Source organism: Micromonospora sp. NPDC049366 (assembly GCF_044466625.1).
Lineage (GTDB): Bacteria > Actinomycetota > Actinomycetes > Mycobacteriales > Micromonosporaceae > Micromonospora.
Genome location: NZ_JBITMV010000009.1, coordinates 167,930 through 224,543 on the forward strand (window position 1 = coordinate 167,930; position 56,614 = coordinate 224,543).

Below are 56,614 nucleotides of genomic sequence, written 5' to 3' on the forward strand. Positions count from 1 at the left end.
CCGACACCCCACCCACCCGAAACCAGACAACCCCCCAACCAACCACCACCACCGGCCAGGCACCACGCGCAGATCTTGGACGATTGAGGCCCCCAGAGGGGCCACAACTCACCAAGATCTACAGCCAACTCCTCCCGATCCACCGCACCGCCCGAATCACGGCGCGACCCGTTGATCCACAGCAGGACGACCGACCCAGAACGCCCCCGACCCGACCCCCCGAATCCCGACAAACCTGACCCAACACCCCAACCGCCACCACGTCCCCCGCCGCCAGGGCGAACGGGGCCGAGGTGACCCACTCGAGAACAGTGAAGTCGGGGCATCCGGCCGACCCGGACACCCCGATTTCAAGGAGACGGAGTCGATCGCGCCGGACGCCCCACCGCCGGGACCGTCGCTCCGCCCGACAACCCGACCGACCCACCGACCCACCGACCGACCGACCCGCTAGCGCACCGACCAGCGTCCAACCGTCGACCACCGTCCAACACCGCTCACCCACCGTCCAACACGCCCGACCACCGCCGCACCGCCCGACAACCCGTCCGCCGGCCGCCGCACCGCCGCACCGCCGACAACCCGACCGCCCCGACCGCCCACCGTCCAACCTCCCCCGACCGCGGCACGCCGTCGCCGCCCACCGACCCACCGCCTCCGACCCGCCCGCCGCCCGCCGACCGCCGACCGCCGACCGCCGACCGCCGACCGCCGACCGCCGCATGATGACCGTGTGCCGGAACGTGCCGGGGGTCGGCGCGCGCCACGGACCGGGCGTTGGCGCTACCCTGACAGCATGTCGGCCGTCACGAGCGCGTACCTCGCCCGCCCTGGGCGTCCCGCCGTGGTGGCCCGCACCCTCGCCGAGCTGACCGGGCCCACGCGCGGGATCGTCGAGCTGCCCGTACGCCTGATGTGGAGCAGCGAGCGCGCTTTCGACCTGGCCGACCCGGACGACCTGCTCTGGATGTACGAGAACGTGCTGCGGGAGACCACCCGCGTCGACGACCTGCGCGAGCTGATCGACGGGCGGACGCTGCGGCGGGTGTGGCGGCGGCTGAACCTGCCGCGGGGCGTACGCCTGGCGTGGGAGAGCCGTCACCGGGGCCTGCGCGCCGCGTGAACCACCTGCACGACTTCTACCGGGAGGTGGCCCGGGTGGCGCTGACCGCCGCGGGCCCGCACCGCTTCGTGCTCGGCGGTGGGGTGGCGTGGGCGGCGCACGGCCTGGTCACCCGTCCCACGGAGGACGTCGACCTCTTCGCCGACGTCGAGGGCGCGGCGGCCGCGGCGGCGGCCGGTGTGCGGGCGGCGTTGGAGCGGGCCGGCTACCAGGTGGCGGACGCGGACCCGGACAGCGAGTTGGCGGAGCTCTTCGACGGCTTCGACCGGGATCTGCGCGACTTCGTGGTGAGTCGGGACGGCCACCAGATCCGGCTCAGCCTGGCCCGCCTTGAGCGGTACCGCAGCCCGGTGGTGATGGACCTCGGACCGGTGATGGACGTCCGTGACCTGATCGCCAACAAGACCGCGGCGCTGGTGAACCGTCGGGAGGTGCGCGACTACATCGACGTCGCGGCCGCCCTCGACCGCTACTCGGTGTCGGATCTGCTGGCGTTGGCCCGCCAGGTGGACCCGGCGCTGGACCCGGCGGACGTGCGGGCGGCGGGCCGGTACCTGGACGAGGTGCCGGACCGCCGCTTCACCCGCTACGGGTTGGACGCCGACCGGATCGCGGAGGTCCGCCGCCGGATGGCCGGCTGGCCCCGCTGACGGAGGCCGGGCCGGGCGGGTAGGCGGAGAACCGCCGGCACGCCCGGAGGGCCCACGCCCCGGAGCCGCCGGCACACCCGGAAGGCCCACGCCGCGAAGTCGCCGGTCCCGGCCCGCCACGGCCGCCCGGCGGGCGTCGGTCACTTCGTCGGCCGCCCGCCCGTGACGCCGAGGATCTCGCCGGTGACGTAGCTGGACTCCTGGGAGGCGAAGAAGACGTACGCGGGCGCCAGCTCGGCCGGCTGGCCCGGTCGGCCCATCGGCGTGTCGGTGCCGAACTGCTCCACCTTGTCCGGTGGCATCGTCGCCGGGATCAGCGGCGTCCACACGGGCCCGGGTGCGACGGCGTTGACCCGGATGCCCTGTCCGGCGAGGTCCTGCGCCAGCGCTTTGGTGAAGTTGGCGATCGCGGCCTTCGTGGTGGCGTAGTCGAGCAGCTGCGGGGACGGGTCGAACGCCTGGATGGATGAGGTGTTGATGATCGCCGACCCCGCCGGCAGGTGCGGCACGGCCATTCGGCAGAGCCAGAACATGGCGTACACATTGGTCTTGAAGACCCGGTCGAACTGCTCGCTGGTGATGCCGGCGAGGCCCTTGTCCTGCGACATCTGGAACGCCGCGTTGTTGACCAGGATGTCGATGCCACCGAGGTCGGCCAGCGCCCGGTCGACGAGCTCCCGGCAGTTTCCCTCGTCAGTGAGGTCGGTGCGGACGGCGATCCCCCGCCGGCCGGCCTCCTCGACGAGCCGTACGGTGTCCCGGGCGTCGGTCTCCTCCTCCTCGCCCAGATAGGAGATCAGCACGTCGGCGCCCTCCCGGGCGAAGGCGATCGCGACCGCGCGGCCGATGCCGGAGTCACCGCCGGTGATCACCGCCCGCTTGCCGTCGAGACGACCGCTGCCCCGGTACGAGTCCTCACCGTGGTCGGGCTTCGGCCCCATCTTCCCCGTGGCGCCGGGCGCCTCCTGCTGCTGCGCGGGCTGTCCCTCCCGCTGGCCGTACTGGCTGGCCGGGTCCTGCTGGGTGTACTGGTCCTCGCTCACCGGGTTCCCCTCGTACCGTCGCACCGTCTCGGTCCCCCGCAGCCCTACCCTCGCGCGGCGCACGGAAACAGCACGGCGTGCCGCCGTTCGGGTCGCTGTCGCGCGCCGGGCCGCCGGTGGTTATGGTGCGCAACGGCGCCCACGAGGCGTCGCCACCCCATGGAAGGGCACCTCATGACCTCCTCCTCCGGCGCCTCGCGCCGCCAGGTGCTGGCCGTCGCCGCCGCCGCGGCGACCGCCCCGCTGATCGCCGCCGCGCCCGCCCAGGCGGCCGGTCCGGCCCGGTCGCGCACCTGGGACCTCACCCTGCTCGGCACCTCCGACACCCACGGCAACGTCTACAACTGGGACTATTACCGGGACGCGGAGTACGACGACAGCAAGCAGAACGACATCGGCGTCGCCAAGCTGGCGACCCTCATCAACCAGATCCGCGCCGAGCGGCGTGGCAAGGCCACGCTGGTCCTCGACGCCGGCGACACCATCCAGGGCACCCCGCTGGCGACCTTCTACGCCAAGCAGGAGCCGATCACCTCGACCGGCGTGAAGCACCCGATGGCCCGCGCGATGAACATCATCGACTACGACGCGGTGACCCTCGGCAACCACGAGTTCAACTACGGGTTGCCGCTGCTGGACCTGTGGATCCGCCAGCTGGGCTTCCCCGCTCTCGCCGCCAACGCGGTCAACGTGCGGACCGGGAAGCCGGCCTTCCTGCCGTACGTCATCAAGAAGGTCTCCCTCGGTTTCGCCGCGCCGACCCTGCGGGTCGGCATCCTGGGCCTGACCAACCCCGGCGTGGCCATCTGGGACCGGGGCAACGTCGAGGGCAGACTCCGCTTCGACGACATGATCGCCACCGCGGCGAAGTACGTGCCGATCATGCGGGCCCGGGGCGCCGACCTCGTGCTGATCTCCGCGCACGGCGGCGACAGCGGCACCTCCAGCTACGGGCCGGAGCTGCCGAACGAGAACCCGGTCGCGCTGATCGCTCAGCAGGTGCCGGGCATCGACGCGATCCTGTTCGGCCACGCGCACAACGAGGTGGTCGAGAAGTTCGTGACCAACGAGCGGACCGGTGAGCAGGTGCTGCTCTCCGAGCCGTCGAAGTGGGGCCAGCGCCTCACCCGCATGGACTTCACCCTGGCCCGGGAGCACGGCCGGTGGAAGATCACCAAGAAGTCCGCGACGATGCTGAACACCAACACGGTGGTCGAGGACCCGAAGGTCCTCGCGGCCGTCCGGGCCCAGCATCAGAAGACCGTGGCGTACGTGAACCAGGTCGTCGCGCAGGCCAGCGTGGAGATGTCGGCCGTCGAGTCCCGCTACAAGGACACGCCGATCCTCGACTTCATCAACCACGTCCAGGCGGAGACGGTCACCAAGGCGCTGGCCGGCACCGCGTACGCCGGCCTACCGGTGCTGTCGCAGGCGTCGCCGTTCAGCCGCACCGCGGTCTTCCCATCCGGCGACGTGAAGATCCGCGACGTGGCCGGCCTGTACGTCTACGACAACACGCTCGAGGCGGTCGTGCTCAGCGGCGCGGAGGTGCGCGCGTACCTGGAGTACTCGGCGAAGTACTTCCGGACGTTCGCGTCGGGCGCGCCGATCGACCCGGAGCAGATCAACGACCCGTCGGTGCCGGACTACAACTACGACGCCCTCTCCGGCGTCGACTACGACATCGACATCTCGAAGCCGGTGGGCCAGCGGCTCACCCGCCTGGTGCTCGCCGGCACCGACACCCCGGTCGCGGACGACACGCAGTTCGTGGTGGCGGTGAACAACTACCGGCGCAGCGGCGGCGGCAACTTCCCCGGGATCGTGAAGACGCAGGTCTACAACGAGCAGCAGGAGATCCGTCAGCTGCTCATCGACTGGGCGCAGGAGAAGGGCGTCATCGACCCGGCCGACTTCTTCCAGGCGAACTGGCGGCTGGTGCGGGAGGGCGTGCCGGTCTTCTGACCGTCGCGGAACCGGCGGGCCGTGGGCGTGACGTCCACGGCCCGTCGCCGTCTCTCCAGCGGCAGCGGAAAACCCCGGCCGCAACGGCGAGCCACGCTCAGGCGGCGCCGCCGTGCCGCAGGTCCCACCGCTCGGGGTAGTCGAGCGGCCCGCCCCGGTCCGGGTCGGTCTCGGTCAACGCGACCCGCTCCTCCGGCCGGACGGTCGGCGGCAGCTCACCGAACCGGATGTGCCGCAGGAAGGCGTACTCGTCGTCGCTGAACAACGGTGCGGCGTGCGCGTCAGTCATCGGGCACCCCCTTCGACCCGCTCATTCTCGCAACCGGAGGGGTACCCGCCACCATCCCCCGTCCGCCCGGGTCGGATTCGGCTGCCCGGTGACCGGGTCACACCGCCTAGAGCATCCTAGGATCCTGAGTGGCAGGAGGTGTCGGTGCGGAGAGCCGACCGAACAGCTCCGACGCCACCGACGCCACGGCCCGGGCCGAAGAGATCGGCCCGGGGCGGTGAGGTCAGCGCGCGGACGCCGGTGTGTGGCCGGAACGAGTCAGGCGTCGGCGCGTGCGGCGACCCGATGGCGCGGCGCGGGGAGCCGCTTCAGCAGCGCCATCGCCGCGCGCGCCGGCACCCGCTCCAGCGTCTCCTCGAAGCTCGCCCGCCCCTGGCAGAACCGGACGAACATCCGCCAGCCCGGCGGGGTGGCCACCAGCCCGTGGAACACCTCCGGCCGCTGCTCGAAGACGTCCAGCAGGCGGTAACCGGCCCGCATCGACGGGACGAGCCGCTCGGCCACCGCCCGCTCGTACCCCGCCAGGTCACCCGCGGCCACGGCCGCGCCCGCCATCGCGCCGGAGCGCAGCGCGTAGCTGATCCCCTCCCGGCTCCACGGCTCCAACAGACCCGCGGCGTCGCCGACGACCAGCACCCGGCCCCGGCGCAGCGGCGCGTCGTCCTCCCGGCAGCGGGTGAGGTGCCCCGAGTCGTGCGCCGCCGGCGCGTCGGCCAGGCCCAGCCGGTCGACGAACCGGCGCAGGTACTCCCGGGTCCGCTCCCCCTCGCCCCGGGCGGCGATCACACCCACGGTCAACCGGTCGCCCTTGGGGAAGACCCACCCGTACGACCCGGGCAGCGGCCCCCAGTCCAGCAGGACGTGCCGGCGCCACCGCTCCTGCTGCTCCGGCGACACCTCCAGCTCCAGTTCCAGCCCGAGATCCACCTGCCGGTACCGGACGCCCACGTGCCGCGCGGTCACCCCGGAGGAGCCGTCCGCCCCGATCACCGTCCGGGCGTGCACCGTCGTGCCGTCCGACAGCCGCAGGCGTACGCCGTCCGGGTCCTGCTCCACGGCGCGGACCGTGGCCCGCTCGCGGACCTCGGCCCCGGCGGCGACCGCGGCCGCGCGCAGCCGGTCGTCGAACTCCTCCCGGCGGACCATGGTCACCAGCGGACCGCCGTGCCGGCGGGTGAAGCCGCGTCGCCCGTTCCAGGTGAACGTCATCCGGTCCACCCGGTCGTGCGCGGGCACCTCGATCCGGTCGTGCACCTCGGCCAGCGAGGTGCCGATCAGCCCGCCCCCGCACGTCTTGTAACGCGGATGCTCCGCCCGCTCCACGACCAGTGTGCGGACGCCCGCGCGGGCGGCGACGTACGCGGCGGAGAGCCCGGCGGGTCCGCCGCCGACGACCGCGAGATCCCAGACGATCACGGGAGCAGCCTAGGCCACGGTCCCGCCGACGGGCCGGGCGGCGCGGCGACGCATCCACCGCCACCGCCCGATCGGGTGGGCATCTTCGGCCACGCAGGGGGTAACCGGCGCAGCGCAGCCGCCTGCGTGAGGCGGACGACCTGAGGAGGAAGGCATGCAGCAGGTGCCACTGTCGGACGTCGAGCAACGGGTGTACGAGGCGGTCACGGCCCTGGAGGCACGCGGACAGGTGCCTTACCCGGACCTGATCGCCGAGGAGTCCCACCTGACCGAGGAGCAGGTACACGCCCCGCTGCACGAGCTCACCGAGAAGGGCCTGCTGCACCGGGAGGACTCGCCGATGGCCGGGCTGGACTTCGGACCACGGTTCTGCGCACGCCAGATGGCGTGACCGCACGGACGTACGCGACGATTCGCCCCCCGGCGACCGGGGTAGCGGTCAGGGATGCGTGATCGACGGTCGACGGGGGGCGCGATGAGCGCGGCGGGCACGCCGCCACCGGCCGGCATCGACCCGGCCGACGAGCGGCGCCGCTGGAAGGCCCTCGGGGTCGGCCTGGCCGCTGCCTTCATGACGCTGCTCGACATCAGCATCGTCAACGTGGCACTCCCCTCGCTGGACCGGGCCCTGCACGCCTCCCCCAGCGACCTCCAGTGGGTGCTCTCCGGCTACGCGTTGACCTTTGGTCTGGCGCTGGTGCCGGCCGGCCGCTTCGGCGACGCCCGGGGCCGGCGCAACGCGTTCGTCTTCGGCATCGCGCTGTTCACCGTCACCAGCGCGCTCGCCGGCCTGGCCCCCAACGCCACCTGGCTGGTCATCGCGCGGCTGCTCCAGGGCGCCGCGGCCGGCATCGTCAACCCCCAGGTCACCGGCGTGATCCAGGAGATGTTCCGGGCACCGGAGCGAGGCCGCCCCTTCGGCCTGCTCGGCGCCACCATCGGGATCTCCACCGCCATCGGGCCGCTGCTCGGCGGGCTGCTCATCGCGCTCGGCGGGGAGGAGCACGGCTGGCGGTACGTCTTCTTCGTCAACATCCCCGTCGGCATCATCACGGTGATCCTCGGCTGGCGGCTGCTGCCCGCACGCCCCAAGGAACACGCGGACCGCCACCGGCTCGACCCGGTCGGCGTGGTGCTGCTCGGCCTCGGTGTCCTGCTCGTGCTGCTGCCGCTGGTGCAGGAACAGCAGTGGCGTACGCCGTGGAAGTGGGCCCTCATCCCCGCCGGCCTGCTCGTGCTGCTGGCCTTCGCGCTCTGGGAGCGGCGGTACGCGCGGCGCACCACGCCCCTGTTCGACCTGCGCCTGTTCGGCTTCCGCTCGTACGCCCTCGGCGCGCTGATCGGCCTCGTCTACTTCGGCGGGTTCACCGCCATCTTCTTCATCTACACGCTGTTCCTGCAGAACGGGCACGGCTACAGCCCGCTCATCGCCGGCCTGGCCATCACCCCGTTCGCCCTCGGGTCGGCCGCGTCGTCGGCGGTCAGCGGACGGTTCGTCAACCGACTCGGGCGGCCGATGGTCGCCGCCGGGCTGCTCGCCGTCGTGGTCGGCCTCACCGCCACCGCGCTGGCACTGCGGTGGTTTCCGCACACACCCGCGCCCTGGGTCACCGCGGCGCCGCTGCTCATCGCGGGGCTCGGCAGCGGGCTGGTGATCGCCCCCAACCAGACGCTCACCCTGTCCCAGGTGCCCGTCCCGCAGGCAGGCAGCGGGGCGGGCATGCTCCAGACCGGCCAGCGGATCGGCGCGGCCGCCGGCATCGCCGCGGTGGGCTCGGTCTTCTTCTCGTCCCTGTCCAGCAGCCGGGGCAACTGGACCACCGCGTTCGAGCACTCGCTCGTCGTGGCGACCGTGATCATCGCGCTGGCGCTGGTCGCCGCGGTGGTGGACGTCGGGCTGGGCCGGTGGTGGCGACAGTCGACGTGAGGAAGCCGCTGGCCGGCACCCCCGTGTTGCGGGGTGCCGGCCAGCGGCTGTGGTTCTTGCTGTTGGTCAGCTGTTCCAGTAGTGGGCGACCAGGTCAGCGGCCTGCTGCTCCCACTGGGCGTAGGCGTCCGGGTAGGCCGACACCTGCACCGTCTGCGCAGCCACGGTCAGCGGCATGTCCTTCCAACCGTCGACCTGCTTGAGGCCCTTGAGGAACGCCTGGGTCGAGTAGATCGGGTCAGTGATCTGCTCCGGGCTACCCCAACCACTGGACGGGCGCTGCTGGAACAGGCCCAGCGAGTCATGGTCGTTACGGTCGCCGAGGTGGCCCAGGTTCTCCAGCTTCGACTCCTGCAGGCTCGTCGCGACCGAGATGACCGCGGCCCGCTCGTCCATGCCCGACTTCTTCGTGGCGGCGATGATCGCCTTCACGTTGCCGACCTGCTCATCGTTGAGGTCGATGTGCGACTGCGCACCCTGCACACCATGCGGGATCAACTTCGCCGCATCAACCTTGTCGGTCTGCACCACCGCGACGGGCTTCGCGTCCACCGCCGGGGTGGCGGCGTGCGCGGCGATCGGACCACCAGCGATCCCACCGGCGAAAGCCAGACCAGCGATACCAAGAACGCTCTTACGCATGATCGTGTTCATGACAGAAGCTCCAATGCTCGGGGGAGCCCACACCGACCAGGGGGAAAGGATCGGCACAGGGACGGCACCGGGGAACCGGCGCCCTGAAAAGCAAGGGGGAAAGTCTTGGGTGTGTGGGTCGGCGGTGTGCCTGACCCGACAGGCCCGGGAGCAGAAAGGTTTGCTCACCTGGACCGGATGTTCCGGCGACCGGGTCGAGCCGGGGGGCTCACCGCGCCGGGTCCCTATCCAACGACCGCCAGCCCACCGTCATTCCCGGGGGCCCGCCAATCGCCGGGTCCACGTCCAACGACCCGCGCCCCACCGTCATTCCCGGGGGCCCGCCGATCGCGTGGTCCATGTCCAACGACCGGGGCGGGGCCATCATTCCGGGCCGCTCACCCGCACCCACCAACCCACCGGGCCAGCGGAACCAGGGCTGCTACCTCGGCCGTCAGAGACTGTTCAACGCCCCCGACCCAGCCACCATTCCAACCCCACCGTGGCCCCGACCACAGGACCCCACGCCACAAACCCCGACACCCCACCCACCCGAAACCAGACAAAAACCCACCAGCCACCACGCGGACAGGCACGTCCGAAACGATCCACCCGGCGGCGCGAACCCGAGGTTTTGCAGATCTTGGACGATTGAGGCCCCCAGAGGGGCCACAACTCACCAAGATCTACAGCCGGCGCCGCCCAATCCACCACGCGCGTCCGGCAAGCAGGCGCGAACGGTGCGGCGGGTTCGGGTCCGGACAGACGAAACCGGCCGGCCCCGTCGGGGCCGGCCGGCCTGTCTTCGTCACCTCACCAGAGCTGCTGGACGATGTCCGCCGCCTGGTCCTCCCACTGGGCGTACGCGAAGGGGTACGCCGAGACCTGCACGGTCTGCGCGGCGGTGGTCAGCGGCAGGTCCTGCCAACCGCCCACGTTCTTCAGCCCGGTGAAGAAGGCCGTCGCCGCGTAGTCCGGATCGGTGATCTGCTCGGGCGTGCCCCAACCGGACGAGGGCCGCTGCTGGAACAGGCCCTGCGAGTCGTGGTCGTTGTACGCGCCCAGGTGGCCGAGGTTGTACAGCTTCGACTCCTGCAGCGACGTCGCGACGCCGATGACCGCGCCCCGCTCCCCCACGCCGGTCTTCTTGGCCGCCTTGATGATGGCCTTGGCGTTGGAGATCTGCGCGTCGTCCAGCGGGATGCGCGACTGAGCGCCCTCCACACCGTGCGGGACCAACTTGTCCCGGCTCGGCCTGCCGGCGTCCGCCTTGCCGCTACGGGAACCGGTGGTCAGGCCGGACTCGACGCTGGTGCCCCGGTCGTCCGCGTTGCCCTTGCCCGTGGCGAGGTTGATGGCGGCGACCGCACCCTCGGAGGGTCCGGTGGTGATGGGGGCGGCGACCGCGGTCGGCCCGAGAGCGAGGCCGCCGAGCACGGCGACACCCGCGACGCTCAGCGCGGTCTTACGGTAGTTGTCCTTGCCGACGGTGGTGAGCCACCGGCTCGGGTCGAGCTTCAAGTCCTTCGCGATGGCCGGGAGCCATCGGCGGAAGTCAAGCTTCACGATGGTTGCCCTTTCGATCGTGCGAAGCGCTCCGGGGTGAGCACTCCTCGAGGGGTGTCCGCGCCGGAGTTGGGTTTGAGCTCGGGCGGTACGGGGGACACAACGAGCTCGACGTGTCGGGCATTCCGGAAATGATCCCGCCGGCGACGGCCGCGGTCCCGGTCACGCGGGCAACCGGACAGCGGTGCGTAACGGCACGCTCGGTCATCGGGCAGAGCGGCCGGACAGGTACGGACCGGACAGGCGGCACCGGACGGCCCCGGCGGGGCGTGGGAACGGCGAGATGCCCAGGGTCGGACGGGCGGGCGCAGCCGGACCGGCGACGCGCGAGCCGAGACGTCGACGGCCGAACCCGGACCAGAGCGACCGGGCCAGCCGAGACGTCGGCCGCCGGACCCCAGGCCGAGGCAACCAGCCGAACCGAGACGTCGACGGCCGAACCCGGACGTCGGAGCGACCGGCCGAATCGAGACGTCAACGGGACGAAGCCCGGATTGGAGCGAGCGGCGGTCAGCTACGCGCGGCGCTCACTGGTCGCCGGCCCGGTCCGCCGTCGTCCCGTCCTGGCCGGCGAGTTCCTGGAAGACCGTGATCTGGAGGCCGGCGGGTGCGTCGAGGCGGGAGTTCAACGACTGCCAGGGGGTGACGGTGGGCGGCGCGATCTGCTCGGCGCCGGCGGCGACCAGCCGGTCGGTGGTCGTACGCGTGTCGTCGACCTCGAACGCCACCCGTAGCCGGGGCGCGACCTGCCGACCCACCTCGACCTCGTCGATCATCCGCTTCTGCGCCGGATTGGCGATCTCCAGGGTGGCCCGGCCGGCGTCCAGGATGACCACGCGGGCATCACCGTCACCGGCGAAGGCCGCCTCCTCGGGCAGGCCGAGCGCGTCGCGGAAGAACGCGACCGCCGCCTCGTAGTCCTCGGCCTCCACCACCAGACGCAGTTGGCGGACGGTGGGCGGACGTTCCTCTGACTCTCGGTTCACGCCCACCGATGGTAGGGGCTGCCGAGGACATGGACACCGGCCCCGGACCGGGCCGGAGTGGACGTACACCGGGGTGGCACGGCACCACACCGCCCGGCACCCGGTTTACAGTGAGAAAACGGACCGGGAGGCGATTGGTGGCTGCGGGTGGGGGTGGTCGGCCCGGTGTGCCTCGTCAGACTGGCAGCGCCGGCGTCGACGGAGGGCCGGCTGGTATGACCGGGCCGGACCTGACCGCCGCCCCTTCGACCGGCGGTCTCGCCCACGAGGGGTTCTTCTACCGCGACGCGACGCACCTGCTCGGTGTCACGTCCCGGTTCATCGAGGACGGCCTGACCGCGGGTGAGCCGGTGCTGGTCGCGCTGCCCACCGGCAACCTGGCCCTCGTGCGCGACGCCGTCGGCGAGGCGCCCGGGCTGCACTGGACCGACATGGCCGGCGCCGGACGCAACCCGGGTGCGATCCTGCCGTGGGTGCTCCAGGCGTTCGTGGAGCGGCACCCGGGTCGGCGGACCCGGATCGTGGGCGAGTCGGTCTGGTCCGGGCGCAGCCGGGCCGAACACCAGGCGTGCGCGCAGCACGAGGCCCTGGTGAACCCCGCTCTCGCGGGGCGCGGGCTGCGGCTGCTGTGCCCGTACGACGCCGGCCTGGACAAGACGGTGATCGCCGACGCGTACGCCACCCACCCGGTGGTCGAGGACGCGCGGGGGCGGCGGACGAGCGGTGGGTACGCGCCGTCCGATGTGGTCGTCCGCTACGACAAGCCGCTGCCCACACCGCCGGAACCCGTCGCGGCGCTGAGCTTCGGCATCGAGACGCTCTCCGCGGTACGCCGGTTCGTGACCGGCCACGCGACGGAGGCCGGGTTGCCGGCGGACCGGGTGGCGGACCTGCAGATCGCGGTGACGGAGCTGGCGGCCAACAGCGTCACGCACGCCGGGGGCGGCGGCACCTTGCACGTGTGGCGCACATCCGACGAGTTGGTCTGCGAGGTACGCGACGACGGTTGGCTGACCGACCCGCTCGCGGGCCGGTTGACGCCGCCGCGCGACGGGGAGGGCGGGCGCGGCCTGGTGATCGTCCACGCCCTGTGCGACCTGGTCCTGCTGCGCAGCACCGCGGCGGGCACCACGGTCCGGCTGCACATGAGCCGTTCGCCTCGGCGCTGACGGGAACGCCGCCCACCCGGGACAGGTCGACCGCCCGGGACACGCCGACCACCCGGGACAGGCCGACCGGGCCGACCGGGCCGACCGCGCGAAGAACCGCCGACGAGCCGGGCTGGGCCGACCGGCCGGCCCGGCTCGCGCGAAGGAATCGCCTCCCGGCGCCGGTCCGCACCGCAGAGGCACATCAGTGGTCAGTGGCCCCGGGCGAGCCACTCCTGCAGGTGCGGCGCCTCGGCGCCGACGGTCGTGTCGTCGCCGTGCCCGGTGTGCACGACGGTGTCCGGCGGCAGGGTGAGCAGCCGGGACCGGATCGAATCGATGATGGTGCCGAAGTCGCTGTAGGAGCGGCCGGTGGCGCCGGGCCCGCCGGCGAAGAGGGTGTCGCCGGTGAAGACGGCACCCAGCGCGGGCGCGTGGAAGCTGCACGCGCCGGGGCTGTGACCGGGGGTGTGCAGGACGTGCAGCCCGATGCCGGCGACCTCGACGGTCATGCCGTGGCGCAGGTCGCCGCCGGGCGGCACGTCCGGATGGACGAGGTCCCACAGCACCCGGTCGTCGGGGTGCAGCAGCACCGGCGCCCCGGTCACGTGGGCCAGCGCCGGGGCGACCCGGACGTGGTCGTCGTGGGCGTGGGTGGCCAGGATGGCCCGGACCTGCCGCTCCCCCACCACCCGCAGGATGGCCTCCACGTCGTGCGGGGCGTCCAGGACGACACACTCGCGGTCGTCGCCCACCACCCAGACGTTGTTGTCCACGTCGAAGGTCTGCCCGTCGAGGGAGAATGTGCCGGAGGTGACCGCGCGGTCGACGCGGGCGCTCACGGGAAGACCACCACCGAGCGCAGCACGTCGCCGTGGTGCATCCGGGTGAAGGCCTGCTCCACCTGGTCGAGGGCGATCTCCTCGGTGACGAACGCGTCCAGGTCGAGGCGGCCCTGCAGGTAGAGCTCGGTCAGCATCGGGAAGTCCCGGCTGGGCAGGCAGTCGCCGTACCAGCTGGACTTGAGGGCGCCGCCGCGGCCGAACACGTCGAGCAGCGGCACCTCGAGGGTCATCTCCGGGGTGGGCACCCCGACGAGCACGACGGTGCCGGCGAGGTCACGGGCGTAGAAGGCCTGCTTCCAGGTTTCCGGCCGGCCCACCGCCTCGATCACCACGTCGGCGCCGAACCCGCCGGTGGCGGCGCGGATCGCCTCGACGGGGTCGTCCTCGGAGGCGTTGACGGTGTGGGTGGCGCCGAAGCGGCGGGCCCAGTCGAGCTTGCGGGAGTCGGTGTCCACCGCGATGATCGTCGTCGCGCCGGCCAGCGCCGCGCCGGCGACCGCGGCGTCCCCGACCCCGCCGCAGCCGATCACCGCGACCGAGTCGCCGCGGGTGACCCCGCCGGTGTTCATGGCGGCGCCGAGGCCCGCCATCACCCCGCAGCCGAGCAGCCCCACCGCGGCCGGTCGGGCCGCCGGGTTGACCTTGGTGCACTGCCCGGCGTGCACCAGCGTCTTCTCGACGAACGCCCCGATGCCCAGCGCCGGGGCCAGCTCGGTGCCGTCGGTCAGGGTCATCTTCCGGCTGGCGTTGTGGGTGGCGAAGCAGTACCACGGGCGGCCCCGCCGGCAGGCGCGGCAGACCCCGCACACCGCGCGCCAGTTGAGGATGACGAAGTCGCCGGCCGCCACCTCGGTGACGCCCTCGCCGACCTCCTCGACGATGCCGGCGGCCTCGTGGCCGAGCAGGAAGGGGTAGTCGTCGTTGATGCCGCCTTCGCGGTAGTGCAGGTCGGTGTGGCACACCCCGCACGACTGGACCCGGACGACCGCCTCGCCCGGCCCCGGGTCGGGAACGACGATGGTGGTGACCTCGACCGGCGCGCCCTTGCTGCGGGAGATGACTCCCCGGACCTCCTGGCTCACGGTTGCCCTCCTGGTTCGGCGGTGGTGGCGGGCGACCGGGGGCGGTCGGCCCTGCGGCCGAACCTATCGCGATCGATCACCCCGGCGCAGTCGGCGCGACGGCGGTTATCCGGCGCACCGACGGGTACGCGGGGGCACGATCCGGTCCGGTACGGCAGGAGTGATCATGAAAGCTGTTCACCTACCATTGCGGTTGGCCCTCGGCGCCTTCTTCCTCAACTCGGGTCTGACCAAGCGGACCCTGGAGGGCGAGGCCGCGGAGGGGCTGCACGGGCTGGCCACCGGGGCGATCCCCCAGCTTCGGCGGTTCGAGCCGAAGCAGTTCGCCAAGCTCCTCTCCTACAGCGAGACCGCGCTCGGTGCCGCCCTGGTGGTCCCGTTCATCCCGTCGGCGCTGGTGGGGCTGGGGTTGACCGCCTTCGGCGCCGGGCTGATGCAGGTTTACCTGAAGACCCCCGCGCTACGCGAGCCCAACAGCCTCCGGCCGTCGCTGGCGGGCATCGCGATCGCCAAGGACTCCTGGCTGGTCGGCGCCGGACTCACCCTGGTGCTCGACGACCTCACCCACCGCAAGCACCGCTGACCCGACGGCGAGCGACGGCGCGGACGCGTCGACGGCCAGCGCGCGACGGGCCGCGTTGCGGTAGCGGAGCACCTGGACCGCGCCGAGGGCCCAGAGCGCGTACTGCACGGCGAAGGCCCAGCGGAACGCGGCCAGGTCGGGCGTGCCACGCCCGGCCGGCCCGGCCAGGTCGAGCACCAGGCCGACGGCGAGCACCAGCACGATCGAGGCGACGAAGCCGCCGACGTTGACGATGCCGGTGGCGCTGCCGATGCGGTGCGCCGGGTTGAACGTGCGCGCGTAGTCGAACCCGATGATCGAGGCGGGTCCGTTGACGGCGAGGACCAGCACCAGCGCCACCAGCAGCCACCGTGGCGCCGGACCGGGCCAGGCGAGCACCACCGCCCAGGTTCCGGCGGTGGCGGCGACGACCGTGAGGACCAGCACCGACCGGCGGAACGGGTGCCGCGCGCACAGGTGCGCGAGGACCGGCCCGACCAGCAGTCCGGCGACGGTCATCAGGGTGAGCAGCGACGCCGCCGCGGTGGGGGTGAGCCCCTGGCCCTGCACCAGGAAGGGGTAGCCCCAGAGCAGCGCGAACACCGAGCCGGAGAACTGGGTGACGAAGTGCGTCCAGAGCCCCAGCCGGGTGCCGGGCTGCGCCCAGGCGGCGGCGAGTTGCCACCGGACGTCGGCGAGCCGGGGCGGCGGTCCGGCCAGGGCGGCTCGGTGCGGGGTGTCCCGGACGGCGACGAGGACCAGGAGCACGGCTGTGGCGCCGAACGCCGCGGCCACCAGGAACGCCGGGGTCCAGCCGGTGTGATGCAGCAGCGCGACCAGGGGCACGGCGCCGAGGATCGCCCCGAGCTGGCCGAGCGTGCCGGTGAGCTGCACGACCAGCGGGTTCGCGCGGCCGGGGAACCAGAACGTCACGAGGCGCAGCACGCTGATGAAGGTCATCGCGTCGCCGAGGCCGACCAGGACCCGGGCCGCCACGGCGAGCCGGACGTCGGTGACGAGGGCGAAGCAGAGCTGACCGGCGACCATCAGCACACCGCCGGCGGCGAGGAGCCGCCGGGAGCCGAACCGGTCGATCAGCATGCCGACCGGGACCTGCATGGCGGCGTACACCGCGAGCTGGGCGACGGAGAAGGTGGCCAGCGCCGAGGCGTTGATGTCGAACCGGTGGGCGGCGTCGACCCCGGTGACGCCGAGTGAGCTGCGGTGGAAGACCGCGGCCACGTACGCGCTCATCGCCACGCCCCAGACGAGCAGCGCCGACCGGCGGGGAATCGCGGCGGTGGCGGTGGCCGCGGTCACCGCGGTGTCCGCAGGATCATGCCGTTCATCGTGCGCGGCGGCCGGGTCGCCGGGCGGCGCGGGCACCACGTTCGTGGCCTGGACCACCGCCTGGTCTCGGGTCCGCCGGATCGGGCTCGGCGGGCCGGGCCGCTGGCTATCGTGCGGTGGTACGGCGACGACGGCGCGGCGTGGTCGACCCCTGGCCGCCGGAGGAGCAGCGGTGACCGAGATCCGATCCGTGCGGCCCTGGCACCGCCAGATGACCGGCCGCCGCCGGGACGAGCCGCACCGCTCCGCCACGACGCTGGAGCTCTTCTTCGACCTCTGCTTCGTGGTGGCGGTGGCGCAGGCGGCCACGAGTCTGCACCACGACGTGTCCGAGGGCCGGTTCGGTCACGCCGTCGGCAGCTATCTGATGGTGTTCTTCGCGATCTGGTGGTCGTGGATGAACTTCACCTGGTTCGCGTCGGCGTACGACACGGACGACGACGTGTACCGGATCACCACCCTGGTGCAGATCAGCGGCGCGCTGATCATCGCGTCCGGCGTACCGCGGGCGTTCGCCGAGGGCGACTTCACCACGATCACCTACGGGTACGTGGTGATGCGGCTGGCCGCGGTCGTCCACTGGCTGCGGGCGGCGGCCGGCGACCCCGACCATCGGGCCGCCGCCATCCGCTACGCCGTCGGGATCGCGGTCGTGCAGGTGGGCTGGCTGCTCCGGCTCGTCCTGCCCGAGCAGTGGCGGGTGACTTCCTTCGCGGTGCTGGCGCTGGCCGACCTGCTGGTGCCGGCGATCGCCGAGCGGCCCGGCATGACGCCGTGGCACCCGCGGCACATCGTCGAACGGTACGGCCTGTTCACCCTGATCGTGCTCGGCGAGGTGGTGCTGGCGACCTCGGTGGCGTTGCAGACCGGCGTGGACGCCGGCCAGCACGACCTCTGGTCCCTGGCCGCCGCCGACGCGGTGATCGTCTTCGCCCTGTGGTGGCTCTACTTCGACCGGCCGGTCCAGGTGTCGACCCAGCTGAGCGAGGCGCTCTTCTGGGGGTACGGCCACTATCTGATCTTCGCGTCGGTCGCCGCGGTCGGGGCGGGCCTGGCCGCGGCCGTCGACCAGGAGCGGCACCTGGCGCACCTGTCCCGCACCGACGTCGGCTACGCGGTCGCCGTGCCGGTCGCGGTCTACCTGATCACCGTGTGGTTGGTGCACGTCCGCCGTCGGGAGCGGGGCGCCCGGGCGGTGGCCTTCCCGGTGGCGGCGGGGCTGGTGCTGCTCGCGCCGCTCGGGCCGGCACCGGTCCACCTCGTGGCTGTCCTGCTGTTCCTGCTGGTGGTGAGCACCGCGGTCGGCCGACGGCCGGCCCGGCAGACGACGCCGGCCGGGGCCCCGGAGGGGCCGGGGTCGTGAACGGCGGCGACCCGCCCCGCCCGAGAGCGGCCGGCCCCCGCGCGGACGCGAGGGCCGGCCGGTGCGCGCTCGGTTCAGCCGGCCTCGGTGGCCGGTCGGCGCTTGCCCGCGCCGCGCGGGTCGTCGACCGTCGCGGTGAGGGTGGCGCCGCCGGGTGCGGACCAGAAGTCGAGCAGCAGCCGGTGAAACTCCGCGGCCCGCTCGATCTGCGGCATGTGCCCGCAGTCCTGGAACAGGTGGGTGCGGGCCCGGGGCAGCCGCTCGCGGGCGGCGTCGAGGTGGGCCGCCGGCAGGATCAGGTCACGGTCGCCCCAGACCACCAGGACCGGCACGTCGCGCGCGGCGAGCTGGGTGAGCAGCTTCTCGCGCCACTGGGGCCGGACGCCCCGGAAGCCGCCGAGGCTGCGCAGGGTTTCGAGCAGGACGCGCGGGGTGTACGGCTGACGGGCGACCTCCAGGGCGTACGCCACGCGCTCGGCGGTGGCGAACGACGGGTCGTGGAAGAGCGCGCGTTCGACCCGGAGGGCGGACCGGCGTCGGGGGCGCAGCATCAGCCGGCCCAGCGGGCGCAGGGCGAGCAGCCGCAGCGTAAGGGCCACCTCCTGACCGAAGCCGGCGCTGGCGACCAACGCGAGGCTGGCCACCCGTTCGGGTTCGGTGACGGCGAGCTGCATGGCCACCGCACCGCCCAGCGAGTTGCCGACCAGGTGCGCGGGCTGGTCGACGCCGACCGCGTCCAGGTAGCCGGCGACGAAGCGGGCCAGCGCGGGCAGCGAGTAGGGCTCGGTCATGGGCAGCGACCCGCCGTAGCCGGGCAGGTCGACGCTGTGCACCCGGAACCGCTGGGCGAGCAGCTCGTGCTGCTCGGTGAAGTCGCGCATCGTACGGCCGATGCCGTGCAGCAGCACGACCGGCGGGCCGTCTCCGTCGATCCGGTGGCGCACGCGGCGCCCCGCGACGGTGACGTGCCGGGGACGGTCCCAGTGGTACGCGGCTCCGGGGGATCCGTTGACGGCTACGGGGTTCGCACGGCCGCTCGTGGCGCTCACGCTGACTCCCTGGCGGTTTCGGCGGCCGGCTGCGGTGCCGGTCGCGGGGCGGGTACGGCGACCGGCGGTGTGGTGGTCGGCGCCGTGGTGGGTGGGGTGTGGTCCGCCGCCGGCCGGGAACCGGTCGGCGACGGGGGTGGGGTGTGGTGCGGCGCCGACCCGGTCGGCGCGGTCAATGGGGCGTCGGCGGGTGCCGGGCCGGGGGTGGTGGTGCGCGGCGTGCCCGTGCCGGTGCCCCGCAGGCCGAGGGCGATGACCCGCTGGTAGCCGGCGGGAGCCACCCGGACCAGCAGGTCGGGCAGTTTCGCGGACCAGCCGATCAGGGCGCGGCCCCGGCGGCGGGTGACGGCGCGCAGGATCACCTCGGCGGCCCGCGCCGGTGGGATGGTGAGCAGCTTCTCGAACTGCCGTCGTCCCTGCTCGTACTCGGTGGGTTCGACGCCGCTGCCGACGCGGGCGTTGGCGGCGATGCGGGTTTTGATGCCGCCGGGGTGCACGGAGGTGACGCCGATACCGTCCTCGGCCAGCTCGGCGCGCAGCGCCTCGGTGAACCCCCGGACGGCGAACTTGCTCGCCGCGTAGGCGGTCTGGCCGGGCGGGGCCATCAGCCCGAACAGGCTGGAGACGTTGACCAGGTGGGCGCCGGGCTCGGCCTTGAGCGCGGGCAGCAGCGCGTGGGTGAGCTGCGCGACGGCCCGAAAGTTGATGTCGACGACCCAGCTGAACTCCTCGAAGGTCACCTGGTCGAAGCGGCCGCCGAGGGCGACCCCGGCGTTGTTGACGAGCAGCCGGAGCCGCGGGTGCCGCTGCCGGATCTCCGCGGCCACCCGCGCGGTCTCCGCCGGGTCGGCCAGGTCGACGACGTAGGTGTGCAACTGCCGGTCGGGGTGCGCGGCGCGGATCGCGGCGACCACGGCGTCGAGCCGCTCGGCGTCGCGGTCGAGCAGCACCAGGTGGCTGCCGCGGCGGGCCAACGCGTGTGCCAGCGCCTCGCCGATGCCGCTGGCGGCGCCGGTGACCAGGGCCGTGGCGCCGGCGAAGTCGAACCTACGCACGCGACGCGCTCCTCTCCTGGCTGCCGGCGCGGGAGAATCGCACGCCGGAGTCGGTGAGCCGGCCGTGCCGCATCAGCAGCACGTCCCGCGGGTAGTTCTGGTAGAGCCGCCACGGCGCGGAGACGCCCTGTTTGGGGAACGCTTCCAGGCTACGCAGCACGTACCCCGCCTGGAGGTCGATCAGCGGCACCCGCTGCTCCCCCGGCGGCGGCAGCGGGGTCACGATCTGCTGGCCGGTGCGGTCGAGGTGGCGCAGCAGCCGGCACACGTACGTGGCGACGAGGTCGGCCTTCAGCGTCCAGGAGGCGTTGGTGTAGCCGACGGTCAGGGCGAGGTTCGGCACGCCGGAGAGCATCGTGCCCTTGTAGGCGACACTCCGGCTCAGGTCGACCTCGACGCCGTCCACGGTGAGGGTCATCCCGCCGAGCGCGAGCAGGTTGAGCCCGGTGGCGGTGACCACGATGTCGGCGGGCAGCTCCGCGCCGGAGGCGAGACGGAGGCCGTGCTCGGTGAACGTGTCGATGGTGTCGGTGACGACCGAGGCCCGGCCGGCCCGCACGGCGGCGAAGAGGTCACCGTCGGGCACCACGCAGAGCCGCTGGTCCCAGGGGTCGTAGCGGGGTGCGAAGTGCGTGTCGAGGTCGTATCCGGCCGGCAGGCGGGTGCGGGCGGCGCGGCGCAGCGCGCGCTTCATCAGGCCGGGCGCGCGCCGGCTGAACTGGTAGCTGGCCGTGCCGAGCAGGACGTTCTTCCACCGCACCACCGGGTAGGCGGCCTTCGCCGGCAGCCACCGTCGCAGCAGGTCGGCGAACCGGTCGCGCGACGCCAGCGGGATGACGTACGTGGGTGAGCGCTGGAGCATGGTCACGTGGGCCGCCCGCTCGGCCATGGCGGGCACCAGGGTGACGGCGGTGGCACCGCTGCCGATCACCACGACCCGCTTGCCGTCGTGGTCCAGGTCGGCGGGCCAGTGCTGGGGGTGGACGAGCCGGCCGGTGTACCGCTCGAGGCCGGGGAAGGCCGGTGTGTAGCCGGCGTCGTAGCGGTAGTAGCCGGCGCACACGTGGAGGAAGCCGCAGGTCAGCTCGACCGTCGCGCCGGTGTCCTCGCGGTGGGCGTGGACGGTCCACCGGGCCGTCGCGCTGTCCCAGGCGGCGCGCACCACCCGATGCCGGAAGCGGATGCGCCGGTCCACACCGTACTCGCGGGCGGTCTCCCGCACGTACGCGCGGATGGCGTCGCCGTCGGCGATCGACCTGGGGTCGGTCCACGGCTTGAACGCGTAGCCGAGGGTGAACATGTCCGAGTCGGACCGGACGCCCGGGTAGCGGAACAGGTCCCAGGTGCCGCCGATCGCGTCGCGCGCCTCCAGCAGCGCGTAGGTGCGGCCCGGGTGTTCGCGTTGGAGGTGGCAGGCGGCGCCGACGCCGGACAGCCCGGCGCCGACGATGAGCACGTCGACGTGGTCGCAGGCCATGGCAACTCCCGGTGCGGGGTGGTGCACCGGACCCTATCCATCGCCGTCGACGTCGGTCAACACCCTGTCGACTGACTCGACAGGGTGTTGAGCCACGGTAGGATCGACGGCCATGACGACCGTCCGCGCCACCGGCGGGGGTGCGAGCCCGCGTGGGCGGCGCGTCGCGCGGTCCACCGGCGACCACCGCGAGCTGGCGATCCTCCGCACGGCGGAGGCGCTGCTGGAGCGGCGGCCGTTCCCCGACATCTCCATCGACGACCTGGCCCGCGGGGCCGGCATCTCCCGCCCCACGTTCTACTTCTACTTCCCGTCCAAGGACGCCGTGCTGCTCACCCTGCTCGACCGGGTCACCGAGGAGGCCGACGCGGCGGCCGGCGACGCGCTGGGCCACCTCGCCGAGGACCCCCGGGTCCGGTGGCGGCAGCTGATCGGCCGCTTCCACGACACGTTCCGGGCGCACAAGGCGGTCGCGCTGGCCTGCGCCCAGGTACGCGGCACCAACGCCGAGGTCCGCCAGCTCTGGGCGGCGGTGCTGGAGCGGTGGGTGCAGGCCACCGAGACCGCCATCGAGGCCGAGCGGCGACGCGGCGCGGCCCCGGGCGGCCCATCGGCGCGGGACCTGGCCATCGCGCTGAACTCGATGAACGAACGCGTCCTGTATGCCACGTTCGCCGCCGACGGGCCGGCGATCGCCGCGCCGGACGTGGTGGACGTGCTGCTCGACGTCTGGTTGTCGGCGATCTACCGCAGCACCGCTCCCCCGCCCGCCTGACCGGGCCGACGTCACCTCCACTGTGGAGGGCACGGGACATCGATTGTCGGCACGATGTGCCACCCTGGGACGGGGTTGACGAGATCACCGGAGGTGAGAGTCACGCTACGGCTGCGCGCACTGGTCGCCGTACCGGGCACCGGTCCGGTGACCCTGGACGTCCCGGCCGGACGGACAGCCGCCCTGGTGGCACCGCGCCGGGTGGGCACGGCGGTCGCCCGGGTGCTGGCCGGGCTCGCCGCGCCGGTCGCCGGGCGGATCATGGTCGGCGAGCGGGACGTCACCGACCTGCCGCCGCCGCGCCGCCAGATCGGCTACGTCCCGGCCTGCGGCGCGCTGCTGCCGCAGCTCACCGTGCGGCGCAACATCTCCTACGGCCAGCGCAAGCGCGAGCGGGTGCGCGAGGTGGCCGACGACTGGGCGGCCACGGTCATCGACCGGCTGGAGTTGGCGCCGACGCTCGCGCTGCTGCCCCACCTGCTCTCCGACGCCCAACGCTTCCGGGTGGCCCTCGCCCGGGCCGCCGCCTGCCTGCCCGAGGTGCTGGTGGTCGACCTGCCGACCGGGATGGCCGCCGGTGGACGGCTGGCCGATCTCGTCCCCCGGCTGTCCCCGCCGGACGCCCCGGGCGTCGCCGTGCTCGTGTGCACCGCCGACCCGGCGACGCTGGCCGAGATCCCCACCCGGGTCACGCTGGTCACCGAGGCGGCGGCGCGATGAGCCGCGCACTACGCCGCCGCACGCTGCTGCGGGCCCTCGCCGCCGGCCCGGCGACGGTCGCGGCCGGCTGCGGCGACGAGACGCGCGCGGTCCAGGTGGCCGTGGTGTGGAGCGGCGGTGAGCTGGCACGGTTCCGCGAGGTGGTGGCCGGCTACGGCACGCCGGTACACGTGATCAGCGCCGGCAACGACATCGACGCGTTCCTGCGCGCCCGGCACCTCGCCGGCACGAGCCCCGACGTGGCGATCCTGCCCCGGCCCGGCCTGGTCACCGAGTACGCGCGACGCGGCTGGCTGCGCCCGCTCGCCCCGGCCCCCGGCTACGCCGTACCCGGCGACCTGGGCGGTCTGCTCACCGACGACGGGCAGCGCCACGGGCTCTGGGTGAAGGCGGCCCACAAGTCGCTCTTCTGGCACCTGCCGTCGGTCCTGCCGCAGCCGCCCGGCAGTTGGGACGAGCTCGTCGCGCTCACCCGCCGCCTCGCCGCCCGGGCCCGGCGCGCCGAGGGCCCGGCGCCGCTGGCGATCGGCGCGGCCGACGGCTGGGTGCTGACCGACTGGTTCGAGAACGTGCTGGCCGACCTCTCCCCCGGCGGCTACGACGGCCTCGCCGGGCCGGACGCCGACTGGCAGGGTCCGCCGGTGCGCGACGCGCTCGACCGGCTCGCCGAGATCTGGAGCGTCGACGGCGCGTTCCCGGGTGGCGCCCGCCGGGCCCTGCTCACCCAGTACGAGGAGTCGGTGATCCAGGTGGTCCACTCCCGGCGGGCGGTGCTGGTCTTCGAGGGCGACTTCGTCGAGGACGTGGTGCGCCGGTTCCGGCGCGGGTCGCCGCCGCCGTCGACGTTCCGGTTCCCCGGCAGCGGGTCGGGCGGCGGGCCGCTCATCGTCGGGGGCGACGCGGCGGTGGCCTTCAGCCCGGCCGGGGTGGACCTGGCGGGCTGGCTCACCGACCCGGCCGCGTTCCGGCCGTGGCTGCGGGCCGGCGGCTACCTGTCGCCCAACCTGACCGTGCCGCCGGACAGCTACGCCGACCCGATGCGCCGCCGGCTGGCCGGCGAGCTGCGCACGGCCGCGACCCTGCGGTTCGACCTCTCCGACCGGCTACCGGGCCCGTTCACCGGCTCCGACGGCGTCGGCATCTGGCGGATCATGCAGGACTTCTTCGCGGACGTCACAGCGGGGGTGCGGGCGGCCGAGGCGGTGCGCCGGGCCACCGGGCAGCTGGCGGCGGCGGCCCGACGCGCGGGCGGCGGGCGATGACCCGGGCACCGGTTCTCGGCGAGCTGGCCGTGCTCGACGACGTCGGTCCACCGCGGCGCGGGCGCGCGTACCCGGCGGCGGGCGCCACGTCGGCGCTGCTGCTGCCGGCGGCGCTGCTGCTCGGCGGGCTGGTGCTCTGGCCGGTGCTGCGGATGCTGCACGCCAGCGTGACCACCGACGGCCGGTGGGTGGGGGCCGCCCACTTCCGGGCGGCGCTGTCCGCTCCCGGCACCGGCGCGGTGGTGGGACGCACGGTGCTCTGGGCGCTGCTGGTGCCGGCCGTGGTGACCGGGCTGGGCTACCTGCTGGCCGTGGCGTCCCGCCGCTCACAGGAGGGCGGGCTGGTCCGGCTGATCCTGGTGGCGCCGATCGCGCTGCCACTGGTGGTCACCGGGGTCACCTTCCGGCTGATGTACGACCCGGACCCGTCGCGGGGGCTGGCCACGCTGGTGGCCGCCACGCTGACCGGCCGCTCCGCCGGGGAGGCGCCCCAGCTGCTCGGCCCGGGCCTGGTCACCGTCGCCCTGATGTCGGCGTTCGTGTGGGCGTGGGTGGGGCTCGCCCTGCTCGTGTTCCGGGCCGCCCTGGACCGGGTGCCACCGAGCCTCGCCGACGCCGTACGGGCCTACGGGGGCGGCCGGCGGCACGTGCTCTGGGACGCGCAGTGGCGACCGCTGCTGCTGCGCACCGGCGCGGTCGTCTTCGCGCTGGTGGCGCTCGGCACCAGCCGGACGTTCGACCTGATCCTGGTGATGGCGCCCGGTTCGGTCCGCGACGAGGCGGCGGTGCTGGCCCTGCGGGTGTGGCAGACCTCCGGCGGCACCACCACCGGCGAGGGGGCCGCGCTCGGCGTGGTGTGGCTGCTGGCGGTGGTCGCCGGCATGCTGGTCGCGGCGCTGTTCGTCCGGCAGGCGTGGCCGCCGCCGCGCCCCGCCGACCCGCCCGAGCCGGACCCGGCCGCCACCGCGCCACCCCGGCTGTTCCGGCTGCTCGCGGCGGGTGCCGCGGTGGCCTGGCTGGTGCCGCTCGGCGCGCTGGTGGCGACGTCGCTGCACGGGCCGGTGGACGCGGCGGCGGAGGGCTGGTGGTCGGCCCCGCCCAGCCTCGACTCCTACCGCGAGGTGGTCACCGGGGCGGAGCTCTGGCGCGCCCTGACCTTCACGCTCCTGCTGGCCACCGTGGTGACCGCCGCCGTGCTGGGCGTCGCGCTGCTCGCCGCGTACCCCCTGGCGTGGCTGACCGGCCCCACCGCCCAGGTCACCGGCCTGCTGCTGATGGCCGCCACCATCGTGCCGGTGCAGGCGATCGCCGGCCCGGTCAACGAGGTGCTGGGCGTGGCGCTCTCCTCCGGCACCGCCCGTGGTCTGGCCCTGGTCCACGTGGCGCTGGGCGTGCCGTTCGCGGTGCTGGTGCTGCGCAACGCGTTCGCCGACCTGCCGGCCGAGCAGGTCCGCGACGCGCGCCTCGGCGGACGGCACTGGTGGGGCACGCTGCGCCGGCTGGCCCGACACAACCGCCCGGCGATCGTCGCCGTGTCCGTGCTGGAGTTCGTGCAGGTGTGGAACGACCTGGTCGTCGGCCTGCTGTTCAGCGGCCCGGACGCGGCGCCGCTGGGGCTCTTCCTCGCCGGGCAGACCCGTGGCTTCGTGGCGAACAGCGGCGCGCTGGCCGCCGGCTCGGTGATCGCCTCGGTGCTGCCGGTGCTGCTGGTCGTCCTGGCCCGCCGGCACCTGGTGGCCGGTCTCGTCTCCGGCGGCGTGCGGTGACCGGGCCCACCGGCGCCGGCGGGGGTCGCCCACCCCGCTGGCCGGTGCTGGTCGCGGTCGGCACACTGGTCAGCGGCGTGCTCGCCAACATCGCCAGCAACCTGCTGTCCGAGCTGGCCGACAGCCTGCTCGGGCCGGCGAGCATCGTGCTGCTGGTCACCGGAGCGATCGGCGGGGTGGTGTGGGAGGTCTACCGCCGCCGGGGCGGGCCGCCGGTCGGCACCGAGCCGACGGAGATCGTCGCGCAGCCGCCGACCGGCGCGCCGACGCTGCCGTACCCGGCCGGCTTCACCGGGCGGGGCGAGCACGTGGAGTCGATCGTGGCGCTGCTCCGCCGGGAGCACGCCGTGGCGGTGCTCGGCCGGCGGGCGGTGGGCACGTCGGCGTGCGCGGTGCAGGCGGCCAACCTGTGCCGGGAGAGCTACCCCGACGGGCAGTTCTACCTGGACCTGCGTCGCGGCGGCCGGCCCCACTCGGCCCGGCAGGTGCTCACCGCGCTGGCCCGGATCCTCGGCACCGCGGCGCCCACGTCCGGCCGGGCGGACGCGCTGGCCGCAGCGGCCGACGCGCTGCGCCGCCACCTCGACGGGCGGCGGATGCTGCTGGTGCTGGACAACGTGGACCGTCCGGAACAGGTGCGGGCGCTGCTGCCCCCGACCGCCCGCGACTGCCGGCTGCTCTTCGCCGGCGGCCCCGCGCTGGCCGCGCTGGAGGGGGTGGTGGCGCACTGGATCGCCGAGCCGGGCCCGGCCGAGGCGGTCGAGTTGTTCGCCGCCGCGGGTCAGGCCGCCCCGGCCGCGCGCGCCCGACGGGTGGACCCGCGTACCGACCCGGCCGTCGGCTCCATCGTGGACCTGTGCGGGCGGCAGCCGCGTACGGTGCGGGCGCTGGGCTACCGCACCGCCCAGCACGGTTGGCGGCACGCCGACGTGCTGGACGCGCTGCGCCGGGCCGTGCAGACACCCCCGCACCAGCGGGTCACCGTCTCCCCCGCCGCGCGGCTGGTCACCGAACGGGACACCGCCTACCGGGCGCTGTCGCGGCCGGCGCGGCGGCTCTACCGGCTGATGTCGCTGAGCCCCGCCCCGGTGGACCGGCCCGCGATCGCCGCGCTGGCCCGCCGCCGGCCGGAGCAGGTCGCCGCGCTGCTCGACGAGCTGGCCGCCGCGGCGTTCGTGGTCGGCGCGCGCGGCGACCGCTACGAGATCCGGCCCCTGCTCGTCGGGTTGGCGCGGCTGCACCTGCGGGCCGCGGAACCGGCCCGGGCCCGGGTCGCCGCGCAGGCACGGCTCACCCGGCACCTGGCCCGGCGGGCCGAACGGCACGCCACCAATCTCGCCGCGCTCGGCTCACCCCCGGACCGGGAGTGGTCGCTGCCGCTCGACGACGACCCGTACGGCTGGTTCGACCTGCACCAGGAGCTGCTGCTGGCGGTGGTGCGGGTGCCGGCGGGCGCGGCGGAGACCCTGCCCCGACGCGTACGCCGGTGGTGGTTCCGGCTGGCGGTGGCGCTGTGCGGGTGGCTGGCGTACGCCGAGCGGCTGCCCGAGTGGGAGCAGGTGTGTCGTACGGTGCTCGCCACCCCGACCGCCGACGACCGGCCGGAGATCGCCGGTTGGGCGCACAACGAGCTGGGTGTGCTGCGCCGTCGCCGCCACGACCCGCAGGGCGCCGCCGCCGCGCTGACCCTGGCGGTGGCCGAACGGGGCCGCCGGGGCACCGCCCAGGCGCGCATGAACCTCGGCCTCGCCCTGCTCGACCTGGGGCAGCTCGACGACGCGGTCGAGCACCTGGAGCTGTCCCGACGGCACCGCTCGGGGGCGGACCGCGCCGGGCACGCGCTCACCGACCTGGGGTTGGGTGCCGCCCGCCTGGCCCGGGGCGAGTTGGACGCCGCCCACCACCACCTGGTCCGGGCGGCGAACACGTTCCGCTCGCTCGGCGACGCGCGGGGGTACGCCGCCGCGTTGACCAACCTGGTGCTCGTGCACGCCGGGCTCGGTGAACACCTCGACGCGGCGCAGGCGTGGCGGGCGGGGCTGCGCGAGTACGACGCGGTGACCGACCCGACCAGTCGGGCCGCCGCCCTGCTCAACGCCGGTGCCACGCTGCTGGCGACCAGCCCGGGGCAGGCCCGGCAGGCGTACGAGATGCTCGCCGAGAGCTGTCGGCTGCGCGAGGGCACCCGGGCGACCCCCGGTCTCGGCCGGAGCCTGCTCTACCTGGGCGACGCCGCGGCGGCGATGGGCCACCCCGACGAGGCGCACCGGCACTGGGTGGACGCCGCCGGCGTCTGCGAGGAGGTCGGCGACGCCGAGGGGCAGGCGGCGGCCGACGCCCGCCTGAGCCCGGACGAGCCGGCGGCCGACGACGAACCGGCCCTGCGCGCCTGACGGCCGGGGTCACGCCCGGCCGGCCCGGTCCGCCCTCGATCGCCGACGGGTCGCCGGGTGCGGGGACGGGTCCGCGCGGATCCCCCCATGCGGTGGGAAAACCGTAATCTCGACATCTGCCGCTGGTCTCCCGAAGGGAGGCGCTGGTGGGGCTGACCACCGGCGCCGCTCAGTGCCCGGACAGGTGAGGAGTGGAGACGATGCGCGGAACCGGACACGGTGGACCCGACACCGGCCCGGAGCTGACGGCCCGTGACGGCGCGCCCGCGGGGGTGGGCGTCCGGCCCACCCGAGGCGCCCACGCCGCACCGCGGCGGGCCTACCGGGTGCTGGTGCCGCTCGCGGCCGGCGTCGCGGTCGTCCTCCTCGCGGGGGCGGCGGTCGTCGGGACCCGGCCGTCCGACCCGGCACCCACGCCGGCCTCGACGCCGCTCGCCGAGGCGCTGCCGTCCGCGCCGCCGGAGTCCGCCTCGCCCTCGGCCACCGCCCCCGCCGCGCCGGCGACCCCGGCGGTGACCTCGTCCGCGAAGCCCTCACCGCGGCGGTCGACGGCCCACTCGGCCCCACCGGTGACCGCGGTGACGTCGAAACGCAAGGGCGTCGGCGTCTGGACCTTCGACGGTGTCAGCCAGGCCCTGGCCAGCTCGAAGGCGAGTTGGTACTACACGTGGAGCGTGGCGCACCCGGGCGTGACCAGCCCGAAGGACGCCGAGTTCGTCCCGATGATCTGGGGGGCCGGGAGCGTCACCGCCGGCAATCTCGACCAGGCCCGCAAGAACGGTCGCTACCTGCTCGGTTTCAACGAACCGGACATGGGCGGGCAGGCCGACATGAGCGTGGAGCGCGCCCTGGAGCTGTGGCCGCAGTTGGAGGCGACCGGCCTGACGCTGGGCAGCCCGGCGGTGGCGTGGGGCGGGGACCGGCCGGGCGAGTGGCTCGACCGCTTCATGACGGGCGCCAGGCAACGCGGGTACCGGGTCGACTTCATCGCCCTGCACTGGTACGGGGGCGATTTCACCACCGCGAACGCGGTCAACCAGCTGAAGTCGTACCTCCAGGCGGTCCACGACCGCTATGACCTGCCGATCTGGCTGACCGAGTTCGCGCTGATCGACTTCTCCGACGGCGTCCGGTTCCCGACGCAGCAGCAGCAGGCGGCGTTCCTCACCGCGGCGACCCGGATGCTGGGCGGGTTGCCGTGGCTGCACCGCTACGCCTGGTTCGGCCTGCCCGCCAGCGACAAGGACCCGACCGGGCTCTTCCGCTCCGGCACCGAGGCGACCGCCGTGGGCCGGGCCTTCCAGGCGGCCCGCTGAACGCGGCGGCGGGACGGCACCGGACATCCGGGACGGGACCGGTCGAGGCCGACCGCCGCCGGACAGCCCGTCCGAGCCGGGCCGGCGCGACCGTCCACCCCCAGACGGCACGGTCGGCGACCTTCACCCCGACCGCGGCGCGTCCGGTCCTTGTGCACGGGGACCCGTCGTAGCGGTACAGGGTCGGGCCGAAATGCCCTATCGGGGCCTCGACTTTGCGCTCCGGACGGCCACTGTCGGCAGTCGCCGACGCCAATGCGTTTCGCGTCTGCTTTGTCCGTCGAAGGCGCTGTCGCACGTGCTCGCCGGGGTCGGGAATCGGTTGCCGGTAACGCTTTTCCCATTCGGGCCGGCCGCGCCCCGACGACGATTACCGTACGTTGACGTGACCATCTTCCGTGTTACCGCCGTCACGCTCAGCGCCGTGCTGGCGTCGGCCGCGACGGCGGTCGCGCCGGCGGCGGCTGCCGCGCCGTACGTCCGTTGTCCGACGGTGCAGCCGCCGGTGCCGCCGCCGGCCGTGCCGTCACCACCGGCGGTCAATCCCGCGCAGGCCGCGGTCGGCGGGCCGGCCATGGCAACTGCGGGGCTCGCGGCGCCGCCCGGCGCCCCGGCGGTGCCGGGCGTGACCGCCACGTCGTGGCTGGTCGCCGACCTCACCAGCGGTGCGGTCCTGGGTGGATGCGCGCCCCACGCGCACCGGACGCCGGCCAGTGTGCAGAAGTTGCTGCTGGCGGCGGCCCTGATGCCTCGCCTCGACCCGCGCCAGGTGGTCGAGGTGACCCGGGCCGACCTGCGCGACCTCGACCCGGCCAGCTCGCTGATGGGAGTCGTTCCGGGCGGCCGATACTCGGTCGAGAGTCTCTGGCTGGGGCTCCTGCTCCGGTCCGGCAACGACGCCGCCAACGTGCTCGCCCGCGTCGGCGGCGGCAGCGACGGCCGACAGGGCGGGGTCGACGCGATGAACGACGAGGCGCGCCGCCTCCGCGCCCACCAGACCCACGCGGCGACGCCGTCGGGTCTGGACGGTCCGGGCCAGTACACCAGCGCCTACGACCTGGCGCTGATCGCGCGGGCCGCGTTCGCGCGGGAGGACTTCCGGCGGTACGTGGCGGCACCGGTGGCGCAGATCCCCGCCCGCCCCGGCACACCCGGGTTCTCGATCACGCACGACACGACGCTGCTGGGGCGCTACCCCGGCACCCTCGGCGGCAAGACGGGCTTCACCGACCTGGCCCGACAGACGTACGTCGGGGTGGCCGAACGCGACGGCCGGCGGCTCGTGGTGACCCTGCTCGGCGCGGAGACGGCGCCGCTGGGCAGCCTGGGCGAGGCGAGCGCCCTGCTCGACTGGGGGTTCGCGCTGCCCCGGCACGCGGCGGTGGGTCAGCTGGTGGCGCCGGAGGACAAGAAGCAGGACCGGCCGGTGGTGCCGGTCAAGGGCGAGCACCCGCAGGGCACGGCCCACTCCTCGCCGCTGTCGGCGCCGACGTGGCTCGGACTCGCCGCCGCCCTGGTCCTCGCGGTGCTGCTCCTCGCCACTCCCTGGTGGCGCCGGGGTCGACAGCCGACGGCCGAGCCGCCGGCCCTGGAGAACGCCACCCGCGACACGACGACGACGTAGCCCGGCGGCGATGGACGAGGTTTACCGGAGGGTCGCCAGGGCAGATGTGTAGACCTGACCACACCAACAGGGAGGCCAGGTCATGGTCAAGGGTGACATCGACACGTACCACCAGGACGGCCAGTGGAAGAACCGTCCCGAGGGCAACGTGCGGGCCAGCAGCACGCACGAGACCAAGGCGGAGGCGGAGAGCACGGGTCGGGACATGGCTCGCGACCGCGACGCCGAGCACGTGATCAAGAACGAGGACGGGCGGATCGGCGAGCGGAACACGTATCCCCGCAGCCGTGACCCCCGCGAGATCAAGGGCTGAGCCGATCGGACACCCGGGCGCCGACCGGACCGGTCGGCGCCCGGACGCTGTGCCCCCGATTGATCGTCGTCATCAGGACAGCGGATCGGGTGGCGTGGATGCCATATTCGACGGCACGGATCGACCGACGATCCACCGAGCGGATTGGCCACCCCCATGACGACCGAGCGGCCCGCGCCTGAGGCCTACCCGGGCCCGGCGGCGCTGGCGGCCCACCCGACGTACGCGGCCACGGCCCACATCGACGACCTGCGCGCCACCGAGTACCGCCACCTCGACCGGGACGGGCACGTCTACCTCGACTACGCCGGCGCCGGGGTGGCCGCGCGCTCGCAGATCGTCGCCCACCACGACCGGCTGCTGTCCGGGCTGTTCAGCAACCCGCACTCGGAGAACCCCACCTCGGTGGCGGCCGATTCCCTGGTCGAGTCGGCCCGCCGGGCGGTGCTGGACTTCTTCCGCGCCGACCCGGCCGAGTACGCGGTCGTGTTCACGCCCAACGCCAGCGGGGCCTGCCGGCTGGTCGGTGAGGCGTACGCGTTCGGCCGGGCCCGAGCACTGGTGCTGACCGACGACAACCACAACTCCGTCAACGGCATCCGCGAGTACGCGCGCGCGGCGGGCGCCCCGGTGCGCTACGTCCCGCTGACCGGCCCGCACCTGCGGGTGGCCGAGGCCGACGTGGTCGCCGCGCTCACCGGCCCGGGTGGGCTGGTCGGCCGGGCCCGACGGTGGCGCGGATCGGGCCCGCGGGGGTTGTTCGCGTATCCGGCGCAGAGCAACTTCAGCGGCGTGCAGCACCCGCTGGGCTGGGTGGAACTGGCCCAGCGCCACGGCTACGACGTGCTGCTGGACGCCGCCGCGTACGTGCCGACGAACCGGCTGGACCTCGGCGTCGTCCACCCCGACTTCGTCTGCCTGAGCTGGTACAAGCTGTTCGGCTACCCCACGGGGGTCGGCGCGTTGGTGGCCCGGCGGGAGGCGTTGGCGCGCCTGCGGCGGCCCTGGTTCGCCGGTGGCACGATCCGCGCGGTCAGCGTGCGGGGTGACTGGCACCGGCCCCTGGACGACGAGTCGGGGTTCGAGGACGGCACGCTCAACTTCCTGAGCATCCCGGACGTGGAGTTCGGGGTGCGCTGGCTCGACGGGATCGGCGTGGACCTGGTGCACGCCCGCGTCGGCCTGCTGACCGGCTGGCTGCTGGAGCGGCTGACCGCGCTGCGGCACCGCACCGGGCAGCCGCTCGTCGAGGTCTACGGGCCGCCGACGGCAGACGGCCGCGGTGGCACGGTGGCGTTCAACTTCCGCCGGCCCGACGGTTCGCTCGTCGACGAGCGCCTCGTCGCGATCGACGCGTCGGCCGCCGGGTTCTCCCTGCGGACGGGGTGCTTCTGCAACCCGGGTGCGGGTGAGGGGGCGTTCGGCATCACGCGGCGCACCCTGCGCCGCACGCCGCTCGCCCACGTCGAGACGATCGACCAGTACCTGGCCGCGCTGGGCGTGCCGACCGGCGGCGCCGTGCGGGTCTCCTTCGGCCTGGCCTCGACCGCGGGGGACGCCGAACGCTTCCTGGCCTTCGCCGAGTCGACCTACCTGGACCGGGCGGGGCCGGCCAGCACGCGGCTGGCGCCCCGGCAACGCTGCTGACCGGGCGGGCGTCCGCCGGTGCCGGCGCCGGCCCGCGCGTCAGGTCAGGGGCGACGGGGACTCTGCGTCGGGCACCAGCAGCACCGGGCGGCCGGACCCGTCCGCCGGCACCGACCACACGTCGGGTCGGCCGTCGTCCTGGCGCAGCGTGTACGCCAACGTCGCGCCGTCGAGCCACGCCGCCTGATCGTCGACGCTGGCGGTCTCCGCCGTCGCGGTCACCCGCATGCTCGCCAGGTCGAGGACCGACAGGCGCCACCCCTTCGCCGGGTCGGCGTCGATGGCCTCCTTGAACGCGAGGCGCGTGCCGTCCGGTGACAGCGACGGGCACTCGACGTTCTCCTTCAGCGTCTCGACGGTCCGGGCGGCGACGTCGCCCCGCACCAGGTAACGCTCTCCGGCGGTGGACATGGTCGCGTAGAAGACGTTGTCGTCGCCGGTGAAGGTGACGCCCCAGAAGTTGACGTCGGCGCTGCGGTAGGGGCGGCCGTCGCGTCGCACCGCGAACTCCTCCAGTGACATCACCGTGCTGCCGTCGCGGGTGTCGACGATCCCGGTGCGGGTCGAGAAGCCGCTGGCCGTGTAGGAGTCGCCGCCGACGAACGTCGTCCACGACACCATGCGGCCCGACGCGGAGACCCGGGCCCGGTTGGGCAGGCCGGGGATCTCGACCGTACGGGTGGGGCGCAGCGCGCTGTCGAGCACCATGAGCTGGTACTGCCAGGGGGTCTTCGGCCCCAGGCAGACGCCGGTGCCGGCCGCGGCGTACACCCGAAGGCACTCCAGCGACGAGACGGTACGCGGACCGGACGGGTCGGCCGTCGCCACCGACGACACGTGCCGGTCGGTGATGGTGAGCAGGCGCGGGCCCGGCGTCAGGGTGAGCGTGCCGTCGACGGCGTCGGCGGCGGCCCCGGGCGGCGCGGACGGGGCGGCGGCGACGGCGTAGCCGACCGCCACGGCTCCCAGCGCCACCGCGGCGGCCGTGGCCACACCGAGCTTGATCCGGGTCGACATCGCGGGCATCAGGAGACCTTCCGGGAGACGGGACGCCGGCCGCGGGCCAGCAGGAGCATCGTGACGAGCAGGATCCCGGCGACGGCCGCGGCGGCGACCCGGATCGCCGTCTGTGGGCCCCACGCCTGCCAGGCGAGCCCGAACAGGACGGACGAGACGAGGTACGCCAGCGCCTGCGCGGTCTGGACGAGCGCGATGCCCGTGGTCCGCAGCCGCGCCGGCAGGACCGGGCCGGCGAGGGCGACGAGCACCGCGTCGGTGGCCGCGTAGAAGAGTCCGTACAGGGCGAGCGCGAGCGCCAGCAGCGGCCACCCGCCGACCGGCCCGGCCAGCAGCAGGTAGGTGACGCCGAGCGCGGCGTAGCCGCCGACCACCACCGGCAGGCGCCCGATGCGGTCGGCGAGGATCCCGATCGGGGTGGCCAGCAGCAGGTACGCGAGGCTGGTCCCCACCGCGAGCAGCGGGAACCACAGCAGGCTCAGGTCCTCGCGTCGTTGCAGCAGCAGGTAGACGAACCCGTCGCCGATCGTGGCCAGCCCGAGCAGGCCGGCGGCGAGGACGAGCCGGCGGGCCGGCCGCTCGCGCAGCAGAGCCCACACCTCGCGCACGGACACGGTGGGGTCGGCGCCCGCGGTGGCGGTGGTCGCCGGCGTCGCGGGTCGGTGCTCGCGCACGAACAGCACGAACACCACCACCGCCAGCGCCGCGACGCAGAAGCTGGTCACGAAGACCGCGTCGTAGGACTCGCCGACGGCCAACAGGACCCCGACCGCCACCAGCGGCCCGAGGAACGCCCCGACGCTGTCCATCATCCGGTGCACCCCGAACGCCCGGCCCAGCGACTCGGGCGGCGTCGACAGGGTGATCAGCGCGTCGCGGGGCGCGCTGCGGATGCCCTTGCCGAGGCGGTCGACCGCGATCACCGCGCCGATCGCGGGTACCGACCGGCCGGCGAGCAGCAGACCGAGCTTGGCGACGGCGGACAGCGCGTAGCCGAGACCGGCGACGAGCTTGCGGCGCCGGAACCGGTCCGCGACGAAACCGCCGACGACCCGCAGCAGCGCGGTCGCCCCGGTGTAGACGCCGTCGACGACGCCGAAGGCCAGCGGGCTCAGCTGGAGGCCGAGCACCAGGTAGAGCGGCAGCACCGCGGTGACCATCTCGGCCGAGATGTCGGTGATCAGGCTGACCGTGCCGAGCGCGACGACGTTGCCGCTGACCAGGGCGACGCGGCGTCGGCGCCGATCGGGATCGGGGGCGGTCGGCTCGGTCTCCGGCCGGGTGACGGTCGACAGGTACACCGGTGTCCTCTCCGGTCGGTGGGGCCCGCGCGCGGCGGCGCGACGGTCAGCCATCGTCCGTTGCACCGAGACGGCGGACAACGCACCGCGAGTGCCGTCGGGGCGTGCACCCGGTGAACTCATCCCGAACATCGAGGTGTTTGCCTGTGCGGATGGGATGTTCACCGCGCCGTTCCCCGCCGTCCCACCACCCCTCCTACATTCCGTTCGCTCTATATCCGTACGCCCGGGAAAGGGTTCCTGAATGGGCATTCGACTCACCCGTCCGCCGGTGACGATCGGGACGGTCGCGGTGCTGCTCGCCGCCACCGCCGCGTTCGTCGTCACCGGCGCGACCTCGGCCTCGGCGGCGACGCTCACGTTCACGCCGACCGCCGACACCTACGTCCAGAGCGACACCGCATCCACCAACTACGGCACGTCGACGCAGATCGTGGTCGACGACTCGCCGGTGCGGCGGCTGTTCCTGCGCTTCAGCGTGAGCGGGGTCAGCGGCACCGTCACCAGCGCGAAGCTGCGGCTGCGGGCGATCAGCGGCAACAGCGGCAGCGCCACCGGCGGCACGGTCCGGGCCATGTCCAACACGACCTGGTCGGAGACGGGCACGACCTGGAACAACCAGCCGAGCATCGACGGCGCCACGCTCGGCTCGATCGGCGCGATCAGCGCGAACGGCTGGTACGAGGTCGACGTCACGTCGCAGGTCACCGGTAACGGCACGTTCGGCTTCGGTGCCACGTCCAGCGACAGCGACGGCGCGTACTACGACTCGCGGGAGAGCGGCGCGGACGCGCCGCAGCTGGTCGTGACGACCGGCACCACGACGCCGCCGCCGTCCGGCGACCCGGTGCTCGTCGGGGTCGGCGACATCGCCAACTCCGGCTCGGGTGACACCGCCACGGCGGCGCTGCTCGACGGCATCGCCGGCACGGTCTTCACCACCGGCGACAACGTGTACGACAACGGCACCGCCGCCGAGTTCGCCAACTACTACGAGCCGACCTGGGGCCGGCACAAGGCCCGCACCCGCCCGTCGCCGGGCAACCACGACTACAACACCTCGGGTGCGGCCCCGTACTACTCCTACTTCGGCTCCCAGGCCGGCCCGAGCGGCCGGGGCTACTACTCCTACGACCTCGGCAACTGGCACATCGTGTCGCTGAACTCGAACATCAGCATGTCCGCCGGCTCCGCGCAGGAGCAGTGGCTGCGTTCCGACCTCGCGGCCAGCACCAAGCCGTGCACGCTGGCGTACTGGCACCACCCGCTGTTCACGTCGAGCTCCAACCACGCGCCGTCGACCTCGACGCGCCCGCTCTACCAGGCGCTCTACGACTACAACGCCGACGTCGTGGTGTGGGGTCACAACCACGTCTACGAGCGGTTCGCGCCGATGAACCCGAACGGCGGCGCCGACTCCAGCCGGGGTCTGCGCAGCTTCGTCGCCGGGATGGGCGGTGCCAGCCACTACAGCTTCGGCACCATCCAGCCCAACAGCGAGGCCCGCAACAGCTCCGCGTACGGGGTCCTGAAGTTCACGCTGCACTCCGGCAGCTACGACTGGCAGTTCGTGCCGGTGGCCGGGCAGACCTACACCGACAGCGGCACCGGTTCCTGCCACTGACGGGTGCGGACCGGGCGGCGCCGGCGGGGAGCGGATCACGCACCCCGCCGGCGTCGTCGTCCGGTCAGTGGACGGCGACCACCACCGTGCCCGTCTCCAGTTCGGGCAGGCGGCTCGGGCGCACCACCACGAAGAGCACCAGGGTCGCCGCCGCCATGCCGCCGGCCACCACCACGGCCATGCCGGCGCTGCCGGTGCCGAGCACGCCGACCAGCGGCGCGGCCAGCGCCCCCACCGCGAACTGGACCGCGCCGAGCAGCGCCGCGGCGGTGCCGGCCGCCTCACCGTGCCGGGACAGCGCCAGCGCGGGCGCGTTCGGCAGGGCCAGCCCGCACGCGGCGAGCACGAGCCACAGGGACGCCAGGACGCTCGCGAGGCCACCGACGCCGGTGGCGGCGAAGCTGAACAGGGCGGCCCCGGCGACGGTGCCCGCGAGGAGCGCGCCGACGAGGATCCGCTGGGGCGGGTAGCGCCGCAGCAGCCGGACGTTCAACTGGGTGGCGGTGATCAGGCCGACCGCGCCCGCGCCGAACACCAGCCCGAACTGCTGCTCGTCGAGCCCGTACTGCTCCTGGAAGACGAACGACGAGCCGGCCACGTACGCGAAGAGCGCGGCCATCGCCAGCCCGGCGACCAGGATGAGCCCGACGAAGGTGCGGTCGCGCAGCAACCCGCCGTAGACCCGCAGCGTCGCCACCACGCCGCCGTGGCGTCGGCGCTCGGGCGGCAACGTCTCGCGCAGGCCGAGCGCTGCGACGATCAGCAGGGCCACGCCGAGCACGGCGAGCGCGACGAAGACGCCCCGCCAGGCCGACCAGCGCAGCAGCAGACTGCCGAGGGTCGGCGCGAGGATCGGCGCCACGCCCATGACGAGCATCAGCCGGGAGAAGAGCTTGGCGAACGCGGCACCGTCGAACAGGTCACGGACCACCGCCATCGCGACGACGGAGGCGGCCGCGACGCCCAGCCCCTGGAGGACCCGCAGGACCCCGACGACGCCGATGGTGGGCGCCACGACGCAGAGCAGCGACGCGACGATGTGCAGCGCCATGCCGGCGAGCAGCGGCCGCCGCCGGCCCACCGCGTCGGACAACGGGCCGATCAGCAACTGGCCGATGGCGAGCCCGGCCAGGGTGCCGGTGAGGGTCAACTGGACGGCCGCCGAGGTGGTGTGCAGGTCGGTGGTGATGGCCGGCAGCGACGGCAGGTACATGTCGATGGTGAGCGGCCCGATCGCGATCAGCGAGCCGAGCACCAGCACGAGGCGGAGCCGTTGGCGGGCGGACATGAGATCACCCGGCATCGGCGCCGCCGCGACGGTCGATTCCGTCGTCTCGGCGGTGGCGGTCACCGGGTCGTCTCCGGCTGGTGGGCGAGGGCCCCGGCAGGGGTCGATGCAGCGATCACACCTGGAGCCAACCCGCGCCGGGCGGTCGCATTCCCGCGCCGGAGAAGGGTAAGCCAGCTCACACGACACCCGAAACAGCGAGGTTGACCGGTTTCGACCAGCCTCCGCCGGGAAGACGCGCAGGTCCCACGGGCCGAGCGGCCCGACCGACCACGGCCGCGGAGCCGAGCGGGCCTCCGTCGCCGCCCGGCCAGCAGGGGGTACGTCATGGTCGTCGGCGCCGAGCCGGTCGGTGAGCTGGAACTGGTGCGGACGTTCACCGGCGCGATGCCGACCGGGGTCGCCGTCTCGCACACCGGACGGATCTTCGTCAACTTCCCGCAGTGGGGTGACGAGCCGCCGGCCGCGCTGGTCGAGGTGCGCGACGACCGGGAGGTGCCGTTCCCCGACCAGCGGTGGAACTCCCCCGCCCGCGACGACGACGAGCAGGCGTTCGTGTCGGTGCAGAACATGGTGGTCGACCCGCTCGACCGGCTCTGGGTCGTGGACACCGGCAGCCCGCTGTTCCGACCCACCCGGCCCGGCGGACCGAAGCTGGTCCGGGTCGACCTGGACACCGACACCGTCGCGCAGGTGATCACGTTTCCGCCCGCGGTGGTGCCGCCCACCAGCTACCTCAACGACGTCCGCTTCGACCTGCGCCGCGGGCGCGCCGGCATCGCCTACCTGACCGACTCCGCCGTCACCGGGCCCAACGGCATCGTGGTGGTCGACCTGGCCAGCGGCCGGTCCTGGCGCCGCCTGCACGAGCACCCCTCCACGGCCGCGGAACCGCTGCACGGGTACCGGCCGGTGGTGGAGGGGCGGCCGCTGCTGGACCGGCCGGCGGACGGGCCGCCGCGGGCGCTGACCATCGGGGCCGACGGCATCGCGATCAGCGCCGACGGCTCCCGCCTGTACTACGCCCCGCTGATCGGGCGGCGGTGGCACAGCGTCCCCACCGACGCGCTGGCCGACGCGTCGCTTCCCGAGGAGGAGGTCGCCGACACGGTCGTCGACGAGGGCGACAAGGGCACCGGCTCCGACGGGTTGGAGAGCGACGACGCCGGCCGGCTCTACCTGACCGCGTACGAGCACAACGCGGTGCTCCGGCGGCTGCCGGACGGGCGGTTCGAGACGGTGCTGCACGACCCGCGCCTGCTCTGGCCGGACACGCTGGTGGTGGCTGCCGACCGGCACCTCTACGTCACCGCCAACCAGGTGCACCGGCAGCCGATGTACCAGGGCGGGCGGGACCTGCGGCGCAAGCCGTACGCCCTGTTCCGGACCCCGATCGACGCCGGACCGGTGCTGCTGCGCTGAGACCGGCCGGTCCGGCCGTCAGGTCGGCAGGTCCGCGCCGGTCTGCTCGGCCACCATGTACGCCGCGTACCAGTCGGGCCAGTCCGGGTCGGCCTTACCCGTGCGCTTCTCGTGCTCGCCGTGGGCGTCCGCGGCGCGCCGGAGGGCGGCGGTGAGGTCGTTCGCGGAGGTGAACGACGTGACCCCGGTGTCGATCCGGCCGGGAAGCCGGGTGGTGATCTCCTGGAGCAGCCAGGTGTTGCCGTCCGGGTCCTGGAACGAGGCGCGCGAGAAGTAGCTGCGGCGTTCGGGGTCCGGCCCGTCGACCGGCCCGTCCGGGCCGGGGTGGTAGACGCCGCCGACGTCGACGCCGGCGGCGACCAGCGCGGCGCGCGCCGCCTCGACGTCGGTCACCACCAGGTAGTTCTTGGCGGAACCGGGCGCGCCGGTGGTCAGGTCCGGGCCGAACTGGACGGAGCACCCGGAGCCCTGCGGGGTGAACTGGACGATGCCGGGCGGCGTCTGGTCGAGCCGCCAGCCGAGGCGACCGTAGAACTCCTTGGCACGGTCGACGTCGGTGACCGGGACGACGACCACCTCCAGCTTCATGTCGACGTCCCGGATGCCCGTCCCGCTCGGATCGTTGCTCCGCGGCATAGCGGCCTCCCTGCTGAGTCACCCGGTCACCAGCAAGCTACTGCGGACCGACCGGGCGGACGCCGGGTTCCCGACATCACCCACCGAGCGGGCGACCGGTCAGGAGGCGCAGCGGTCGGAGAGGGCGTAGCGCACCAACACGACGTCGCCGATCTGGCGTACCTCCGCCACGGTCGCCCGGCGGCCCGGGTGCCACGGGTAGCGCCCGTCCCCCACGAAGCGCGGCGCCCGACAGTCACCGACGAAGAAGGGCGCCACCACCAGGTGCAGCTCGTCGGCGAGCCCGCCGGCCAGGAACTGCGCGTGCACCGTCCCACCACCCTCCACCATCAGGCGGCGCACGCCCTGGGCGGCCAGGTCGGCCAGCACCCCGTCGAGGTCCACCGGCGCACCGGCGTCGCGGACCTCGGCCAGCTCGCCGACCCGCTCGCGGGTCTTCTCCACCGCGTCGCTCGCGCAGTACACGACGCGTCGCGCCTCGCCGGCGGTGAAGAACCGGGCGGCCGGGTCGAGGTCACCCCGCCCGGTCACGGTGACCTTGGTCGGCGAGGCGGGCAGGCCGGCGGCCACCCGGTTCTCGCGACGTCGCGCCGACCGGACCAGCAGCCGCGGGTCGTCCCGGCGTACGGTCTCGGCACCCACCATGATCGCGTCGCAGCTGGCCCGGACGGCGTCGATCCGGTCCAGGTCGTCGTCGTTGGAGAGCAGCAGCCGCTGCTCCGTGGCGTCGTCGATGTAGCCGTCGATGGAGGTGGCGCAGCTCAGCAGCACGTACGGCCGCGCCGGCCGGGACGTCATCGGACGGCGGGAAGGTCGGGGACACGGGACGCCCGGCTGGCCTTCGCCGCCAGGTAGTCGGCGTTGGCCGGGGAGAGGTAGAGGCCGGTCAGCACCCGCTCGGTCACCGTCACACCCAGCCGGTCCAGCTGCACCGCCTTCTCCGGGTTGTTGCTGAGCAGGGCGATGCCGGTGACGCCGAGCGTCGCCAGCATCTGCGCGGCGGCGCTGTAGTCGCGCTCGTCCTCGCCATGGCCCAGCGCCACGTTCGCCTCGTAGGTGTCCAGCCCGGCGTCCTGCAACGCGTACGCGTCGAGCTTCGCGTACAGGCCGATGCCCCGCCCCTCCTGACGCAGGTAAAGCAGGAAACCGCCCTCCTGCGCGATCCGTTCGACCGCCTCCCGCAGCTGCGGGCCGCAGTCGCAGCGCTGGCTGCCGAACACGTCCCCGGTCAGGCACTCGCTGTGCGGGCGGACCAGCGGCGCCCGGCCGCCCGCGGCGTACCGGTCGATCGCGCCCGCCCAGTCGCCCAGCCCGAACGCGACGTGTTCGCGACCGTCGACCAGCCCCTTGAAGGTGAACAGGCGGGCGGTGGTGGCGTAGCCGTCCGGGAATCGCAGCGGCACCGTGACCTCGGTCCGGACGGTGGCGGCGGGCAGCGCTTCGGGCATGGGTCTCCTTCGTCCCTGCGTGACCCGGGGTGGCCGGGACACGTGCAACGGATTCACCACGTGGTCAACACTCAACCACGGACAGCGCGTTCCCGCCCGCCGGCGGCCGACCTGGTCCCCCGGCGGAGCAGCACGGCGGCACCCGGCAAGCTGGCGACGAGCACCAGCGCGCCGTACACCGTGGCGGTGGCCACCCCCTGGGCGGCGGTCAGGCCGGCGGCCCCGAACGCCCACGCGGCGACTCCCTCGCGCGGGCCGAACCCGGCGACGTTCAGCGGCAGCCCCATCGCGAGCAACGCGAGCAGGGTCAGCGGCAGCAGCCGGGACAGCGGGGCGGTCGCGCCCGCGGTCCGGGCCGCCAGGAGGAACGTGGCAAGGTGCCCCGCCACCATCACCGCGGAGGCGAGCAGGACACCGAACCAGGTCCGTCGGGCCAGCAGGCCGGTGCGGACGTCGGTCACCGCGGCGCGCAGCGCCCGCGCCCAGCGCGACCGCCCGGCGCGGGGCACCGCCCGGGCGAGCAGCACGGCGGCGAGCCCGCCGGCCAGCACCACCGCGATCGCCGCCGGCAGGTAGGGCCGCACCGGCGACGGGAACGCCGCGAGGAGGACGAGCGCCAGCACGACCTGGACGACTTGGCCGGCCGTACGCTCCCAGACGACCGCGCGGACCCCCCGGCCGACGTCACCGGCGTCGCGCCCGTGCCGGACGGCCCGGTGCACGTCACCCAGCACCCCACCGGGCAGGGTGGCGTTGAGGAACACCGCCCGGTAACAGTGCGCGACGGCGGTCCGCAGCGGCAGCCGCACCCCGAGGCCCCCGGCGACGAGACTCCACCGCCAGGCGCCGCAGACCGTGGTGAGCACGCCGATCGCGAGCGCCGCGGCCAGCGCCGGGCCGTCGATCAGCGCGAGGCCGGCGAGGAACGGGCCGCCGCCCACCTGCCACAGCAGCGCCCCGAGCAGCCCGACCCCGCCGAGTGCCCGCGCCCAGGCCCAGAACATCCGCGCCGGCCTCCCGTCAAAAAGATCGTTCTTCCACCGGTAGGCACGTGCGGCGGGCGCGAAGGGTTCATCCGCCGGCGAGCAGGTCCCGATGGTCGACCAGCACGCGCAGGCGGCCGGCCGCCGCCTGCGCCAGCCGGCGGCGCGCGTACCCACCGGCCGGGCCGGCCAGCTCCGGCCGCTGCTCGCACGCCGCGGCGACCCATCCCCGGAACCATTCGGCGCTCAGGTCCGCCTGCGCCGCGCCGAGCCGCCACGGGCTGGACCGCACCTGGACGGCGACGCCGTGGCGGGCGAACGCGGCCACCGCCGCCTCGACCGCGTCCGGCCCCAGCAGCCTCCGGCCGTCGACCGTGCGGCGCTGGTGGTCGTTGAACGCGGCGGCGATCTCGATGTCCAGCGGGTCCGCCGGGCTGAGCCGCACCTCGCCGGTCACCGAGATCATCAGCAGGGTGGGGCGGCCGGCGCACGCCGCGACGACCCGCTCGACCTCCTCGGCGGTGAACATGTCCAGCAGCGCCGAGGCGGTGATCAGGTCGGCTCCGGCCAGGTCCGCCGCGGTCAGCCGGGTGAGGTCGCCGCACCGGGTCGCCACGCTGACCGGGGCGCCGTCCGCGGCGGTGACCGAGCCCGTCGCGGCGAGGTCCAGCAACTCCTGGTCACGGTCGTGGAGCACCCAGTGCTGCGGGCCGGGCAGGCGCGGCGCGAGCCAGCGCAGCATCGACCCGGTGCCGCTGCCCAGATCGTGCAGCACGATCGGCCGGTCCGTCGGCAGCCGGTGGCGGACCGCCTCGACCAGGGCGCCCGCGCGGGCCGCCGCGTCGGCGGGTTCCCGCAGCTCCAGCCAGCTGGAGAACGGCAGCAGGACGTCGATGCTCACGGTGTCAGCCCTTCGGTCGCGATGGCGTGATCCCTCCGCCGGGCCGCGCGGCTCGCGCGCACGGTGCCGGGCGGGTCGTTCCCGGCCGCGCTCACACGACGGCCGCGGTCAGCGCCGCCGCCACCCGGGCGGCGGTCTCCGGCCAGCCGGTGAGGGTGCCCCGGCGGGCCCGCGCCGCGTGGCGCAGACCCTCCCGCAGCGCCGGGTCGCCCAGCCAGCGACGCAGCGCGTCGGCCAGCGCACCCGGATCCTCCGGCGGCACCAGCAGCCCGGGCAGCGCGCCGTCCGGCGCCCGGCCCAGCGCCTCGGGCAGGCCACCGGCGGCGGTGCCGAGGACCGGCACGCCGCGGGCGAGCGCCTCCGTGACGACCATGCCGTACGTCTCGCCCCGGGACGGGAGGACCAGCAGGTCGGCGGCGGCGTACGCGCCGTCCAGCGGCGCGCCGGTGAGCGGGCCGGCCAGGCGTACCCGGTCGCTGAGGCCGCTGCCGGACAGCGCCGCCCGGAGGTCCGCGACGAAGTCGGGGTCCCGGGTCAGCGCGCCGACGCAGACGCAGGTCCACGGCAGGCCGGCGATCCGGGCCAGCGCCTCGGCGAGCACGTCGTGCCCCTTCGCCGGGGTGACCGCCGCGACGCAGAGCAGGGACGTGCCGTCGGCGGTGCCCACCACCGGGGGCACCGGGTCGACACCGGGTACGGCCACGTGCACCCGGCCGGCGGCCAGGGGGTACAGGTCGAGCAGCCGGCGACGGGTCCAGCCGCTGGTGGTCACCACCGCGCTCGCGGCGGCCAACGTCCGGGCCTCGGCGGGGTCGGCGAGCGGCAGATGGACCAGCACCACCAGCCGCAACCGGTCCGCCTGCGGCCGGAGCACCTCCGGCGCCGGCGAGGCCAGCAGCCCGTCCAGCAGCACCACCGCGCCGTCCGGCAGCGCCGTCAGCACGCCGGCCAGGGCCGCCAGCGCGGTCGCGTCCGGGCGCGGCCAGTCACCGGGAACCGCGTGTTCGTGGACCCGCCACCCGCGCTCGGACAGGCCGTGGCAGACCCGCCGGTCGTACTGGTTGCCGCCGCTCGGCGTGCCCGAGTCGTCGATGTCGTTCGGCAGCACCACGTGCACGTCGCCGGCGCGCTCCCCCCCGCTCACCGCGGGGCTCGCACGCTCACTCCTCGCCCTCACCGGAACCGTCAGAGGGCGCGCTCGTAGCTGGCCCACGCGACGTGCGACTCGTGCAGGGTGACGGTGATGCCCGCCAGGCCGCCCGCGCCCTCGCCGAGCCGCCCGGCGTGCACCGCCTCGGCGAGCCGGTCGGCCACCGTACGGGCCAGCACCTCGGTCGTCGTGTTCACCCCGGCGAACGCCGGTTCGTCGTCGAGGTTGCGGTAGGTCAGCTCGCCGAGGACGGCCTTCAGCTGCTCGGTCGCCAGGCCGATGTCGACCACGATGCCGTCCGCGTCCAGCTCGGCGCGGCGGAACGTCGCGTCCACGACGAACGTGGCGCCGTGCAGACGCTGCGCGGGTCCGAAGACCTCGCCGCGGAAGCTGTGCGCGATCATCATGTGATCGCGGACGGTGACACTGAACACGGAATCACTCCCCGTCGTAGGTGATGAGGTGGCAGAGGGCGGGCAGCTCGCCCGAGGTCAGGCGCGGCAGCACGTCCGGCAGGTCGGTGAAGCGCGACGCGCCGGTGATCAGCGCGTCGAACACCGGATCGTCGAGCAGGTCGAGGGCGAGCGCCAGCCGGTCCCGGAAGGTACGCGTGGCCCGCCGCGCCGGAGCGATCGTGCCGACCTGGCTGCCGCGCACGGTGAGCCGGCCACTGTGGAACACCCCGCCCAGCGACAGCTCCACCGGCCGGTCGCCGTACCAGCTCAGCTCCACGACGGTCCCCTCCGGTCGCAGCAGCTCCAGCGACCGTTGCAGGCCCGCCCCGGTGGCGCTGGCGTGCACCACGAGGTCGCGGCCGGTCGCGGCGTCGTCCGGTGCGGCGAAGTCGACGCCGAGCGCCCCGGCGACGGCGGCCCGCCCCGGGTCGGTGTCGACGAGTTCGACGTGAACGCCGGGGAACCGGGCGAGCAGGGCCGCGACGCCGCAGCCGACCATGCCGGCCCCGACCACGGTGATCCGGTCGCCGATCAGCGGGGGCGCGTCCCACAGGGCGTTCACCGCGGTCTCCACCGTCCCCGCGAGCACCGCCCGGGCGGGCGGCACCCCGTCGGGCACCGGGACGACCGCGTGGGCCGGCACCACGTACCCGGTCTGGTGCGGGTACAGGCAGAACACGGTCCGGCCGCGCAGCTGCGCCGGGCCCTGCTCGACCTCGCCGACGTTGAGGTAGCCGTACTTCACGGGCGCCGGGAAGTCACCCTCCTGAAAGGGCGCGCGCATCACGTCGTACTGGTCGGCGGGCACCCGGCCGCCGAAGACGAGCGTCTCGGTGCCTCGGCTCACCCCGGTGCAGCGGGTGCGCACCAGCACCTCGTCCGGTCCGGGCGCGGGCAGGGTCACCGGCCGGATCTCCCCCTCGCCCGGTGCCCGAAGCCAGAAGGCGTGCGCCTCACGGGTCACCGGCTGCTCCTCGTCTCGCGTCCGACCGAACCGAACGACGTCGCCGTCCGTGTTCCCTGTCAGGGTCGTCGATCATAAACACGGAGGAACGGTGCCCACGGTTCGAAACGGTCCACTGGTCGGGCTCGGCGCCCAGCTCGTCCTGCTCGCTGTGCTGGCCGGCACGGTCGGCGTCGGCGCGGCGGGGCTGCTGGTCGGCGCCACGTACGGCGTGGTCACCGGTGCCCTGCTCACCCGGGGGCTGCGCCGCGCCGACGCCACCCGGCTCGGCCCGGCCGACCGGGTGACGCTGACCCGGGCCATGCTGGTCGGCGCCGTCACCGCGCTGACCGTGGACGCGTTCCGCCGGCCGGCGCCGGTCGCGCTGCTGGTCACCCTCACCGCCGTGGCGCTGCTGCTGGACTGGGTCGACGGCCGGGTGGCCCGCCGAACCGGGACGGTCAGCGCGCTGGGCGCCCGCTTCGACATGGAGGTCGACGCGTTCCTGCTGATGGTGCTCTGCGCGTACGTGGCGCCGGACGCCGGAGCCTGGGTCCTCACCCTGGGCGGAATGCGGTACGCCTTCGTCGCCGCCGGGTGGGCGCTGCCGTGGATGCGCGGCACGCTGCCGCCGCGGCCGTGGCGCAAGGTGGTGGCCGCGACGCAGGGCGTGGTGCTGGCGGTGGCCGCCGCCGGTCTGCTGCCGGGCTGGGCGACGCGGCTGCTGCTGGCCGCCGCGCTGGTGCTGCTCGTGGAGTCGTTCGGCCGCGATGTGCGCTGGCTGTGGCGGCACCGGGCGGCGCGCCCCCGGCCGGTACGGTCGCCGGCTCCGGTGGCGGCCGACGCCGCGGCGGCCGCCGTTGCCGAGGCGGCCCGCGTGGCCGCCCGCCGGGCCCCGGTGGGCGCGATCGCGACCCGGCCGCCGGCGGTGGTCGCCGGGGGTGCCCCTGCCCCCACCGACCGGTGGCTGCGCTGATGCCCGGGCCGGCCCGAACCCCCGACACCGCACGCACCGAACGCGCAGGCCGCGTCCGGCCGGTGGCCGCCGGTGCGCTCACCGTGCTGGCCGGTGTGCTGGTGCTCGGCGCGCTGGTCGCGCCGGACCGGCCCGACCAGGTGGGACCCGCGACGCTGCTGCGCGTTCCGCTGGAGGGGCTGCTGGCGGTCGCGCTGCTGCTCGCCCTGCCGACCCGGGGGCGGCGGCTGGCCGTCGTGCTGCTCGGGCCGCTGCTCGGCCTGCTGGCCGTGCTGAAGCTCGCCGACCTGGGTTTCCGCTCCGCGCTGGACCGGCCGTTCGACCTGGTGCTCGACTGGGGGCTGCTGGACGACGCGTTCGGCTTCCTCCGCGACTCCTTCGGCCGGGCCGGGGCGGTCGGGGCCGCCGCGGGCGGGCTGCTGCTCGCCGCCGGACTGCTGCTGCTCATGACCCTCGCGGTGCGCCGGCTGACCCGGCTGCTGGTCCGGCACGAGCGGCCCGCGACCCGGGTCGTCGCGGCGCTGACCGTCGCCTGGGTGGCGTGCGCCGCGTTCGGCGTCCGGGTCGCGCCGGGCGTGCCGGTCGCCGACACCGGCGTGTCCGCGCTCGTCGGCGCGCACGCCGGCCAGGTGCGGGACCGGTTCACCGACGGCACGAGGTTCGCCACCGAGCTGGCCACCGACCCGTTCCAGGACGTGCCGGGCGACCGGTTGCTGACCGGGCTGCGGGGCAAGGACGTGGTGCTGGCGTTCGTGGAGAGCTACGGGCGCGACGCCGTCGAGGACCCGGAGTTCGCCGGCGAGATCGGGCCGCTGCTCGACGCGGGTGACCGGCGGCTGCGGGCGAACGGGTACGCCTCCCGCAGCGGCTTCCTCACCTCGCCCACCGCGGGCGGGGGCAGCTGGCTGGCCCACGACACGCTGTTGTCCGGGCTGTGGATCGACAACGAGCAGCGCCACCGCAGCCTGCTGGCCAGCGACCGGCTCACCCTCAACGGCGCGTTCCGGCGGGCCGGCTGGCGGACGGTGGGCGTGCTGCCGGCGGCCACGCAGCCCTGGCCGGAGGGGGCCTTCTTCGGCTACGACGGCTACTACGACACCGAGCGGCTCGGCTACCGCGGACCGAAGTTCAGCTACGCGCCGATGCCGGACCAGTACACCCTCGCCGCCTTCGAGCGCACCGAACGCGGCCGGGCGGACCGGCCGCCGCTGATGGCGGAGATCCCGCTGATCTCCAGCCACTCGCCGTGGACGGCCATCCCCCGCCTGGTCCCGTGGGACGACGTCGGCGACGGCTCGGTCTTCGCCCACGCCGCGGCCGTCACCGAGGACCCGGACGACGACCCCGACCGTCGGGCCACGGCGCAGGTACGCGCGGGCTATCGGCAGGCGATCGCGTACTCGCTGCAGACCCTGGTCTCCTACGTCGAGACGTACGGCGACGACGACCTGGTGCTGGTCTTCCTCGGCGACCACCAGCCGGCGCCGGTGGTGACCGGGTCGGGCGCGAGTCGGGACGTGCCGATCACGATCGTGGCCCGGGACCCGGCGGTCCTCGGCCGGGTCGCCGGGTGGGGCTGGCAGGAGGGGCTGCGCCCCGGCAAGGACGCGCCGGTCTGGCCGATGGACGCCTTCCGCGACCGGTTCCTGACCGCGTTCGGCCCGTCGGTGCCCCCGGCCGCCGCGCCGCCGGCCCGCTGACCGAGCGGCTGCCGCGGCACACGAGGATCGGTGCGGAGAATTTTCGCGGGGTGGCTGTCCGGAAAGGGTCCGCCCGATCGTCATCCTGGTGCAGTCACCACATTGAGGAGTACGACATGAAGTACCTGATGTTCGTCTGCACCGACACCGAGCCGGACGCCGACCCGAGCGCGGCGCCGGACATCGAGCGGTGGGTGGCCGAGCGCGACGCCCGAGGTCAGCGCCTCGCGGGCGACCAGCTGGCCGCTCCGGACGCGGCCACGACGATCCGGGTCCGCAACGGCGAACTGCTCGTCACCGACGGCCCGTTCGCCGAGACCAAGGAGGTGATCGTGGGTTTCGACCTGCTGGAGTGCGCCGACCTGGACGAGGCGATCGAGGTCGCCCGCAACCACCCCATGGCGTACGAGGGCCGCATCGAGCTGCGCCCGTTCGCCGACCCGGACGCCTGACCCGGTGACCGACCCGTCCCGGGCGGTGGCCGACGCGACCAGGGAGTCCTTCGGGCGGATCGTGGCCGCGCTGATCCGGGTCACCGGCGACTGGACCCTCGCCGAGGACTGCGCCCAGGAGGCCCTGGCGCTGGCGCTGGAGCGTTGGCCCCGGGACGGTGTGCCCGCGAATCCGGGCGGCTGGCTGATGACGGTCGCCCGGAACCGGGCCGTCGACGTGCTGCGGCGCGCCGACACCGAACGTCGAAAGCTACGGGAGTTGGCGCTGCTCGGCGAGCAGGTGACACCCCCGCCCGACGCCGGGGAGGAGGATCTGGTGGACGACCGGCTGCGGCTCATCTTCACCTGCTGCCACCCGGCCCTGGCGCTGGAGGCACGGGTGGCGCTCACCCTGCGTACCGTCTGCGGGGTCACCACCGCCGACATCGCGCGCGCCTTCCTGGTCAGCGAGTCGACGATGACGCGGCGACTGACCCGCGCCAAGACGAAGATCGCACAGGCCCGCATCCCGTACCGGGTGCCGGAGGGCCCGATGCTCGTGGAGCGGCTGCCCGGCGTGCTGGCCGTGCTCTACCTGCTCTTCACTCGGGGCTACGACGTCGACGGCGAGCCGGCCTTCGCCGACGAGGCGATCCGGCTGGCCCGGCTGGTCGACCGGCTGCTGCCCGGGCAGCCGGAGGTCGCCGGGCTGCTCGCGCTCTGCCTGCTGCAGCACTCCCGTCGCGCCGCGCGGCGCGACGCCGCGGGTGACCTGGTCACTCTCGACCGGCAGGACCGCTCCCGCTGGGACCACGCCGCCATCGCCGAGGGGCTCGCGACGCTGACCCGCGCGGGGACGGCGGGGCCGTACGCCCTCCAGGCGCGCATCGCCGCCTGCCACGCCACCGCCCGGGACAGCGCGGAGACCGACTGGACGGCCATCGCCGGCTGGTACGACCGGCTCGCCGAGCGGCAGCCGTCACCGGTGGTGCGGCTGAACCGGGCGGTGGCGCACGGCTTCGCGTACGGGCCGGCGAGCGGGTTGGCGCTGCTCGCCCAGGCCCGCGCCGGCGGGGTCCTCGACGGGTACCCGTCGGCGGTCGCCGTGGAGGCCGAGCTGACCGCCCGTGGAGGCGACCCGGTCGGCGCCGCGTCCCTGTTCCGGCGGGCCGCCGCGCTGAGCGCCGCACCGGCCGAGCGCCGGGCGTTGGCCGCCCGGGCGGACGAGCTGACCCGGGGCGGGACGTGACCGCCCGGCCGGTCAGGCTCCGACGAGTCGCAGGTGGCGTCGCTGGCGCAGCCGGACCGCGGCGGCCACGGCCACGGCCACGGTGAGCGCGACGGCGAACGCGACGCCCTGGGTGAGCCCGCGGGTGAGGTAGCCGCCGTCGGTGTGGTCGATCGCGTACGTGCCGATCTCGCGGCTGAACCAGAACGGCAGCGCCCGGGAGGCGGTGTCGGCCGGGTCCATCACCATCTGCAGGCCGACCACGGTCAGCAGCACCAGCGTCCCCTCCAGTTCCCGGGGCAGCACCGCGCTGAGCAGCAGGCCGAACGGGGCGGCCACCGCGACCATCAGCGCCATGATGAGGGCGATCGCGCCGTAGCGGACGTCGTGCTGGTCGACGAGGATGAGCACGTAGTACGGCACGGAGAGCAGCACGCCGACCGTCCACAGGGCGAGCAGGCGACCGGCCACCAGGTGGCCGCTGCGGTAGCCGGAGAGCCGCAGCCGGGGTTCCATCCCCCGGGCCGCGCTGCCGGCGAAGAGGGCGGCGGTGCTGAGCGCCCAGCCCAGACCGAGGCAGACGAAGCGGATGGACTGGCCGAGGTGGTCGCCCCGGCGGCTGAGGTAGAAGGCCAGCGGCAGCAGCAGGAGGATCACCAGCACGGAGCGGCGGCGCAGCAGTTCCCGCAGGGCGCTCTCGGCCACGACGAGAATCTTGGTCATGCGCGGTGCTCCCGGACGCCGGTCAGGTCGAGCACGAGGTCGACGCGGTCGATTTGGTTGAGCAGGTGGGTGACGACGACGATCGCCTTGCCGGCGTCGCGCCACCGCCACACCTCGTGCCAGAAGTCGAGGTAGGTGCCCCGGTCGAAGCCCTGGTATGGCTCGTCGAGCAGCAGCACGTCCGGCTCGCCGAGGCGGGCGAGGACGAGGTTGAGTTTCTGCCGGGTGCCGCCGGAGAGGTGCCGCGCCTGGGTGCCGCCCGACGGGGTCCAGTCGAGGGCGGCGGCCCCGGAGCGGCCGGCCCGGCGGGCGGCCCCGCGGGTGAGCCCGCGGCCCGCGCCGACCAGCACGAAGTGCTCGTCGGGGTCGAGGAACTCGGCGGTGCCGCCGTCCTGGGGGCAGTAGCCGAGGGTGCCGTGGACGTCCACGGTGCCCGCGTCGGGGCTGACGATGCCGGCGCAGATGCGCAGGAAGGTGCTCTTGCCGGCGCCGTTCGCGCCGACCACGGCGGCGATCTGCCCGGCGCGGACGGTGAGGTCGACCCGGTCGAGCACGGTCCGCCCCCGGTAGCGCTTGCTGATGCCCCGCGCGGTCAGCCGTACCGGGCCGGGCTGGCGTCGCGGCGGGCGCTGGTCGGGCCCGCCGAGGCTGTCGGCGACCGCCCGGGCGTACGCCTCCGGCGGGCCGAAGACCCGCAGCGGCGGTTCCCCGCTCTCGGCCAGGTGGGTGGCCGCCTCGGCGACCACGTGGCCGGTCAGATCGGGCCCCACCCCGTGCCGGCGCAGTTCGCCGGTGAGGGCGGCGAGCCAGGCGTCGTGGTTCACCGCATCGGCTCCTCGCTCATTATCGCGCCCACGCTCGCGGCGAAGGCGGTCCAGTCGGTGGCGGCCGTGCGCAGCGCCGTGCTGCCGGCCGGGCTGATCCGGTAGTACTTGCGGGCGGGGCCGGTCTCGCCCTCGCGCCAGTGGGCAGTGACCAGGCCGGAGCGCTGCAACCGCAGCAGCACCGGGTAGAGCGTGCCGCCCTGCACGGTGCCGAGCCCGTGGGCCCGCAGCGCCTGGGACAGCTCGTAGCCGTACGACTCGCCCCGGCTCAGCAGCGCGAGCACGCAGAGGTCGAGGACGCCGCGCAGCCACTGCGCCCGTCGCTCCTGGTCCATCGCGCCCCTACCGCGAGCGCGCGGCGCGCGGCGCGCGAGAGATCATGGACGGACCATAGTGCGGCAACCTAGATAGCGCAACAACCTAGTTGGCAGCGGGCTGGTCCACCGGGCAGGCGTACGCGGTCCGCGCGCCCAGCTCCCAGCGGCGCACCGGCACGCCGCACCGTCGGCACGTCTCCCGCTTGTACACCCAGCGCTCGTCGGGCCGGTCCGGGTCACTGACCACCTGGCCGGCGTCCCGCCCCAGCGCCAGGTACCGCACCGCCAGGTCCCACAGCCGACGGGCGACATCCGGACCGGGCCGGCGCGTGTCCGGGTCGAGACCGGCGAGGAAGAGCAGCTCCGCGCGCCAGGCGTTGCCGATGCCCGCCCAGATCGACTGGTCGAGCACGGCCGCGCCGACCGCGCCGCCGGTCGCGGCCAGCCGGCGTACCGCCTCGTCGGCGTCGGCGTCGGCCCGCAGCGGGTCGGGGCCGAGCGAGGCCCGCAGCGCGCGCACGCCGTCGTCCGGGAGCGGCTCGCAGCGGATCGGCGCGATCAGGTCGTACGCGACCGCGTCGGTGGCCAGCCGCAGTCGCACGCCCCCGCGCGGCGGCACGGCCGGATCGGCGTGGCGCAGGAAGAGGCCCCGCATGCCGAGGTGCACGTGCAGGGCCGGGCTGTCGTCGAAGTGGTAGAGCAGGTGCTTGCCGTACGCCTCGACCGCCCGCAGCGCGCGTCCCGCGTACGGGCCCGGGTCGAAGCGGCCCTGCGGGCTGGACAGCGCCGGCACGCGCCCGGCGAGCGCGGCGTCCTGCTCGCGCGCGTACCGGTGGATGAGGTGGCCCTCGGGCATGCCGGCGGGTACCCGGCGCCGCCCGTTTCACCCCCGGTGCCCGGGTTTCCGGCCCGTCACCGGGGAACTAAGGGACGGACGCGCCCGCACGATCAGCCCACCGGAGGGGATGCGAGATGACGGTCAACCCGGACGACCCGCTGCGCGAGCCGCCCGAGGCGGACGCGCTGGAGCAGCGCCAGACGGTGGTGGACGACTCGGCGCAGGACGTCACCCCGACGACCCCGCCGCTGGAGGCCAGCGACGCGGACGTCGCGGAGCAGGGCTCGCCGCCGGCCGGCGAGCAGGACCTGCGCACCGCCCTGCCCGAGGACGCGAACCCGGCGGACGCCCTCGAACAACGCGAGTCGATCATCCCGGACGACGAGGACCGCCGCCGCTGACGCCGGACCCCGGCGATCAGCGGGCCGCGGGCGCCCGGTAGAGGCGGCTGACCGTCTCGGCGACGCAGGCCGGTTTGCCGCCCGCGTCGGTCTCGACGACCACCGTGTTGACCACCTGCACCCCACCGTCCACGGGGGACACGTCGGCGAGGGTGGCCATGGCTCGTACGTGGCTGCCGACCCGGACCGGGGCGGGGAACCGCACCCGGTTGAGCCCGTAGTTGACGCCCATCCCCACCCCCTCGACCCGGTAGAGCGCGCCGACCAGCGCCGGCAGGAGGGAGAGCGTCAGGTAGCCGTGGGCGACGGTGCCGCCGAACGGACCGGCCGCGGCCCGCTCCGGGTCGACGTGGATCCACTGGTGGTCGTCGGTGGCGTCGGCGAACAGGTCGACCCGTTTCTGGTCGATCGGCTGCCAGGGGCCGGGGCCGACGGTCTCGCCGACCGCCGCGGCCAGCTCGTCGAGGGAGGCGAAGGTCCTCATGCCAGATGCCCGCCGATCTTCGTGTAGCCGCGCAGCAGGTCGCGGGAGATGATCAGGCGCTGCATCTCGTCGGTGCCCTCGAAGATCCGGTAGAGCCGGACCTGCCGGTACCAGCGCTCGACGGGCAACTCCCGGGTGTAGCCCATGCCGCCGTGGATCTGGAGCACCCGGTCCACCACCCGGTTGACCATGCCGGCGCCGTAGAGCTTCGCCATCGACGACGCGTGCCGGGGGTCCAGGCCCTGGTCCACCGTCCAGGCGGCGCGCAGGATGAGCCAGCGGGCCGCCTCCAGCTCGGTCTCCGAGTCGGCGATCATCCACTGGATCGCCTGGTTCTCGCCGATCGGTCGGCCGAAGGTCTCGCGGGTGTTGGCCTGGGCGATCGCCATGCCGAGGGCACGCTCGGCGATGCCGACGGCGTGCGAGGGGATCGTGTACCGCCCCTTGCCGATCCACTCCATGCCGAGCGCGAAGCCCTGCCCCGGCTCGCCGAGGATGTTGCGCGCGGGCACCCGGACGTCGTCGAAGACGAGCGACGCGGGGCCGCCCTCCCCCATGGTCTGGATGAACTCGGACCGCCAGCCCATCGCCCGGTCCACGAGGAAGGCGGTGGCGCCGCCCCGGCGGGCCCCCTTCTCCGGGTCGGTGACCGCGATGACGATCGCGAAGTCGGCCTCGTTGCCGCCGGTGATGAAGGTCTTCTCGCCGTTGAGCACCCAGTCGTCGCCGTCGCGGCGGGCGCTGAGCTTGATGTTGGCCGCGTCGGAGCCGGCGCCCGGCTCGGTGATCGCGAAGCAGCTCAGCCGCTCCCCCTCGATGGTGGGCAGCAGGTATTCCCGCTTCTGCTCCTCGTTGGCGTGGAACAGGATGTTGTCGGCCTCCCCGCCGAACCGGAACGGCACGAACGAGCGGCCGATCTCGGTCCAGATCAGGGACTGGGTGACGGCCGGCAGGTCCATGCCGCCGTACGCCTCGGGGGTGGCGAGCCCCCAGAAGCCGAACTTGCGCGCCTTCAGTTGCAGCTCCCGCAGCTCGCTGCGCTCGATGCCGGGCTGGTGGGCCCGCTCCCGCCGCAGCAGCTCCTGTTCCAGCGGCATGACCTCTCGGGCGATGAAGTCGCGCGCCGTGTCGCGGATGGCCCGTTGCTCATCGGATAGGGCGAAGTCCATGCGTTTAAACTAGCGGTGCAAGTTTATGTCCGTCCAGACCCCGGCTGTGGCAGAGTTCCGCAGGCGGACACCACGCGGAGGAGGATCCGGATGCCCCGGCCACGACAGGCGCTGCTCAGCCGGCAGCGGATCGTCGAGGCCGCCGCCGCGCTGATCGACGCCGAAGGGCTGGAGGGCTTCTCCACGCGCCGGCTCGCCGCCGAGCTCGGCGTGCGGGGGCCGTCCCTCTACAACCACTTCGCCACCAAGGACGAGATCCTCGACGCGGTCGCCGACAGCCTCACCGAGCAGGTCGACGTGTCGTTCTTCGGCCACGTCGACTGGCGCGAGGCGCTGCGCCGCTGGGGGCACTCCTACCGGGCCGCCCTCGCCGCGCACCCGAACATCGTGCCCTACCTGGCCCGCGGTCCCGGCCGGCGCCCGGCCGCACTGACCATGGCGGACGCGGTCTACGGCGGCCTGGTCGACGCGGGCTGGCCGCCCGCCCGGGCCACCCACATCGGCGCGCTGATGCGCTACTTCGTGGCCGGGTCGGCGCTGGGCTCGTTCGCCCGCGGCTTCGTGGAGGACCCGAGCCTCTACAGCGAGCAGTACCCGCACCTGACCCAGGCGCACCGGCTCGCCGAGCACCAGCAGCAGGTCGACGAGGGGGCGTTCGCGCTCGGCCTCGACGCGCTCATCGACGGGCTGTCGCACAGCTACGAGCGGCACGTCGGGCCGCTGCCGCCCCTCCCGCCGGACGCCGCCGCATACTAGGGTCGGTCCAAACTTGCACTGCTAGTTTCCGGGCGACGGACGTGAGGAACGCGATGGAACGCGCACGCACCGACCACTACCTCGACGGCCGCTGGGTCGCCGCCGCCGAACCGGCCGGCGGCACGGTGCACAACCCGGCCACCGAGGAGGTCCTCGCGACCGTACCGGCCGGCACCGCCGCCGAGGTCGACCGCGCGGTGACCGCCGCCCGGGCCGCCTTCGACGGCTGGGCCGCGACCCCACCGGCGCAGCGG

Annotated in this window: 54 protein-coding genes (1 of these 54 only partly in view); 25 read left to right on the plus strand and 29 right to left on the minus strand. The window is 74.4% G+C overall.

The window, feature by feature from the left end; all coding sequences use genetic code 11:
- Positions 1–796 precede the first annotated feature (796 nt).
- Together ACIBTV_RS15305 and ACIBTV_RS15310 are read left to right on the plus strand one after the other, a co-directional pair.
- Positions 797–1,123, plus strand: coding sequence for a hypothetical protein (locus ACIBTV_RS15305; protein ID WP_396705185.1), 327 nt, complete (start codon positions 797–799; stop codon positions 1,121–1,123).
- The gene (locus ACIBTV_RS15310) at positions 1,120–1,773 is read left to right on the plus strand and encodes a nucleotidyl transferase AbiEii/AbiGii toxin family protein (RefSeq protein WP_396705187.1); all 654 of its coding nucleotides are present in this window, start codon (positions 1,120–1,122) and stop codon (positions 1,771–1,773) included. Before ACIBTV_RS15305 ends, ACIBTV_RS15310 begins: the two co-directional genes overlap by 4 nt.
- Positions 1,774–1,913: 140 nt before the next feature.
- Here the strand turns inward: ACIBTV_RS15310 and ACIBTV_RS15315 are convergent, their stop codons facing one another.
- On the minus strand, positions 1,914–2,816 hold the full coding sequence (locus tag ACIBTV_RS15315) for an SDR family oxidoreductase (RefSeq protein ID WP_396705188.1): 903 nt from the start codon (positions 2,814–2,816) through the stop codon (positions 1,914–1,916).
- A gap of 174 nt (positions 2,817–2,990) precedes the next feature.
- Between ACIBTV_RS15315 and ACIBTV_RS15320 the strand changes: the two genes are divergently transcribed.
- A complete protein-coding gene (locus tag ACIBTV_RS15320; protein ID WP_396705190.1) occupies positions 2,991–4,781 on the plus strand; it encodes a bifunctional metallophosphatase/5'-nucleotidase in 1,791 nt (596 codons plus the stop codon).
- A gap of 97 nt (positions 4,782–4,878) precedes the next feature.
- Here ACIBTV_RS15320 and ACIBTV_RS15325 read toward each other — a convergent pair whose 3' ends face one another.
- Together ACIBTV_RS15325 and ACIBTV_RS15330 are read right to left on the minus strand one after the other, a co-directional pair.
- Positions 4,879–5,070: a hypothetical protein gene (locus tag ACIBTV_RS15325; protein ID WP_396705192.1), complete on the minus strand. Its 192-nt coding sequence runs from the start codon at positions 5,068–5,070 to the stop codon at positions 4,879–4,881.
- Positions 5,071–5,328: 258 nt separating this feature from the next.
- Complete coding sequence (locus ACIBTV_RS15330) at positions 5,329–6,486, minus strand: geranylgeranyl reductase family protein (RefSeq protein WP_396705194.1); 1,158 nt, start codon at positions 6,484–6,486, stop codon at positions 5,329–5,331.
- A 154-nt stretch (positions 6,487–6,640) separates the two neighbouring features.
- On the opposite strand from ACIBTV_RS15330, the gene ACIBTV_RS15335 reads away from it, so the two are divergent.
- Positions 6,641–6,877 carry a hypothetical protein gene (locus ACIBTV_RS15335; RefSeq protein WP_396705195.1) on the plus strand — a complete coding sequence of 79 codons (237 nt, stop codon included), beginning with the start codon at positions 6,641–6,643 and terminating at the stop codon, positions 6,875–6,877.
- An 84-nt stretch (positions 6,878–6,961) separates the two neighbouring features.
- A complete protein-coding gene (locus tag ACIBTV_RS15340; RefSeq protein ID WP_396705197.1) occupies positions 6,962–8,413 on the plus strand; it encodes an MFS transporter in 1,452 nt (483 codons plus the stop codon).
- A 66-nt stretch (positions 8,414–8,479) separates the two neighbouring features.
- Here ACIBTV_RS15340 and ACIBTV_RS15345 read toward each other — a convergent pair whose 3' ends face one another.
- From ACIBTV_RS15345 to ACIBTV_RS15355, 3 genes are all read right to left on the minus strand, one after another.
- Positions 8,480–9,067 (minus strand): hypothetical protein, encoded by a 588-nt coding sequence (locus tag ACIBTV_RS15345; protein ID WP_396705183.1) that lies wholly within the window; start codon positions 9,065–9,067, stop codon positions 8,480–8,482.
- A gap of 792 nt (positions 9,068–9,859) precedes the next feature.
- Positions 9,860–10,612: a hypothetical protein gene (locus tag ACIBTV_RS15350; protein ID WP_396705199.1), complete on the minus strand. Its 753-nt coding sequence runs from the start codon at positions 10,610–10,612 to the stop codon at positions 9,860–9,862.
- Positions 10,613–11,139: 527 nt separating this feature from the next.
- Positions 11,140–11,598, minus strand: a complete 459-nt coding sequence (locus ACIBTV_RS15355; protein WP_396705201.1) for a VOC family protein — start codon at positions 11,596–11,598, stop codon at positions 11,140–11,142.
- 215 nt (positions 11,599–11,813) lie between these two features.
- Here ACIBTV_RS15355 and ACIBTV_RS15360 point away from each other — a divergent pair, with 215 nt between their 5' ends.
- A complete protein-coding gene (locus ACIBTV_RS15360) occupies positions 11,814–12,767 on the plus strand; it encodes an anti-sigma factor RsbA family regulatory protein (protein WP_396705203.1) in 954 nt (317 codons plus the stop codon).
- Positions 12,768–12,958: 191 nt separating this feature from the next.
- On the opposite strand, the gene ACIBTV_RS15365 is transcribed toward ACIBTV_RS15360, so the two are convergent.
- From ACIBTV_RS15365 to ACIBTV_RS15375, 3 genes are all read right to left on the minus strand, one after another.
- Positions 12,959–13,588: an MBL fold metallo-hydrolase gene (locus tag ACIBTV_RS15365; RefSeq protein WP_396705204.1), complete on the minus strand. Its 630-nt coding sequence runs from the start codon at positions 13,586–13,588 to the stop codon at positions 12,959–12,961.
- Positions 13,585–14,673, minus strand: a complete 1,089-nt coding sequence (locus tag ACIBTV_RS15370) for an S-(hydroxymethyl)mycothiol dehydrogenase (RefSeq protein ID WP_396705206.1) — start codon at positions 14,671–14,673, stop codon at positions 13,585–13,587. The genes ACIBTV_RS15365 and ACIBTV_RS15370 overlap by 4 nt, the downstream gene beginning before the upstream one ends.
- Before the next feature lie 460 nt (positions 14,674–15,133).
- Positions 15,134–16,642, minus strand: coding sequence for a nitrate/nitrite transporter (locus tag ACIBTV_RS15375; RefSeq protein WP_396705208.1), 1,509 nt, complete (start codon positions 16,640–16,642; stop codon positions 15,134–15,136).
- Between the two features lie 115 nt (positions 16,643–16,757).
- Between ACIBTV_RS15375 and ACIBTV_RS15380 the strand changes: the two genes are divergently transcribed.
- Positions 16,758–17,948: a low temperature requirement protein A gene (locus ACIBTV_RS15380; RefSeq protein ID WP_396705210.1), complete on the plus strand. Its 1,191-nt coding sequence runs from the start codon at positions 16,758–16,760 to the stop codon at positions 17,946–17,948.
- 74 nt (positions 17,949–18,022) lie between these two features.
- On the opposite strand, the gene ACIBTV_RS15385 is transcribed toward ACIBTV_RS15380, so the two are convergent.
- From ACIBTV_RS15385 to ACIBTV_RS15395, 3 genes are read right to left on the minus strand one after another with little or no spacing between them, the layout of a single operon-like run.
- Positions 18,023–18,997 carry an alpha/beta fold hydrolase gene (locus ACIBTV_RS15385; RefSeq protein ID WP_396705212.1) on the minus strand — a complete coding sequence of 325 codons (975 nt, stop codon included), beginning with the start codon at positions 18,995–18,997 and terminating at the stop codon, positions 18,023–18,025.
- Positions 18,994–20,052, minus strand: a complete 1,059-nt coding sequence (locus tag ACIBTV_RS15390) for an SDR family NAD(P)-dependent oxidoreductase (protein WP_396705214.1) — start codon at positions 20,050–20,052, stop codon at positions 18,994–18,996. The genes ACIBTV_RS15385 and ACIBTV_RS15390 overlap by 4 nt, the downstream gene beginning before the upstream one ends.
- Positions 20,045–21,529 (minus strand): flavin-containing monooxygenase, encoded by a 1,485-nt coding sequence (locus tag ACIBTV_RS15395; protein WP_396705215.1) that lies wholly within the window; start codon positions 21,527–21,529, stop codon positions 20,045–20,047. The genes ACIBTV_RS15390 and ACIBTV_RS15395 overlap by 8 nt, the downstream gene beginning before the upstream one ends.
- Positions 21,530–21,641: 112 nt before the next feature.
- Here ACIBTV_RS15395 and ACIBTV_RS15400 point away from each other — a divergent pair, with 112 nt between their 5' ends.
- The 9 genes from ACIBTV_RS15400 (at position 21,642) to ACIBTV_RS15440 (ending at position 33,345) form a co-directional block, all read left to right on the plus strand.
- Positions 21,642–22,304, plus strand: a complete 663-nt coding sequence (locus tag ACIBTV_RS15400) for a TetR/AcrR family transcriptional regulator (RefSeq protein ID WP_396705217.1) — start codon at positions 21,642–21,644, stop codon at positions 22,302–22,304.
- 93 nt (positions 22,305–22,397) lie between these two features.
- Positions 22,398–23,024, plus strand: coding sequence for an ATP-binding cassette domain-containing protein (locus ACIBTV_RS15405; RefSeq protein ID WP_396705219.1), 627 nt, complete (start codon positions 22,398–22,400; stop codon positions 23,022–23,024).
- Positions 23,021–24,286, plus strand: coding sequence for a hypothetical protein (locus ACIBTV_RS15410; protein ID WP_396705221.1), 1,266 nt, complete (start codon positions 23,021–23,023; stop codon positions 24,284–24,286). Before ACIBTV_RS15405 ends, ACIBTV_RS15410 begins: the two co-directional genes overlap by 4 nt.
- On the plus strand, positions 24,283–26,052 hold the full coding sequence (locus ACIBTV_RS15415) for a hypothetical protein (RefSeq protein WP_396705223.1): 1,770 nt from the start codon (positions 24,283–24,285) through the stop codon (positions 26,050–26,052). The genes ACIBTV_RS15410 and ACIBTV_RS15415 overlap by 4 nt, the downstream gene beginning before the upstream one ends.
- Positions 26,049–28,445, plus strand: coding sequence for a hypothetical protein (locus ACIBTV_RS15420; protein ID WP_396705225.1), 2,397 nt, complete (start codon positions 26,049–26,051; stop codon positions 28,443–28,445). The genes ACIBTV_RS15415 and ACIBTV_RS15420 overlap by 4 nt, the downstream gene beginning before the upstream one ends.
- Before the next feature lie 200 nt (positions 28,446–28,645).
- A complete protein-coding gene (locus tag ACIBTV_RS15425; RefSeq protein WP_396705227.1) occupies positions 28,646–29,761 on the plus strand; it encodes a glycosyl hydrolase in 1,116 nt (371 codons plus the stop codon).
- A gap of 385 nt (positions 29,762–30,146) precedes the next feature.
- Complete coding sequence (locus tag ACIBTV_RS15430) at positions 30,147–31,385, plus strand: D-alanyl-D-alanine carboxypeptidase family protein (protein ID WP_396705228.1); 1,239 nt, start codon at positions 30,147–30,149, stop codon at positions 31,383–31,385.
- Between the two features lie 82 nt (positions 31,386–31,467).
- Positions 31,468–31,698, plus strand: coding sequence for a DUF2188 domain-containing protein (locus tag ACIBTV_RS15435; protein ID WP_396705230.1), 231 nt, complete (start codon positions 31,468–31,470; stop codon positions 31,696–31,698).
- Positions 31,699–31,854: 156 nt separating this feature from the next.
- Entirely contained in the window at positions 31,855–33,345 is a 1,491-nt protein-coding gene (locus tag ACIBTV_RS15440; protein ID WP_396705232.1) for an aminotransferase class V-fold PLP-dependent enzyme, read from the plus strand.
- Positions 33,346–33,384: 39 nt separating this feature from the next.
- On the opposite strand, the gene ACIBTV_RS15445 is transcribed toward ACIBTV_RS15440, so the two are convergent.
- Positions 33,385–34,371: a TolB family protein gene (locus ACIBTV_RS15445; protein WP_396705234.1), complete on the minus strand. Its 987-nt coding sequence runs from the start codon at positions 34,369–34,371 to the stop codon at positions 33,385–33,387.
- Entirely contained in the window at positions 34,371–35,663 is a 1,293-nt protein-coding gene (locus ACIBTV_RS15450) for an MFS transporter (RefSeq protein ID WP_396705236.1), read from the minus strand. The genes ACIBTV_RS15445 and ACIBTV_RS15450 overlap by 1 nt, the downstream gene beginning before the upstream one ends.
- Positions 35,664–35,907: 244 nt before the next feature.
- Here ACIBTV_RS15450 and ACIBTV_RS15455 point away from each other — a divergent pair, with 244 nt between their 5' ends.
- Entirely contained in the window at positions 35,908–37,287 is a 1,380-nt protein-coding gene (locus ACIBTV_RS15455) for a DNRLRE domain-containing protein (RefSeq protein WP_396705238.1), read from the plus strand.
- A gap of 64 nt (positions 37,288–37,351) precedes the next feature.
- On the opposite strand, the gene ACIBTV_RS15460 is transcribed toward ACIBTV_RS15455, so the two are convergent.
- A complete protein-coding gene (locus tag ACIBTV_RS15460) occupies positions 37,352–38,575 on the minus strand; it encodes a multidrug effflux MFS transporter (protein ID WP_396705366.1) in 1,224 nt (407 codons plus the stop codon).
- A 327-nt stretch (positions 38,576–38,902) separates the two neighbouring features.
- On the opposite strand from ACIBTV_RS15460, the gene ACIBTV_RS15465 reads away from it, so the two are divergent.
- Positions 38,903–39,997, plus strand: coding sequence for an L-dopachrome tautomerase-related protein (locus ACIBTV_RS15465; RefSeq protein WP_396705240.1), 1,095 nt, complete (start codon positions 38,903–38,905; stop codon positions 39,995–39,997).
- 18 nt (positions 39,998–40,015) lie between these two features.
- On the opposite strand, the gene ACIBTV_RS15470 is transcribed toward ACIBTV_RS15465, so the two are convergent.
- The 8 genes from ACIBTV_RS15470 to ACIBTV_RS15505 form a co-directional block, all read right to left on the minus strand.
- Positions 40,016–40,633: a VOC family protein gene (locus ACIBTV_RS15470; RefSeq protein ID WP_396705242.1), complete on the minus strand. Its 618-nt coding sequence runs from the start codon at positions 40,631–40,633 to the stop codon at positions 40,016–40,018.
- 99 nt (positions 40,634–40,732) lie between these two features.
- A complete protein-coding gene (locus ACIBTV_RS15475) occupies positions 40,733–41,431 on the minus strand; it encodes a RibD family protein (protein WP_396705244.1) in 699 nt (232 codons plus the stop codon).
- Positions 41,428–42,081 (minus strand): GTP cyclohydrolase II, encoded by a 654-nt coding sequence (gene ribA, locus ACIBTV_RS15480; protein WP_396705246.1) that lies wholly within the window; start codon positions 42,079–42,081, stop codon positions 41,428–41,430. Before ribA ends, ACIBTV_RS15475 begins: the two co-directional genes overlap by 4 nt.
- 71 nt (positions 42,082–42,152) lie before the next feature.
- Positions 42,153–43,085: a YbhN family protein gene (locus ACIBTV_RS15485; protein WP_396705248.1), complete on the minus strand. Its 933-nt coding sequence runs from the start codon at positions 43,083–43,085 to the stop codon at positions 42,153–42,155.
- A gap of 67 nt (positions 43,086–43,152) precedes the next feature.
- Positions 43,153–43,965 carry a class I SAM-dependent methyltransferase gene (locus ACIBTV_RS15490; RefSeq protein WP_396705250.1) on the minus strand — a complete coding sequence of 271 codons (813 nt, stop codon included), beginning with the start codon at positions 43,963–43,965 and terminating at the stop codon, positions 43,153–43,155.
- Between the two features lie 91 nt (positions 43,966–44,056).
- Positions 44,057–45,109 (minus strand): glycosyltransferase family 4 protein, encoded by a 1,053-nt coding sequence (locus tag ACIBTV_RS15495; protein ID WP_396705252.1) that lies wholly within the window; start codon positions 45,107–45,109, stop codon positions 44,057–44,059.
- 41 nt (positions 45,110–45,150) lie between these two features.
- On the minus strand, positions 45,151–45,549 hold the full coding sequence (locus ACIBTV_RS15500) for a 6-pyruvoyl trahydropterin synthase family protein (protein ID WP_396705254.1): 399 nt from the start codon (positions 45,547–45,549) through the stop codon (positions 45,151–45,153).
- Between the two features lie 4 nt (positions 45,550–45,553).
- Positions 45,554–46,534: a dehydrogenase gene (locus ACIBTV_RS15505; protein WP_396705256.1), complete on the minus strand. Its 981-nt coding sequence runs from the start codon at positions 46,532–46,534 to the stop codon at positions 45,554–45,556.
- Between the two features lie 91 nt (positions 46,535–46,625).
- Here ACIBTV_RS15505 and ACIBTV_RS15510 point away from each other — a divergent pair, with 91 nt between their 5' ends.
- The 4 genes from ACIBTV_RS15510 to ACIBTV_RS15525 all read left to right on the plus strand — a co-directional run bounded on the left by ACIBTV_RS15510 (position 46,626) and on the right by ACIBTV_RS15525 (position 50,869).
- Positions 46,626–47,489, plus strand: a complete 864-nt coding sequence (locus ACIBTV_RS15510; protein ID WP_396705257.1) for a CDP-alcohol phosphatidyltransferase family protein — start codon at positions 46,626–46,628, stop codon at positions 47,487–47,489.
- On the plus strand, positions 47,489–49,189 hold the full coding sequence (locus ACIBTV_RS15515) for a sulfatase (protein WP_396705368.1): 1,701 nt from the start codon (positions 47,489–47,491) through the stop codon (positions 49,187–49,189). Before ACIBTV_RS15510 ends, ACIBTV_RS15515 begins: the two co-directional genes overlap by 1 nt.
- Positions 49,190–49,305: 116 nt before the next feature.
- Positions 49,306–49,641 carry a YciI family protein gene (locus ACIBTV_RS15520; RefSeq protein ID WP_396705259.1) on the plus strand — a complete coding sequence of 112 codons (336 nt, stop codon included), beginning with the start codon at positions 49,306–49,308 and terminating at the stop codon, positions 49,639–49,641.
- Between the two features lie 4 nt (positions 49,642–49,645).
- On the plus strand, positions 49,646–50,869 hold the full coding sequence (locus ACIBTV_RS15525) for an RNA polymerase sigma factor (RefSeq protein WP_396705260.1): 1,224 nt from the start codon (positions 49,646–49,648) through the stop codon (positions 50,867–50,869).
- Between the two features lie 12 nt (positions 50,870–50,881).
- On the opposite strand, the gene ACIBTV_RS15530 is transcribed toward ACIBTV_RS15525, so the two are convergent.
- The 4 genes from ACIBTV_RS15530 to ACIBTV_RS15545 form a co-directional block, all read right to left on the minus strand.
- Positions 50,882–51,571 carry a hypothetical protein gene (locus ACIBTV_RS15530; RefSeq protein ID WP_396705261.1) on the minus strand — a complete coding sequence of 230 codons (690 nt, stop codon included), beginning with the start codon at positions 51,569–51,571 and terminating at the stop codon, positions 50,882–50,884.
- On the minus strand, positions 51,568–52,395 hold the full coding sequence (locus ACIBTV_RS15535) for an ATP-binding cassette domain-containing protein (protein WP_396705263.1): 828 nt from the start codon (positions 52,393–52,395) through the stop codon (positions 51,568–51,570). The genes ACIBTV_RS15530 and ACIBTV_RS15535 overlap by 4 nt, the downstream gene beginning before the upstream one ends.
- Positions 52,392–52,730, minus strand: a complete 339-nt coding sequence (locus tag ACIBTV_RS15540) for a PadR family transcriptional regulator (RefSeq protein ID WP_396705265.1) — start codon at positions 52,728–52,730, stop codon at positions 52,392–52,394. The genes ACIBTV_RS15535 and ACIBTV_RS15540 overlap by 4 nt, the downstream gene beginning before the upstream one ends.
- 85 nt (positions 52,731–52,815) lie before the next feature.
- The gene (locus ACIBTV_RS15545; protein WP_396705267.1) at positions 52,816–53,568 is read right to left on the minus strand and encodes a DNA-formamidopyrimidine glycosylase family protein; all 753 of its coding nucleotides are present in this window, start codon (positions 53,566–53,568) and stop codon (positions 52,816–52,818) included.
- Between the two features lie 116 nt (positions 53,569–53,684).
- On the opposite strand from ACIBTV_RS15545, the gene ACIBTV_RS15550 reads away from it, so the two are divergent.
- The gene (locus tag ACIBTV_RS15550; protein WP_396705270.1) at positions 53,685–53,951 is read left to right on the plus strand and encodes a hypothetical protein; all 267 of its coding nucleotides are present in this window, start codon (positions 53,685–53,687) and stop codon (positions 53,949–53,951) included.
- A 16-nt stretch (positions 53,952–53,967) separates the two neighbouring features.
- Here the strand turns inward: ACIBTV_RS15550 and ACIBTV_RS15555 are convergent, their stop codons facing one another.
- Positions 53,968–54,435, minus strand: a complete 468-nt coding sequence (locus ACIBTV_RS15555; protein WP_396705273.1) for a MaoC family dehydratase — start codon at positions 54,433–54,435, stop codon at positions 53,968–53,970.
- Positions 54,432–55,604 (minus strand): acyl-CoA dehydrogenase family protein, encoded by a 1,173-nt coding sequence (locus ACIBTV_RS15560; RefSeq protein ID WP_396705274.1) that lies wholly within the window; start codon positions 55,602–55,604, stop codon positions 54,432–54,434. The genes ACIBTV_RS15555 and ACIBTV_RS15560 overlap by 4 nt, the downstream gene beginning before the upstream one ends.
- A gap of 90 nt (positions 55,605–55,694) precedes the next feature.
- Here ACIBTV_RS15560 and ACIBTV_RS15565 point away from each other — a divergent pair, with 90 nt between their 5' ends.
- Entirely contained in the window at positions 55,695–56,360 is a 666-nt protein-coding gene (locus ACIBTV_RS15565) for a TetR/AcrR family transcriptional regulator (protein ID WP_396705276.1), read from the plus strand.
- A 53-nt stretch (positions 56,361–56,413) separates the two neighbouring features.
- Positions 56,414–56,614, plus strand: the beginning of a protein-coding gene (locus tag ACIBTV_RS15570; protein ID WP_396705278.1) for an aldehyde dehydrogenase family protein. It continues 1,218 nt past the right edge of the window; the window shows 201 of its 1,419 coding nt (coding positions 1–201); its start codon is at positions 56,414–56,416; the stop codon falls past the right edge of the window.

Coding starts and splice junctions, on each gene's coding strand:
- ACIBTV_RS15340 (WP_396705197.1), top strand. CDS start 6,962: ATGAGCGCGGCGGGCACGCCGCCACCGGCCGGCATCGACCCGGCCGAC.
- ACIBTV_RS15565 (WP_396705276.1), top strand. CDS start 55,695: ATGCCCCGGCCACGACAGGCGCTGCTCAGCCGGCAGCGGATCGTCGAG.
- ACIBTV_RS15360 (WP_396705203.1), top strand. CDS start 11,814: ATGACCGGGCCGGACCTGACCGCCGCCCCTTCGACCGGCGGTCTCGCC.
- ACIBTV_RS15425 (WP_396705227.1), top strand. CDS start 28,646: ATGCGCGGAACCGGACACGGTGGACCCGACACCGGCCCGGAGCTGACG.
- ACIBTV_RS15475 (WP_396705244.1), bottom strand. CDS start 41,431: ATGACGTCCCGGCCGGCGCGGCCGTACGTGCTGCTGAGCTGCGCCACC.
- ribA (WP_396705246.1), bottom strand. CDS start 42,081: ATGCCCGAAGCGCTGCCCGCCGCCACCGTCCGGACCGAGGTCACGGTG.
- ACIBTV_RS15545 (WP_396705267.1), bottom strand. CDS start 53,568: ATGCCCGAGGGCCACCTCATCCACCGGTACGCGCGCGAGCAGGACGCC.
- ACIBTV_RS15465 (WP_396705240.1), top strand. CDS start 38,903: ATGGTCGTCGGCGCCGAGCCGGTCGGTGAGCTGGAACTGGTGCGGACG.
- ACIBTV_RS15550 (WP_396705270.1), top strand. CDS start 53,685: ATGACGGTCAACCCGGACGACCCGCTGCGCGAGCCGCCCGAGGCGGAC.
- ACIBTV_RS15335 (WP_396705195.1), top strand. CDS start 6,641: ATGCAGCAGGTGCCACTGTCGGACGTCGAGCAACGGGTGTACGAGGCG.
- ACIBTV_RS15400 (WP_396705217.1), top strand. CDS start 21,642: ATGACGACCGTCCGCGCCACCGGCGGGGGTGCGAGCCCGCGTGGGCGG.
- ACIBTV_RS15530 (WP_396705261.1), bottom strand. CDS start 51,571: ATGACCAAGATTCTCGTCGTGGCCGAGAGCGCCCTGCGGGAACTGCTG.
- ACIBTV_RS15305 (WP_396705185.1), top strand. CDS start 797: ATGTCGGCCGTCACGAGCGCGTACCTCGCCCGCCCTGGGCGTCCCGCC.
- ACIBTV_RS15345 (WP_396705183.1), bottom strand. CDS start 9,067: ATGAACACGATCATGCGTAAGAGCGTTCTTGGTATCGCTGGTCTGGCT.
- ACIBTV_RS15540 (WP_396705265.1), bottom strand. CDS start 52,730: ATGGACCAGGAGCGACGGGCGCAGTGGCTGCGCGGCGTCCTCGACCTC.
- ACIBTV_RS15470 (WP_396705242.1), bottom strand. CDS start 40,633: ATGCCGCGGAGCAACGATCCGAGCGGGACGGGCATCCGGGACGTCGAC.
- ACIBTV_RS15320 (WP_396705190.1), top strand. CDS start 2,991: ATGACCTCCTCCTCCGGCGCCTCGCGCCGCCAGGTGCTGGCCGTCGCC.
- ACIBTV_RS15440 (WP_396705232.1), top strand. CDS start 31,855: ATGACGACCGAGCGGCCCGCGCCTGAGGCCTACCCGGGCCCGGCGGCG.
- ACIBTV_RS15485 (WP_396705248.1), bottom strand. CDS start 43,085: ATGTTCTGGGCCTGGGCGCGGGCACTCGGCGGGGTCGGGCTGCTCGGG.
- ACIBTV_RS15555 (WP_396705273.1), bottom strand. CDS start 54,435: ATGAGGACCTTCGCCTCCCTCGACGAGCTGGCCGCGGCGGTCGGCGAG.
- ACIBTV_RS15395 (WP_396705215.1), bottom strand. CDS start 21,529: ATGGCCTGCGACCACGTCGACGTGCTCATCGTCGGCGCCGGGCTGTCC.
- ACIBTV_RS15415 (WP_396705223.1), top strand. CDS start 24,283: ATGACCCGGGCACCGGTTCTCGGCGAGCTGGCCGTGCTCGACGACGTC.
- ACIBTV_RS15455 (WP_396705238.1), top strand. CDS start 35,908: ATGGGCATTCGACTCACCCGTCCGCCGGTGACGATCGGGACGGTCGCG.
- ACIBTV_RS15460 (WP_396705366.1), bottom strand. CDS start 38,575: ATGTCCGCCCGCCAACGGCTCCGCCTCGTGCTGGTGCTCGGCTCGCTG.
- ACIBTV_RS15515 (WP_396705368.1), top strand. CDS start 47,489: ATGCCCGGGCCGGCCCGAACCCCCGACACCGCACGCACCGAACGCGCA.
- ACIBTV_RS15435 (WP_396705230.1), top strand. CDS start 31,468: ATGGTCAAGGGTGACATCGACACGTACCACCAGGACGGCCAGTGGAAG.
- ACIBTV_RS15445 (WP_396705234.1), bottom strand. CDS start 34,371: ATGCCCGCGATGTCGACCCGGATCAAGCTCGGTGTGGCCACGGCCGCC.
- ACIBTV_RS15560 (WP_396705274.1), bottom strand. CDS start 55,604: ATGGACTTCGCCCTATCCGATGAGCAACGGGCCATCCGCGACACGGCG.
- ACIBTV_RS15325 (WP_396705192.1), bottom strand. CDS start 5,070: ATGACTGACGCGCACGCCGCACCGTTGTTCAGCGACGACGAGTACGCC.
- ACIBTV_RS15410 (WP_396705221.1), top strand. CDS start 23,021: ATGAGCCGCGCACTACGCCGCCGCACGCTGCTGCGGGCCCTCGCCGCC.
- ACIBTV_RS15520 (WP_396705259.1), top strand. CDS start 49,306: ATGAAGTACCTGATGTTCGTCTGCACCGACACCGAGCCGGACGCCGAC.